Annotated in this window: 47 protein-coding genes and 1 pseudogene (1 of these 48 running past the window's edge); 27 read left to right on the plus strand and 21 right to left on the minus strand. The window is 68.8% G+C overall.

The features are described 5' to 3' along the window. Positions 1 to 271 precede the first annotated feature (271 nt). Positions 272 to 2,086, minus strand: a complete 1,815-nt coding sequence (locus HKD39_RS16005; RefSeq protein ID WP_212754653.1) for a DNA/RNA helicase domain-containing protein — start codon at positions 2,084 to 2,086, stop codon at positions 272 to 274. A gap of 182 nt (positions 2,087 to 2,268) precedes the next feature. Here HKD39_RS16005 and HKD39_RS20665 point away from each other — a divergent pair, with 182 nt between their 5' ends. The 3 genes from HKD39_RS20665 to HKD39_RS16020 all read left to right on the plus strand — a co-directional run bounded on the left by HKD39_RS20665 (position 2,269) and on the right by HKD39_RS16020 (position 5,597). Beyond that, positions 2,269 to 2,619: a MazG nucleotide pyrophosphohydrolase domain-containing protein gene (locus tag HKD39_RS20665; RefSeq protein WP_171200888.1), complete on the plus strand. Its 351-nt coding sequence runs from the start codon at positions 2,269 to 2,271 to the stop codon at positions 2,617 to 2,619. A gap of 129 nt (positions 2,620 to 2,748) precedes the next feature. Further along, complete coding sequence (locus HKD39_RS16015; protein ID WP_171200889.1) at positions 2,749 to 5,187, plus strand: AAA family ATPase; 2,439 nt, start codon at positions 2,749 to 2,751, stop codon at positions 5,185 to 5,187. Continuing rightward, on the plus strand, positions 5,184 to 5,597 hold the full coding sequence (locus tag HKD39_RS16020; RefSeq protein ID WP_212754654.1) for a hypothetical protein: 414 nt from the start codon (positions 5,184 to 5,186) through the stop codon (positions 5,595 to 5,597). The genes HKD39_RS16015 and HKD39_RS16020 overlap by 4 nt, the downstream gene beginning before the upstream one ends. 2 nt (positions 5,598 to 5,599) lie before the next feature. Here HKD39_RS16020 and HKD39_RS16025 read toward each other — a convergent pair whose 3' ends face one another. Both HKD39_RS16025 and HKD39_RS16030 read right to left on the minus strand, forming a co-directional pair. Beyond that, the gene (locus HKD39_RS16025) at positions 5,600 to 5,803 is read right to left on the minus strand and encodes a hypothetical protein (protein WP_171200890.1); all 204 of its coding nucleotides are present in this window, start codon (positions 5,801 to 5,803) and stop codon (positions 5,600 to 5,602) included. 135 nt (positions 5,804 to 5,938) lie between these two features. Beyond that, complete coding sequence (locus tag HKD39_RS16030) at positions 5,939 to 6,670, minus strand: nucleotidyltransferase domain-containing protein (RefSeq protein WP_171200891.1); 732 nt, start codon at positions 6,668 to 6,670, stop codon at positions 5,939 to 5,941. A gap of 273 nt (positions 6,671 to 6,943) precedes the next feature. Between HKD39_RS16030 and HKD39_RS16035 the strand changes: the two genes are divergently transcribed. Continuing rightward, positions 6,944 to 7,825, plus strand: coding sequence for a hypothetical protein (locus HKD39_RS16035; protein ID WP_171200892.1), 882 nt, complete (start codon positions 6,944 to 6,946; stop codon positions 7,823 to 7,825). Between the two features lie 347 nt (positions 7,826 to 8,172). Here HKD39_RS16035 and HKD39_RS16040 read toward each other — a convergent pair whose 3' ends face one another. The 4 genes from HKD39_RS16040 to HKD39_RS16055 all read right to left on the minus strand — a co-directional run bounded on the left by HKD39_RS16040 (position 8,173) and on the right by HKD39_RS16055 (position 12,965). Beyond that, positions 8,173 to 8,634 (minus strand): SCO6045 C-terminal-like domain-containing protein, encoded by a 462-nt coding sequence (locus HKD39_RS16040; RefSeq protein ID WP_171200893.1) that lies wholly within the window; start codon positions 8,632 to 8,634, stop codon positions 8,173 to 8,175. Then, positions 8,631 to 9,494: an MbnB/TglH/ChrH family RiPP precursor modification enzyme gene (locus tag HKD39_RS16045; RefSeq protein ID WP_171200894.1), complete on the minus strand. Its 864-nt coding sequence runs from the start codon at positions 9,492 to 9,494 to the stop codon at positions 8,631 to 8,633. Before HKD39_RS16045 ends, HKD39_RS16040 begins: the two co-directional genes overlap by 4 nt. A gap of 1,540 nt (positions 9,495 to 11,034) precedes the next feature. Then, entirely contained in the window at positions 11,035 to 12,177 is a 1,143-nt protein-coding gene (locus HKD39_RS16050) for a hypothetical protein (protein WP_171200895.1), read from the minus strand. Continuing rightward, positions 12,165 to 12,965 (minus strand): hypothetical protein, encoded by an 801-nt coding sequence (locus tag HKD39_RS16055; RefSeq protein WP_171200896.1) that lies wholly within the window; start codon positions 12,963 to 12,965, stop codon positions 12,165 to 12,167. The genes HKD39_RS16050 and HKD39_RS16055 overlap by 13 nt, the downstream gene beginning before the upstream one ends. A gap of 1,086 nt (positions 12,966 to 14,051) precedes the next feature. On the opposite strand from HKD39_RS16055, the gene ftsZ reads away from it, so the two are divergent. The 7 genes from ftsZ (at position 14,052) to HKD39_RS16090 (ending at position 23,887) form a co-directional block, all read left to right on the plus strand. After that, positions 14,052 to 15,317, plus strand: coding sequence for a cell division protein FtsZ (gene ftsZ, locus HKD39_RS16060; protein WP_171200897.1), 1,266 nt, complete (start codon positions 14,052 to 14,054; stop codon positions 15,315 to 15,317). An 84-nt stretch (positions 15,318 to 15,401) separates the two neighbouring features. Continuing rightward, positions 15,402 to 16,178, plus strand: coding sequence for a peptidoglycan editing factor PgeF (gene pgeF, locus HKD39_RS16065; protein WP_171200898.1), 777 nt, complete (start codon positions 15,402 to 15,404; stop codon positions 16,176 to 16,178). 266 nt (positions 16,179 to 16,444) lie between these two features. Continuing rightward, positions 16,445 to 17,302 (plus strand): cell division protein SepF, encoded by an 858-nt coding sequence (locus HKD39_RS18995; protein WP_212754655.1) that lies wholly within the window; start codon positions 16,445 to 16,447, stop codon positions 17,300 to 17,302. Between the two features lie 28 nt (positions 17,303 to 17,330). Then, the gene (locus tag HKD39_RS16075; protein WP_171200899.1) at positions 17,331 to 18,086 is read left to right on the plus strand and encodes a TSUP family transporter; all 756 of its coding nucleotides are present in this window, start codon (positions 17,331 to 17,333) and stop codon (positions 18,084 to 18,086) included. Positions 18,087 to 18,402: 316 nt separating this feature from the next. Further along, positions 18,403 to 18,702 carry a YggT family protein gene (locus HKD39_RS16080; protein ID WP_171200900.1) on the plus strand — a complete coding sequence of 100 codons (300 nt, stop codon included), beginning with the start codon at positions 18,403 to 18,405 and terminating at the stop codon, positions 18,700 to 18,702. Positions 18,703 to 18,909: 207 nt separating this feature from the next. After that, the gene (locus tag HKD39_RS16085; protein ID WP_171200901.1) at positions 18,910 to 19,935 is read left to right on the plus strand and encodes a DivIVA domain-containing protein; all 1,026 of its coding nucleotides are present in this window, start codon (positions 18,910 to 18,912) and stop codon (positions 19,933 to 19,935) included. A gap of 370 nt (positions 19,936 to 20,305) precedes the next feature. Then, positions 20,306 to 23,887, plus strand: coding sequence for an isoleucine--tRNA ligase (locus tag HKD39_RS16090; protein ID WP_171200902.1), 3,582 nt, complete (start codon positions 20,306 to 20,308; stop codon positions 23,885 to 23,887). Positions 23,888 to 23,950: 63 nt separating this feature from the next. Here the strand turns inward: HKD39_RS16090 and HKD39_RS16095 are convergent, their stop codons facing one another. The 4 genes and pseudogenes from HKD39_RS16095 to HKD39_RS16110 all read right to left on the minus strand — a co-directional run bounded on the left by HKD39_RS16095 (position 23,951) and on the right by HKD39_RS16110 (position 27,905). Beyond that, positions 23,951 to 24,997, minus strand: coding sequence for a TIGR03557 family F420-dependent LLM class oxidoreductase (locus HKD39_RS16095; protein ID WP_171200903.1), 1,047 nt, complete (start codon positions 24,995 to 24,997; stop codon positions 23,951 to 23,953). Between the two features lie 193 nt (positions 24,998 to 25,190). Continuing rightward, the gene (locus HKD39_RS16100; protein ID WP_171200904.1) at positions 25,191 to 26,084 is read right to left on the minus strand and encodes a Sir2 family NAD-dependent protein deacetylase; all 894 of its coding nucleotides are present in this window, start codon (positions 26,082 to 26,084) and stop codon (positions 25,191 to 25,193) included. 7 nt (positions 26,085 to 26,091) lie between these two features. Further along, positions 26,092 to 26,762: pseudogene (locus tag HKD39_RS20670) on the minus strand (metal-dependent transcriptional regulator). A gap of 210 nt (positions 26,763 to 26,972) precedes the next feature. After that, positions 26,973 to 27,905: a DMT family transporter gene (locus HKD39_RS16110; protein ID WP_171200905.1), complete on the minus strand. Its 933-nt coding sequence runs from the start codon at positions 27,903 to 27,905 to the stop codon at positions 26,973 to 26,975. Here HKD39_RS16110 and HKD39_RS16115 point away from each other — a divergent pair. The 4 genes from HKD39_RS16115 to HKD39_RS16130 all read left to right on the plus strand — a co-directional run bounded on the left by HKD39_RS16115 (position 27,904) and on the right by HKD39_RS16130 (position 34,586). After that, entirely contained in the window at positions 27,904 to 29,394 is a 1,491-nt protein-coding gene (locus HKD39_RS16115; protein WP_171200906.1) for an aminotransferase-like domain-containing protein, read from the plus strand. The genes HKD39_RS16110 and HKD39_RS16115 overlap by 2 nt on opposite strands. A gap of 40 nt (positions 29,395 to 29,434) precedes the next feature. Continuing rightward, positions 29,435 to 30,427: a sulfurtransferase gene (locus tag HKD39_RS16120; protein ID WP_171200907.1), complete on the plus strand. Its 993-nt coding sequence runs from the start codon at positions 29,435 to 29,437 to the stop codon at positions 30,425 to 30,427. Positions 30,428 to 30,620: 193 nt separating this feature from the next. Beyond that, positions 30,621 to 31,790 (plus strand): acetoin utilization protein AcuC, encoded by a 1,170-nt coding sequence (locus HKD39_RS16125; RefSeq protein WP_171200988.1) that lies wholly within the window; start codon positions 30,621 to 30,623, stop codon positions 31,788 to 31,790. A 3-nt stretch (positions 31,791 to 31,793) separates the two neighbouring features. After that, positions 31,794 to 34,586: a bifunctional acetate--CoA ligase family protein/GNAT family N-acetyltransferase gene (locus tag HKD39_RS16130; RefSeq protein ID WP_171200908.1), complete on the plus strand. Its 2,793-nt coding sequence runs from the start codon at positions 31,794 to 31,796 to the stop codon at positions 34,584 to 34,586. A gap of 424 nt (positions 34,587 to 35,010) precedes the next feature. Here HKD39_RS16130 and HKD39_RS16135 read toward each other — a convergent pair whose 3' ends face one another. The 3 genes from HKD39_RS16135 to HKD39_RS16145 all read right to left on the minus strand — a co-directional run bounded on the left by HKD39_RS16135 (position 35,011) and on the right by HKD39_RS16145 (position 38,952). After that, entirely contained in the window at positions 35,011 to 35,988 is a 978-nt protein-coding gene (locus HKD39_RS16135; RefSeq protein WP_171200989.1) for a sigma-70 family RNA polymerase sigma factor, read from the minus strand. A 763-nt stretch (positions 35,989 to 36,751) separates the two neighbouring features. Continuing rightward, the gene (dtd, locus tag HKD39_RS16140) at positions 36,752 to 37,207 is read right to left on the minus strand and encodes a D-aminoacyl-tRNA deacylase (RefSeq protein WP_171200909.1); all 456 of its coding nucleotides are present in this window, start codon (positions 37,205 to 37,207) and stop codon (positions 36,752 to 36,754) included. Beyond that, on the minus strand, positions 37,204 to 38,952 hold the full coding sequence (locus HKD39_RS16145; protein ID WP_343074748.1) for a DUF7059 domain-containing protein: 1,749 nt from the start codon (positions 38,950 to 38,952) through the stop codon (positions 37,204 to 37,206). The genes dtd and HKD39_RS16145 overlap by 4 nt, the downstream gene beginning before the upstream one ends. 135 nt (positions 38,953 to 39,087) lie before the next feature. Between HKD39_RS16145 and HKD39_RS16150 the strand changes: the two genes are divergently transcribed. Beyond that, positions 39,088 to 39,750: an HhH-GPD-type base excision DNA repair protein gene (locus tag HKD39_RS16150; RefSeq protein ID WP_246232952.1), complete on the plus strand. Its 663-nt coding sequence runs from the start codon at positions 39,088 to 39,090 to the stop codon at positions 39,748 to 39,750. Between the two features lie 10 nt (positions 39,751 to 39,760). Here the strand turns inward: HKD39_RS16150 and HKD39_RS16155 are convergent, their stop codons facing one another. The 3 genes from HKD39_RS16155 to HKD39_RS16165 all read right to left on the minus strand — a co-directional run bounded on the left by HKD39_RS16155 (position 39,761) and on the right by HKD39_RS16165 (position 41,305). Continuing rightward, a complete protein-coding gene (locus tag HKD39_RS16155) occupies positions 39,761 to 40,126 on the minus strand; it encodes a DUF3099 domain-containing protein (protein WP_171200911.1) in 366 nt (121 codons plus the stop codon). Between the two features lie 142 nt (positions 40,127 to 40,268). After that, positions 40,269 to 40,739, minus strand: coding sequence for a DnaJ family domain-containing protein (locus HKD39_RS16160; protein ID WP_171200912.1), 471 nt, complete (start codon positions 40,737 to 40,739; stop codon positions 40,269 to 40,271). Beyond that, entirely contained in the window at positions 40,739 to 41,305 is a 567-nt protein-coding gene (locus tag HKD39_RS16165; protein WP_171200913.1) for a TetR family transcriptional regulator, read from the minus strand. The genes HKD39_RS16160 and HKD39_RS16165 overlap by 1 nt, the downstream gene beginning before the upstream one ends. Before the next feature lie 172 nt (positions 41,306 to 41,477). On the opposite strand from HKD39_RS16165, the gene HKD39_RS16170 reads away from it, so the two are divergent. The 6 genes from HKD39_RS16170 (at position 41,478) to HKD39_RS16195 (ending at position 44,975) form a co-directional block, all read left to right on the plus strand. Beyond that, positions 41,478 to 42,005 (plus strand): ATP-binding cassette domain-containing protein, encoded by a 528-nt coding sequence (locus HKD39_RS16170; RefSeq protein WP_212754669.1) that lies wholly within the window; start codon positions 41,478 to 41,480, stop codon positions 42,003 to 42,005. Positions 42,006 to 42,010: 5 nt separating this feature from the next. Continuing rightward, a complete protein-coding gene (locus HKD39_RS16175; RefSeq protein WP_484549464.1) occupies positions 42,011 to 42,382 on the plus strand; it encodes an FtsX-like permease family protein in 372 nt (123 codons plus the stop codon). A 105-nt stretch (positions 42,383 to 42,487) separates the two neighbouring features. Continuing rightward, positions 42,488 to 43,360 carry an FtsX-like permease family protein gene (locus tag HKD39_RS16180; RefSeq protein WP_171200916.1) on the plus strand — a complete coding sequence of 291 codons (873 nt, stop codon included), beginning with the start codon at positions 42,488 to 42,490 and terminating at the stop codon, positions 43,358 to 43,360. A 102-nt stretch (positions 43,361 to 43,462) separates the two neighbouring features. After that, positions 43,463 to 44,128 carry an SDR family oxidoreductase gene (locus HKD39_RS16185; RefSeq protein ID WP_171200917.1) on the plus strand — a complete coding sequence of 222 codons (666 nt, stop codon included), beginning with the start codon at positions 43,463 to 43,465 and terminating at the stop codon, positions 44,126 to 44,128. Positions 44,129 to 44,164: 36 nt separating this feature from the next. After that, on the plus strand, positions 44,165 to 44,722 hold the full coding sequence (locus tag HKD39_RS16190; RefSeq protein WP_171200918.1) for a TIGR00730 family Rossman fold protein: 558 nt from the start codon (positions 44,165 to 44,167) through the stop codon (positions 44,720 to 44,722). 22 nt (positions 44,723 to 44,744) lie between these two features. Continuing rightward, positions 44,745 to 44,975 (plus strand): DUF3039 domain-containing protein, encoded by a 231-nt coding sequence (locus HKD39_RS16195; RefSeq protein ID WP_171200919.1) that lies wholly within the window; start codon positions 44,745 to 44,747, stop codon positions 44,973 to 44,975. A gap of 108 nt (positions 44,976 to 45,083) precedes the next feature. Here the strand turns inward: HKD39_RS16195 and HKD39_RS16200 are convergent, their stop codons facing one another. Further along, a complete protein-coding gene (locus HKD39_RS16200; protein ID WP_343074749.1) occupies positions 45,084 to 46,457 on the minus strand; it encodes a YihY/virulence factor BrkB family protein in 1,374 nt (457 codons plus the stop codon). Between the two features lie 328 nt (positions 46,458 to 46,785). Between HKD39_RS16200 and HKD39_RS16205 the strand changes: the two genes are divergently transcribed. Continuing rightward, complete coding sequence (locus HKD39_RS16205; protein WP_343074750.1) at positions 46,786 to 48,624, plus strand: DEAD/DEAH box helicase; 1,839 nt, start codon at positions 46,786 to 46,788, stop codon at positions 48,622 to 48,624. Here the strand turns inward: HKD39_RS16205 and HKD39_RS16210 are convergent, their stop codons facing one another. From HKD39_RS16210 to HKD39_RS16220, 3 genes are all read right to left on the minus strand, one after another. Next, a complete protein-coding gene (locus HKD39_RS16210) occupies positions 48,625 to 51,228 on the minus strand; it encodes an HAD-IC family P-type ATPase (protein ID WP_343074751.1) in 2,604 nt (867 codons plus the stop codon). Between the two features lie 179 nt (positions 51,229 to 51,407). Beyond that, on the minus strand, positions 51,408 to 51,929 hold the full coding sequence (locus HKD39_RS16215; protein ID WP_171200920.1) for a hypothetical protein: 522 nt from the start codon (positions 51,927 to 51,929) through the stop codon (positions 51,408 to 51,410). Positions 51,930 to 52,011: 82 nt separating this feature from the next. Continuing rightward, positions 52,012 to 52,215 (minus strand): DUF7455 domain-containing protein, encoded by a 204-nt coding sequence (locus tag HKD39_RS16220; RefSeq protein ID WP_171200921.1) that lies wholly within the window; start codon positions 52,213 to 52,215, stop codon positions 52,012 to 52,014. A gap of 514 nt (positions 52,216 to 52,729) precedes the next feature. On the opposite strand from HKD39_RS16220, the gene HKD39_RS16225 reads away from it, so the two are divergent. The 4 genes from HKD39_RS16225 to HKD39_RS20115 form a co-directional block, all read left to right on the plus strand. Continuing rightward, a complete protein-coding gene (locus HKD39_RS16225; RefSeq protein ID WP_171200922.1) occupies positions 52,730 to 54,226 on the plus strand; it encodes a cytochrome ubiquinol oxidase subunit I in 1,497 nt (498 codons plus the stop codon). 99 nt (positions 54,227 to 54,325) lie between these two features. Then, on the plus strand, positions 54,326 to 55,465 hold the full coding sequence (gene cydB, locus HKD39_RS16230; RefSeq protein ID WP_171200923.1) for a cytochrome d ubiquinol oxidase subunit II: 1,140 nt from the start codon (positions 54,326 to 54,328) through the stop codon (positions 55,463 to 55,465). Further along, complete coding sequence (cydD, locus tag HKD39_RS16235; RefSeq protein ID WP_171200924.1) at positions 55,462 to 57,351, plus strand: thiol reductant ABC exporter subunit CydD; 1,890 nt, start codon at positions 55,462 to 55,464, stop codon at positions 57,349 to 57,351. Before cydB ends, cydD begins: the two co-directional genes overlap by 4 nt. Before the next feature lie 62 nt (positions 57,352 to 57,413). Further along, positions 57,414 to 57,671, plus strand: the 5' portion of a protein-coding gene (locus HKD39_RS20115) for an amino acid ABC transporter ATP-binding/permease protein (protein ID WP_171200925.1). Its footprint extends 1,665 nt past the window's final position; the window shows 258 of its 1,923 coding nt (coding positions 1–258); it begins with the start codon at positions 57,414 to 57,416; the stop codon falls past the right edge of the window.

Raw genomic sequence — 57,671 nt, forward strand, 5'->3', positions numbered from 1 at the left:
GACGGCAGCCCCGCTACCCTGAACCATGCTCGTGGCCTCGCTGCTGGACGTTGTGAGAGACCAACAGCATGCGCGGCCACGAGCCCTACCTCAGGCTGCCGCCCCGCTCAACGTCCAAGGGCCCGTAAGCTCGACTTATAGGGCTCTTCACAGATGACGGTGTAGGGGCAGCTATCTGAACCGCTCGTGGTGGGCTCGTTGCTGGGTTGGTAGACGGTGATCAGGGTCGATAAGCACGTGCGGCGGCACTCCCGCAAGGGCGACAAGTTGGTCACGTGCGAATGAGACTGTTCAAAAAGTCCTGCGTTTCATGGTCTGTCGAGAACAAGAGTGTTCCTACCATTCCCCGGGTGAGAAGCACTTTGTAGACGTTGCGTACTAATCGATCGAACTCGCTATCGGAAACGCGTCCGCGGCTCCGGAAGTCAGGATCCTTGTTGTACTCCCGACGGCTGACCCAGCGGCCGGCCCGCCACACGAGGTCGGGGCCGAAGATCAAACCGTTCCAGTCATATTCGAATCCCTGAGCCGTGTACACGCATCCGATTTGGTTGAACCCGTCAGGTTCGGTGGCCCACAGTGAAGCTGGGGGAGCACCGGGTACGGCACGTTCACCTTTTAAATTCCACGGGCGCGCCCATTCACCGATCGTGACGTCGGGTACTAGGGTCTTGTCGGGACGGGGATCACTCCACGGCCAGCAATAGCCAGCCGTCATACGGGCACTGAATCCGCGCTGTCGGGCCACGCTGAGCCTAGCCTCCAATTCAATAGGAGAGTTGACTACGTCGACTTGAAACTGCCCGTCCGAAACCCATCGATATGGCTGCCCATTGTTCAACTGCAAAAGATTGTTTGCCCACTGAACATAAGCCTCGCTCCCTCCGCATCGAAACTGAGCATCCAAGGGTACTTCGTGCACTCCCAGGCCAAGCGATTTGGCGTGCGCTCGGATGTCCCGTGGTGTGCCAAGCTCTCCTGGGCGAACTACTTGATTCTCATCGAGTAGGAAAACCGGCGTCCGGGCGGCAGAGATGAGCTCGTCCAGCTGTGGCCGCCCAGTGCGGTGCTCGGCCTTCGTCCATCGATTGGCCGACGTCTCACGGATGCGGTGTGCTTCGTCGAGAATGAGAACGTCCAGCCCATTCCTTTCCGCCGCGATAAAGGAGTTGAAGTACTTAAACAGGCTAGCGGCCTTGGAACGCTTCTGTCCGGTAACGCGACGCAACGTCTCGGTGAATGATCTAGATCCGGTAGCATGGACAACAGTTCGTCCTTTCGCTGCGAGAGCACCCATGACCGACAGTGCGATGACGCTCTTTCCGCTTCCTGGTCCCCCGGTCACGATGATCACCGATTTGGTATCGCCAGCTCTTGCTCGCTCGACTGCATGTAGTACTAATTCGTAAGCCACCGCTTGTTCGTCCAGGAGGACAAACTGTTCGCGATGTGCTATCTCATCGGCAGCTACTGACAACAACTGGCGGGATGGCTCGACGGTGGATCCCAGGAGTCGATCCGCTGCCGATGCGCCGCCTTCTGTGGTTGAGAGCCGAGATAATAGGTACTCTGCAAACCGTCCACGGTCGGCGCCCGTGAACAATCGCCCATAGTTGGTCGGTAGTCGACCGGACAACGCCAGTGCCACATCTTGACCTGCATTGTGTAGGTAAGCCGCGCCACTGACTGCTTGCGGCGTGTCGTGCAGAGCAGCAGTGAAATCAAGCAGGTATTCGCAGTACGCCTCGACTTGTGACGCAGGGTGCTGACGTGGACCACCTCGCACTCCGGGAACTGTAACCAACTCAGTCGAGTCTTCATAAGGAAATGCGTCTGACCACTGTTTCAATTCGACAACGACGTACGAGTCTTCACCAGTTCGCGGATGTACTCCCGCCAGTACGACATCAGCACGCTTGCTTGTTAGCGGAAGCCGGTACTCGACGAGCACTTCGACCTTTCCGAGTCCCGCGGAAATCAGGTCGCCCAACAGGATTGGCACACTTTTGTTCCATGACCGAATCTCGCTTAGGGCAGGCGATCGCCCGGTGTGGCGCCGAAGCTGATCGGTCAAGAAGCGCTCCACCCAGGTGTCCGTGCGGACCAGGTCATGACAAGTCTGCGGCGGAGCGGCGAAGTAGCGTCAAGTCAGTCCCCAGGGCAGCACGAATATTCGTGCGGGTGGGGGACTGTCCGCGCTCGGATGCCCGTCGGGCCGCTTCCAGTCATGATAAGGGTGCACGAGCCTGGCCGTGCCATGCTGGGTGTGTGTCGGACCTCGAGAAGTTGAGCGCGAGCATCCACGAGTTCGTCGAGGATCGGGACTGGGGGCAGTTCCACGATCCGAAGAGCCTGCTGATCGCCTTGACCGGCGAAGTTGGCGAAGTAGCTGAGTTGCTTCAGTGGCTTCCTGCGGATCGCGCGGCGGAGCTTGTTCGTGACGCCCCGCTCAGCGGCCAGATCCGTGACGAGCTAGCGGACGTGTTGATCTACCTAATCCAGCTGGCAGAGGCATGTGGTGTCGAGCTGGTGGCGGCAGCAACTGCAAAACTCCGGGCGGCCATCGATCGTTACCCTGCTTCCGAGCACCGGGGGGTTGCGCCGAATCGGCCGTCGTGATGAGGGGCTTGTGGAGGAGTCGGAGCCGGTGGCGGCCGGCGCCGCAAGCTGCTTGGGCATGCAGGTCGGCGGAGAAGCCGCGATCATGGATTCTGCGATCACCAGTCGGGGCCCCGATGAGGAGGCAGCGTGGCCGAGGACCAGCTCAAGGACGTGGTGATCGGCCGCGCGCTGGCTGATGAGTCGCTGAGCGAGGACGTGCAGTACGTCATCCTGGCGGCGTTGGAGAGTGCGGACGAGCTGGCCGCGGTGCTGCACGAAGGTACGGCCAAACAGCAAGCGACCAAAGAGCGGCTCACCGCGCCGGCGCCGGCCGAAGTGGAGGCGACCGGGACGTTCATCAGGTCGATCACGGTGCAAGGATTCCGGGGGATCGGGGAGCAGATCAGGCTGAGTCTGCCGGGACAACCGGGGCTGGTCGTCGTCGCGGGCCGCAACGGATCCGGCAAGTCGTCGCTGGCCGAGGCGCTGGAGATGGCACTCACCGGCGTCAACAAGCGGTGGGAGACCAAGAACAAGAACGACGTGTGGAGCCGGGCCTGGCGCAACCTGCACGCCGGCGTCGCCCCAGAGGTGCGTGTCGTCGTCACCGAAGAGGGCACCGGCAGCGTCACCATTGGGATCGACTGGTCCTCCGATGCGGCCGCACCGGTGTCAGATCAGACCCGATGGGTCGACCGCACCGGGCACAAGCGCGCGCCGTTCGAGGCGCTCGGGTGGCAGCGTGCCCTCGAGTTGTACCGGCCGCTGCTCAGTTACGACGAGCTCGGCAGCATCCTCGAAGGGCAGCCGAAAGACTTCTACGACCAACTGTTTCGGCTACTCGGTCTGGAACAACTCACCGAGGCGATCGGCCGCCTCGACGATGAGGTCCGGCAACTCAAGGTCCCCGAATCGACGTTCCGGGCAGCCAAGAGTGAGGCGAAGAGTGTGCTGCAGGGCGTGGACGATCCGAAGGCGCAGACGCTGGCCAAGGAAGTGAACCGGAACGTTCCACACCCCGAGGAGATCCGTCCGACTGTTGTGGCCGGGGCGGGGGAGTCGGTGCCGGCAGCGTGGCGGGTCGCCGCGGCGCTCACGGTGCCGTCCGCGGACGACGTCGACGCCGCTACCGGCGAACTGGAACGGGCGCTGGCGGCTGTGGCCGATCAGACCGACGCGCAACAGACGCTCGCGGCCGATCAGCTGCGCCTGCTGGAGGCCGCAATGGGGTTCCACCGTGACCACGGCGACGGCAGCTGCCCGGTCTGCGATACCGGACAGTTGGACGCAGAGTGGTTGCAACAGGCCAAGAATCAGGTGAGTGCCGCCAGAACCGCCAGCAGTGCGCTGGCTGCGGTGCGTACCCGGCTCGATGAAGCCCGGTCGGTCGCACGACGACTGATCGAAGGCATCGCCGTCGTCCCACAGCACTCGGAGTTGACGACAGCGCCAGCCGCCGCTGCCGCGCACAAATCAGCGACGGCCTTGCTCGACGTGGACGATCGACAACTGCTGCGTGACCTACCGCAGGCGCTGACGGACGTCCGCGACAGCTACGCCGCGCTGGCTGCGGAGGCGGTCCAACTCAGTGAAGCCAGGCGTGACGACTGGACGCTGGCCGTTGAGGTGCTTGCCCGCTGGTTGACGGCCGCCGACGAGTTCCTGGTCACCGCCGGGGCCCGACAGCGAGCGACCGCAGCGCAGAAGTGGTTGAACGACAACGCTGAACAGATCCGCAACGAGCGACTCAAGCCGATGTCGGATCGCTCTGGCGAGATCTGGTCGGTGCTGCGGCAGGAGAGCAACGTCCAACTCGGCGACATCAAACTGAGCGGCGCCAAGAACCTTCGCCGGGTGACTCTCAGCGCGGCGGTGGACGGCAGCGACACCGAAGCGTTCAGCGTGATGAGCCAAGGCGAACTTCACGCGCTGGCACTGGCGGTCTTCCTGCCGCGAGCCACCGCTGCCGCAAGCCCGTTCCGGTTCGTCGTGCTGGATGACCCCATCCAGGCGATGGACCCATCAAAGATCGATGGTTTCCTGCAGGTGTTGATCGATTTGGCTGAGCATCGACAAGTGATTGTGCTGACGCACGACGATCGGCTGCCGGCGGCGATCCGCCGCCAGAACGTGCCGGCCCGCATGTACGAGGTCAGTCGGCAGTCCGGCTCGCGGATCAGCATCACCGAGGCCACCCGTCCAGCCACCCGGTTGTTGGACGATGCCAAGGCACTGCTACGGGACGGCAACGTGTCCAACGAGGTGAAGAGTCGTGTCATCCCAACGCTGTGTCGAGAGGCGGTGGAAGCCGCAGCTCGAGATGTGTTTGCCACCAAGGCATTAGCGATAGGGAAGTCGCTTGACTGGGTGGAGCAGACGTGGACCGAGGCGAAGACTACTCGTTCGCGCGTCACGCTCGCGCTGCATCTCGATGCCACGGCAGACATCTCCAGTTGGGTGAAGGGGTACCGGGAGGGCTCGCTCCGGGTAGCGGCCAAAGGAGTTCATGAGGGTGCGCAGCACGTCCAGAACGCTGTGGACGATACGAAACGAACGATCGAAGATCTGCGAAAGCTGTTGCTGTGAAAAGCCTTCGACTGCTGGACCTGGCGGAACAGGTACTCGACGGTGAGGTCAGTCTGGGTCCGCGCGGCCCCCGCGTTGCCGCGGTGATGACCCGTTCGGCTTTCGAAGACTGGGTGCAGTGGATGTGCGCCGGATGGATGGGCCAGGGTAGGTGGCCGACGATGCGTTCGCGCCTGATCGTGCTCCGTACCCTGCACGATCGGTCCATCGGTGCCGACGCCGAACGCCTCTGGCATGGCCTCAGCCGGGCGTGCCACGTCCACGCATACGAGCTTCAGCCGGCCGCCACCGAAGTAGTTGCCCTGCACAAGGCGACCCGCACGTTGCTGGGTCAGTCGATTGCGCGTGCCACAGCCGTGTCCGCGCCGCTTCCCGCCGCCGCGTTCATCCGGCACGACAACGCCTCATAGCCTCAGGGGCGTAGCAGAATCGGGGAATGCTCTCGACCGAGCAACAGCGTCGTGAACTCTTCCTGCCGGTTCTGGCCGAACGCGAGCCTGTACATCGCTAGGTCGCGCTTGACGCGCTCCAAGACTGCCTCGTCCCTGCTGAACGGGAACTGATAGATGGTCCGATCGATCTTGGCGTCGCCGTCGTAGAGCCATGCACCGTACATGCGATCGCGTTGCTCCGATCTGTTCTCTGCCAACCGAAATGCAAGACTCCACGGATGCTCCGAGCCGGCGGTCCGCAGCACCTCCCTGCCGAGCTCTGCGGCGACATTTCGGTCTACTGGCCCATCAGACCACGCTTACACCGTGGACTGGGCTTGTGCCTTCGCGACCAGTCGGAGCACCGTCGCGCGGCCGATCCTTGCATGTCGGGCGGCCGCCTCGTGCCGTCGATGCAGTTGGGTCCGCCGCCGCACGCAGAACTCGCGCAGCTGCGCCGGCACCACGTCGTCCGACGCTGCATTCAACGCAGCCGACTTGGTGAGCAGCTCGCCGCGGTCGAGTGCAGCGTGAAGCCGGGCGGCGCTGGTGGTGGCGAGGTCGATGTGGTCGGCACGAAGCCACCACCAGGGCCGGGAGACGGCCCATGCCCAGAACCCGGTGAGTTCAGCGAGAGCGGCGCGACGGACGTCGTCAACAGAGGGAGCGGCAAACACCGTGCTCGGCGCCGGCCCGACGACAGCGCGACCGTGGGCGGGCAGCTCCGCCAACATCATCAGCGAGAGTCGACGACAGATCAGTTTTCGATGGGTCCAGGTGAGATGGCGGACCGAGTTCGCCTCCGCCGATGCAAGCGGTACTGGGCCGGCGTCGAATCCGGGCAGCGCGTCAGCCGACACGTAGACGCAACCCAGCCATGTACCGCGCAGCGGCCCGGCTACCAGCCGTCGGTCCCACGAGCGATGCAGCCGGCGCAGCTTTCGGCGCGCCGTCGTGAGGTCACCATCGACGACGGCAAGGAGGTCGATATCGCTCACCCTTGGCACGAAGTCGCCGGTGGCTACTGACCCGCTGATCCAGACAGCCGACAACGATGCGCGGGACCGGCCAGTCCCATCGGGCTGATTCAGTGTCGTTGTCAGATCGCGGCGAAGGTTTCGATCAAGGAGTTCGGGTCCGCCGGGCGGGGCTGCTGATCGTCACGCGGACGTCGCATAGCTACATCTTCTCAGCTGACCGGTTGATCCGCGTCCGACGACTCGTCCTGCTGCAAGGTTCTGGCTCCAACGAGAGAATGCTGAGAGGGCGGATTGCTGGCGGACGAGTGGCTGCACGTTGCCACGCGGTCGACATGGCGGCTCCAGGTGACCGCGGGCTTCCCCGAGCGGTTGGCCGAATGGCTCGATACCTTCGATGACGCGGTGGAGTTCGCGCCGGCAACGCCGGTGCAGGTGGAACGATTCTCGTCGGGGTGGGAGCGGCCGGCGCCGGAGTCGCTCACTCAGCTGTGGTTGGAGTTCGGGTCGTGCCGCTTCGACGGCGAGGCAACACTGCTGGGCACCAGCTTCGTGCTGCACACCATCCATGGTCTGGACGACACCGAGCATGGGATCGCGGCGACCCGGCAACGTCAGCCGGTGCTGGAGCGGGCCGGCCTGATCCCGGTGGTCGACGACGCCGGCGGGACCGAATTCGGGTGGTCGCGCCGCGACGGGTCCGTCGTCGCGGTGCGTCCCGATGGGCGGATCGAGCCACTGTTCGAATCGATCGAGCAGCTATGGGACCAAGTGAGCGTTCGGGAGTGGGATACCTCGCAGGCCGCGGTCTCTGCGGCAGCCGAACCAGACGCCGTTGATGAGCCAGAACCCTTGGGGCAAGTGACGTTTGCGGCGGTTCGGCACGAGTTCGGCCACCACCTGTGCATCATCACCGATACCGATCCCGGCGAGGTTTACCAGGGCTCGTTGGACGAGCGCGGCCTCGGTAGGACGGACTCAGCCCTGTCGCTCGCCACCGCCGACCGAGAGGTGACGGTGACGCTGGCCACGCAGGCGCAAGCACCGGCCGAGACGCCGGGAGTGCAGCTGGTTTGGGAAGGGAAGCGCGATGCGCCGACGGGGGAGATCGGCGTCATGACCACAAACGGATTGATCTTGATGTACTGCCCGTCGCCACCGCGAGCCCGCATCCGGCTCTGGGTCAACGAGATCCCCGAGCCCGACCGGATTCTGGTTGTTGTCGGCTGATCCACACGACGGTGTCGGCCCACCGGTGAACGGTAGGTCCGCTCGGTGGTGGAGTTGTGCTCAGTCCCCGCCGCCTCCACCGCAGGACGATCCGCCGCCGCACGATGAACTGCTGCAGGAACTGCTGCTGCACGACGAGCCACTGCATGATGAGCTGCTGCAACCGGAGTGATGGCTGCCGTCGCTGCTGCAACTGGAGGAGCAGCTGCTCCCCACATACCCGGCACCGGCCGCGCTACCGCGGCGCATCCGCCGCCGCCTGCCGCCAGAACGGGAGCCGCGCGTCACCGAGATGATCGCGCCGATCACCCCGAGGACGGCGACGAAGATGAACAGTCCCGTTCCGCTCATTGCCGTGCTCCCTTCGTTGTCGTTGCCGGTGGGACGAGCGCCAGGTGCCAGACGGTTCCACCGATCCCGACCGCGAGGACGCGCCGGCCGTTGACCATGGCCAGCGCGTATCGGCGGCGGCCGTCGTGAACGGCGTGCAGCCGCAACCACTGCGTCGCCGAGCGGTCGGCGTCCGCTGCCAGCCAGTCGACGAAACTGGTGAGATCAGTGTGCGCGCAATCGGTTTGCCGATGCACGGCGTATCGCCCGAACCTCTGCCGAGCGTCAGCGAGATGGACCAGCTCGGGTGCCAGCGACCGCACCGCGGCCCAGCGTTTGGCGATCAGCACCGTGGTGGTCATGGCGCTGCCGGCGGGGTCGAAGCCGGCAGGGATCCGCCCGGCAAGCAGGTCGGTGAGGACGGCATGTTCCCGATCACGCAACTGGGCGCGTTGGTCTGGCAGCTCTTGTGTCGTCATCGGGGCGTTCCCGCCGGCTGCTGCAGCGCCGCGATCAGCCGGGCGAACTCGCCCGCCACGGCGTCGACGGTGACGTCGCTGTCGCGTTCCAGCAGGACGCCAGGAGGCCAGCCGCCGTACAACGCCAGTAGCTCGCCGAGCAGATCGACCGCCGGGGCAATCATGTTGTGCCCGTGGGTATCCAGATACAACCCGCTGTCGAACTCGCCCCCCGCGATGTGCACGTACGCCACCGCTGCAAGGGGAAACCGGCGCAGCTCGGCACCGGCGTCGCCACCGGACGCGGTGGCGCTGGCGAACAGGTTGGCAACGTCCAGCACCAGACGCACGCCGGTGCGCTCCACCAGCTCTGCCAAGTAGTCACCCTCGGCGAACTCGTTCTCTGGCCATTGCACCAGTGCCGCGATATTCTCGATGGCCAGCGGCACCGGCAGCTGCTCCTGCGCGCGAGTGACGTTGGCGCACAACACATCCAAGGAGTCTCGGGTGCGTGGGGGAGGAAGCAGGTGGCCGGCCTCCAACACGTCGCCGTGTATCGGATCCGGCCCGTCGGCGGCTCGCACGAACGCCAGGTGCTCGCTGACCAGCGGGCTCGCCAGCTCGGTGGCGAGGTCGGCCAGTCGGCGCAACCGAGTTGAATCGGGAGCATCCGCGCCACCCAACCCCAGCGTGACGCCGTGCGGCACCACCGGTACCCGGGTGGCGAGATCGAGTAGCTGCGGCGCCAGTGCGCCAGGTCGGTGGTTCTCCGCCACGATCTCGCTGAATCCGAGCCGGCCCGCCTCGGCCTGCGCAAGCAGATACTCGGCCAGCGGCGGCCGCCAGGCGACCGCCGCCCCGCGCAGCGAGCTGTGGCTCATAGCCAGGAGAGTAGGGCAGCGCCGGGCATCATGGGGCGGTTCGGCCCAGGCAACCTCGGTCGCGAGACCGGCGCTGCATCAGCGCGGAAGATCGTGTCCCGTAGTCGGTGGTCAATCTTCCGCGCAGACGCCTGTTTCGCGGAAGCGCCACAGCCGCCACGACCTGGCAGCCGTTGCCGCCCACTCCGCGAGTGAAGTGCACGCTGAACTTCAGGTGCCTCACCCCGAGCACTCCGCTCGGGCTTCCGCGGAAGCACCGCGGCTGCCAGCTGGCTGCCGTTGTCGCCCACTCCGTGGGTGAAGTGCACGCGGAACTTCATGGGCCGGGGCCGGCCGAGAGCTCCGCTGGCGCTTCCATGGAAGCGCCTTCGCGCCCACGGGGACGGCAACCGATGCGTGCGCCGTCACCTGGGCTGCGCTATGCGGCGACAGCGCCGTGTCTCAGTGCGGAAGATCGTCTCCTGTAGTCGGTGGTCAATCTTCCGCCCAGACGCCGTACAGAACGGCTCGAATCTGATCCTTCTCGGCCACCCAGGTTCCGCGGAAGCGTGGCGGACGCCAGCCGTTGCCGCCCACTCCGCGGATGGAGTGCACGCGGAACTTCATTGGGCGGGGACGGACGAGCACCCCGCCCGCGCTTCCGCGGAAGCGCCTTCCCGCTCACGGCCACCGCAGCCGATGCGTGCGCCCCGACCTCGCTGCGCTACTCGGCGACCTGGGCTGCGCTCGGCGACCTAGCTGCGCTACGCGGCGACCGCGCCGTGTCTGAGCGCGGAAGATCGTGCCCGGTAGTCGGTGGCCAATCTTCCGCGCAGACGCCTAGGCTTCCGCGGAAGCGCCGCCGTACAGACCGACTCGAATCTGATCCTTCTCGACCACCCCGTGCTTCCGCGGAAGCGCCGCAGCCGCACCACCTGTCAGCCATTGGCGCCCACTCCGCAGGCGAAGCGCCAGCGGAACTTCATGTGCCTCGCCCGAGCACCCCGCCCCCGCTTCCGCGGAAGCGCTTCGCGCTCGCCTTCACGGACGAAGCGCGGTGAGGCTTTCGGCGGCCTGCGCCGGCCGGGCGCTCCGCCCGTGCTTCCGCGGAAGCGCGCCTGCACACTCGACGCCATCGCGTGGTACCTGTCCAACCGGCTGCGCTGCGAAGCGGCCGCGCCGTGTCTGAGCGCGGAAGATCGTGCCCCGTAGACGGTGCACGATCTTCCGCGGGGAAGCAGGTCGGCGAGGCAGTGTGACGGTAGGTGGCCGTCTATCACCAATCTTCCGGCCGGGCGCGGATCAGCGATCCGGATCGCCAGGGACGAGGATCCGACCCGGAATCACGCGCACGCGAACCTAGCCACGTTGGGGCCGGGTGGGGGTCCTGGCACCGCGTGGTGCCGAGCGCGGACTCGCGACCACGGCATCCAGGCCGGTACCTGCTTCCGCGGAAGCGCGGCTGGTGGCAAGACACCGGGGCCACGGGCGTGCCCGGGCCGGTCCGTGCTTCCCGGGGGAGCACGATGCTCGGTGCCGCCGGGTCAGCGGGTGGGTGGTGTCAGCGGGTGGGTGGTGGCTGCTTGTAGTTCGGGTCGTTGACCAGTTGTACCCGCAGCTCCCATGTCTTGACCGCGGTCTGGGCGGTGCGCTGCAACGGGATATCCCCTTGATCACCGGTGTTCGCCTCCCAGTGCGCGTTCCAGTGCACCACTGCTCGCACCGGCCAGGTTCCCGACCCGCCGGTGCGTTCCGGGATGGACCGCCACCGGAAGGTGTACCCACACGGCGGAGCCCACGTTTTCGCATCCTCGGGCAGTGTCGCGATCGGCGGGGCCGGCTCGCCCGGCCCGGCACAGGAAACGGTCGCCGGGTCGGTGGCGCCCTGGTCCGGGTCGCCCTTGGGTTCGCCCATGGTCCAGTCCACCGATTCCAGCCGGGTGGTCATCGTGACGGTCACTCCGCGGAAGGTCAACGAGGCGGTCTGGGCACCGGGATCGTTCACCGACAACCACTGCGGGACCTTCACGATGATCTCGTCCCACTTCATCGGCCCGATACTGATCTGCTGCTGCGGCACCTGCTGCTGCAGATCCTTGAACAACTGATACGCCAACACCCGCGGATCCGGCGGCGGCGGTGGTGGTGGGGCTGGTGCACGCCGCGCCGGCTGACCCGGCACCACCGGCTCGGCATACGGCAGAAACGTGTAACCCGCCGTCTGCCAGTCGACTAGTTTGTTGGTGTCGAACGTCAACGCAACCTTGCAGTCCATCCGATACAGATCGCCCTTACCGGCTGTGCCTTGCACCTTGTACCGGGCGAGATCTGCGGGTGTCCGAGTGGGGACATAGCTGAGATCGCAACCATCGTCGCGGCTCGGTTCGCTATCGGACTCGGCTGTCGAGTCGTTTGTAGTTGCTCCGACATCTGTTGTGCTGCTGGAATCACTCTCGGTCTCGTCGCCGAACAATGGTACGCCGGCAGAAAGGTCGTATTCGCGCGGCGTGGGTGGCGGCTCGACGACGGTTTGACCGTTGATCGTGATGTCAACTTCGGCCTTGCCGAATGCTCCATTATCCTCGATGTCCACCGTCTCCTCGGGTTTCGGCTCGGTGCCAGGTTTGGCATTCGCAGCAGGCAGCGGAGAGGCGATCGCAGTCGCGAGTGCCAGGGCGATGGCCGCTGTAGTCAGCGCTCGCACGATAGGCCCCTGTTCGTTATGGCGCTTATCTTCCAGGTATCGCCTTCTCGATGAGCGTACGCCCGGACGACAAATTCGTCCGACTTGCTGTTGATGTGAGTCTGCCGTGCTTTCGTGTCGACGTATCCGAACTTTGATTGATCTATGCAGTCCGTGAACGAAACATCGGGGCGGTCGCCAATCTCTGCACGCCAGTAGATCCGGTGGGAGACTGATCCGACGTTCCGCAGTCCTTGTTTTTGAGACTCTTGGGTGCCCAGAGAGTAATAGTCGAGCGCCTTGTTTATGGTGAACTGAGAAAAAGTTGAACGGATTTTGTCCGGCGGAATTTTGTCGAACGTCTCGTACAGGTGCCAGGTGTTCAGCCAGGCGGTTTCGATTTCGCGGCGGTTTTTCGCTTCGGTGTCGGAGATCGGCTCGTCGGGTGCTACCAGGGTGACCTTCTCACCGCCCGGCCCGGTGGTCTGGACGTCCGACAGCTTGGCCGTGCTTGAGGTGCTCGCTGGCCCGGTGGTCGTTCCTGCGGTCGGGCCGGTGCCTGTTCCGGTCGATGGGGCGCTGCTGGAACCAGAACCAGAACCAGAACCAGAACCGGACCCAGAGCCGATGCCGGGCCGGCTGGGTGAGCGTGGGGTTCCGGTCGAACGCGTGCTGCTGGATTCGGCTATCGAGCCGGGCGCCGAATCGGATGCGGCTGGAGGATTGCCTGCGGGGGGATTGTTGCTGTGATCGGTGGGGTCGGCGGACAGGCCGGGGCCGGGGATGCCTCCGCCGAGTCCGGAGCTCATGGTGGCGAACGTCGGGGTGGTGTTGGCGCTTGGCGAGTTGCTGGTGCAGCCGGCGGCGAGGGACAACACGACGACCGCGCCGACCACGGCCGCCCGGCGGCGGGGCCGCCCACCGCGACCGTCACCGACACCCCTGCCGCGCGAACCTCTGAGACCGACCACCCCGACGCCTGCGCCCTTGGTGCCTGCGCCCTTGATGCGTGCGCCTGTGATGCGTGTGCCCCTGATGGTGTGTGGTGGTAGCACTGCGAACCCCGTTCCGACCGACCGACCTGCCCGGACACTCCCCGAAGCAGGGGAGCGCCTGGAAGCAGCAGATCCTGACAACAACAGACAGTGTGGGGGCCGTCAACCCCTCGACGCCGGACTTGTACACAACCGGCAGGTCACTGACCTGCGCAGAAACCAACGCCTCGGCTCTGCCTCCGCCACCCGCACCGGGGTGTCCACTCAGCCGCCGGACAAGCGCCGCCGGACCAGCACGGGTAGCAGCAGGGCCTCCGATCGGACAGCGGTGCCCGGTGCCACCTCGCCGGCGGTCCACCCCTGCGCTTGCGTGGAAGATCGTGCCCCAAAGTCGGTGCACGATCTTCCGCGCTGTGACACTGCCGTCCCAGCAGTGGCGCGAAACCTGCCCCAACAAGCCCGCCCCAAAACGCCGCCTCAACAACGCCACCGGCGACCGCGGCGGCCGGCAACCGCGGCCGCCGACAACCGCGGCCGCCGGCAACCGCGGCTGCTACCGGCAGCCGGACGGTTGCCCGCAGCCGGACGGTTGCCGGCCACCCCAAGGGCCCGGCGCCCCGAGTCGAAGGTCGGGTCAACGGAAAGGGAAAGAACACCAGAATGCTGGCGGTCAAGTATTTCGCGGCCACCCGGCGCGTCATCCACGCTCCGACGACGCCCACCCCTACCTTCATATCCAGCACTAGTTGACATAACTATAAGGGTCTGGTTGAGGTTGAGGGTTCGCCACGCGGGGAAGCGCAGCGGGTTTCTCAGCAGCAAAGACCGGGCCACCAGCACGCAGGCAGCAGGCAAGCAGGCCAACACCAAACAGGCCACACAAGGAAGGTCCCGGTCATCATGACGCCTCCGCACAACTACCTCGCCGTCATCAAGGTCGTCGGCATCGGCGGCGGCGGCGTCAATGCCGTCAACCGCATGATCGAGGTGGGGCTCCGCGGCGTGGAGTTCATTGCGATCAACACCGACGCCCAGGCGCTGCTGATGAGCGACGCCGACGTCAAGCTCGACGTCGGCCGCGACCTCACCCGCGGCCTCGGCGCCGGCGCCAACCCCGAGGTCGGCCGCAAGGCCGCCGAAGACCACCGCGCCGACATCGAGGACGCGCTCAAGGGTGCCGACATGGTGTTCGTCACCGCCGGCGAGGGCGGCGGCACCGGCACCGGCGGGGCGCCCGTGGTGGCCAGCATCGCGAAAAGCCTTGGCGCGCTGACCATCGGCGTCGTCACCCGACCGTTCACCTTCGAGGGCCGGCGCCGCGGCGGCCAGGCCGAGGACGGCATCAAAGAACTCCGCAACGAGTGCGACACCCTGATCGTCATCCCCAACGACAGGCTGCTGCAGCTCGGCGACCAGGGCGTCAGCCTGATGGACGCCTTCCGCTCCGCCGACGAGGTGCTGCTCAACGGTGTTCAGGGCATCACCGACCTGATCACCACACCCGGCCTGATCAACGTCGACTTCGCCGACGTCAAGAGCGTGATGGAGGGCGCCGGCACCGCGCTGATGGGTATCGGTTCCGCGCGTGGCGAGGGCCGCGCCGTCGACGCCGCACAGAAGGCCGTCAACTCGCCGCTGCTCGAGGCCAGCATGGACGGCGCGCACGGCGTGCTGCTGTCCATCGCCGGCGGCTCCGACCTCGGCCTTTTCGAGATCAACGAGGCCGCATCGCTGGTGCAGCAGGCCGCGCACGAAGAGGCGAACATCATCTTCGGCACCGTCATCGACGACTCGCTGGGCGACGAGGTGCGGGTCACCGTGATCGCCGCCGGTTTCGACTCGACACCGTCGACGCTGCCGCCGCAAAGATCGGAACACCGGGGCGGTGCGGAAGCAGGGCAGGGACGTGGCCCGATCGCCGACGCCAGCGCCGGCCAGGTCCGCCAGCAACAGCAGCGGGACCCGCTGAACGCCTACACCAACGGCGGAAACCGCAACGGCGGCAACCCGAATGGCGCTCACCCGCAGGGCCAGCAGCCCGCCCAACAGGGTCAGGCCGGGGCCGCGCCGTACACCCCGCCGACGCCGCCGGCCACCCCGCCGCAACGCCAGGGCGCCGACATGCCGGACGACGATGTCGACGTCCCGCCGTTCATGAAGCGCTGACCTCACACGCCGACCACGCCGAGGATGCCGAGCACGCAACAGTTCACCCCGGCGGGTAACAATGGCCAGCATGGGCGGAAACGGATGACCGACACGGCCGGGGACGCAGGCACCGGCACCACCGGCACCGAAGTCGATCCGCGCCCGCGCCGGGTCCGGCGGATCGTCACCACCCGAGCCGGCGGGGTGTCGCAGCAGCCGTACGACAGTTTCAACCTCGGCGGCGGCGTCGGCGACGACCCGGAGGCGGTGCAGACCAACCGCACCCGGCTGGCCATCGCCGCCGGGCTCACCCCGGACCGGCTGGTCTTCATGCAGCAGGTGCATGGCACCAGGGTGGTGCCGGTCGACCGACCCGGCCCGCTACCTGGCACCGACGGCATCGTCACCGACCGGGCCGACCTCGGGCTTGTCGTCCTGGTGGCCGATTGTGTCCCGATTCTGGCCGTGGACCCGGCCGCCGGCATCATCGGTGCCGCGCACGCCGGCCGCCGCGGCGCCGCGGATGGCATTGCGCTGGAACTGATCTCGGCGATGCGTGACCTAGGCGCCGACCCGCGCGCCATCGATGTGCTGCTGGGACCGGCAATTTGCGGCCGCTGTTACGAGGTGCCGGCCGACATGCAGGCCGACGTGGAACGGGTGCTGCCCGGCAGCGCCGTCGACACCGACTCGGGCACACCGGGTTTGGATCTGCGCCGGGGCCTTGCCAGGCAACTGCAGGACGCCGGGGTCGGCGCGGTCGCGGTCGATCCACGTTGCACCCGTGAGGATTCCGCGCTCTACAGCCACCGCCGCGCCACCGCCGCCGGTGCCACCACCGGTCGGCTCGCCGGCCTGGTCTGGATGCCCAGTCGGTAAGTCGCCCAGCGCGACTGGACCGCAGCGCGCCGCCGGCTGGGCAGCAGCGCGCCAACGGCTGGACCGCCGGGCGACCGTTGCGCGCCCAATGGTTGGGCAGCCGCGCGCCAACGGCTGGATCGTTGGCTGGCCACCTGCTGCACAGCCGCATCCCAACCAGCACAGCGCAAATGCACACGGTGACGCTGCGTGTCGCAGCCCGATCACCCGGCGGTCGCGGATTAGCGTGAGTCACACCAGCCACAGCCGGACCCGAAGGGAACACGATGAGCACGTTGCGCAAGATGGGGGCTTTCCTCGGGCTGGTCCCGGACGACGCCCGCTACGGCGGCGACCGCGCTCGGGACAACGGCGGCGACGCCGACGGCTACGACCAGCATTCCGATTACGCGGCAGCGGATTACAGCGCATCGGACTACCGGGCACAGGGCTACGACGCGCACGACTACACCGCCGAGTACGACGATGCCGGCGACTACCGCGGCACCGGCTACGGCACTTCCCGTGACGCTGACAACTACGGCGACTACCGCGACGGTGTCGACGGTCACGGTTCCGGTCGGGCCGACTCGACCTACTCGCGCAGCCGCTACGGCAGCGACGGCGACACCGCCGACGACTACCAGTACGGATCTTCCGACTCCTACCGCTACACCGACGCCGGCTACCGAGATGCCAACGGGGACACCGCGATCGACGACGCCGCCGCACCGGTGTCACGCCGCGCCGACCCCCAGCCGGCGGGCAGCACCGCAACATTGTCGGCCAGGTCCGACCGCCGCGACGCCGGCCGCGATGCCGGCCGCAGTACCGACCGCGGCGCCGGCGATCAGGACTTCCGCACCCAGGGTGCGCTGGCGGTGCAGCCGGAGCCGTACCAGCACCCGGTCGCCGAGACCGCGAGCAAACCGGTCACCGTCACGCTGACCGGGTTCGCCGACGCCCGCCAGGTCGGCGAGACCTACCGCGACGGCACCGCGGTGATTCTGGACATGACCGATCTGACCGACGCCGAAGCCCGCCGGATGGTCGATTTCGCCGCCGGTCTCGCGTTCGCCGTGCACGGCAGCATCGACAAGGTCACCACCAAGGTGTTCATGCTGCACCCACCCGCCGCGTCGTGAACCGGCCGGGCCGCGCTAGCGTCCCGGAGTGACGTTCTGGCAGTGCCTCGCCGTGTTCGCCGCCGGCATCGCCGGCGGCGGCATCAACACCGTCGTCGGATCCGGCACGCTGATCACCTTCCCGGTACTGCTCACCGTCGGGCTGCCACCGGTGACGGCCAACGTCTCCAACACCGTCGGGCTGTTCCCCGGTTCGCTGACCGGCGCCTGGGGCTACCGCGCCGAACTCGCCGGCCTGCGCACCCTGGTGCTCCGGCTGGCCAGCGCCTCCATGCTCGGCGCCATCGGCGGCGCGATCCTGCTGCTCACCCTCCCAGCCGAGGCGTTCAACGCGATCGTCCCAGCGCTGATCATCCTGGCGCTGCTACTGGTGGTGTTCGGCCGCAAACTCAACGCCCTGCTGGTCGCCAAGACCCGGCACCGGCCCGGCGCCGAGGTCACCGTCGCGCTCTGGGTGCTCACCCTGTTCACCGGCGTCTACGGCGGCTACTTCGGCGCCGCCCAGGGCATCCTGCTGATGGGCTTCTTCGGGGTGCTCCTCGACCTGTCGCTGCAGCGCCAGAACGCCGTGAAGAACGTGCTGTCCGGGCTGGTCAACCTGGTCGCCGCCGTGGTGTTCATGTTCACCGCGCACGTCGACTGGGCGGCCGCGGGGCTGATCGCCGCCGGATCGGTGATCGGCGGCCTGCTCGGCGCCAGAATCGGCCGCCGCCTGCCGCCCGCGGTGCTGCGCGGTGTCATCGTGGTGGTTGGCATCGTCGCCGTCATCAAACTGCTGAGCTGACCGGCCAGCCACCCGACCTCCGCAGCGGACGGGAACCTGCGGCGTCCGTCAGACGTGCAGTACTCGACCGACCCGAAGACCCGATCCGAACCGACCCGAAACCAACCCGAACCCACCGGACTCGACCACAACCCACGGCCCAGGCACCGCACCATCACAGCCACCCGAAATACCGTGGTGCCGGCCACCGTTCCAACAACAGCACCCTTCCAGCAACAGCGCCGTTTCACCAACAACACCGTTTCACCGACAACACCACCAGCAGAACCCCAGCCGGCCGCATCGGCACCGGCAGCGCCTGAACTCGGAGGACTGAGTGAACATCTTCTGGCAGTTGCTCTACCTGGCGCTGTGGCTGCTGCGCTGGGTACTGCTCGCCCGGATCGTGTTCGACGTGGTGCGGATCTTCGCCAAGACCTGGCGGCCCTCCGGCGCCGCCGCCGTGCTGCTGGAGATGCTGTACGCGATCACCGATCCGCCGATCCGGCTGCTCCGCCGCATCATTCCGCCGATCCGCATCGGCGGGGTAGGGTTCGACCTCAGCGTGATGGTTTTGCTGATCGTGTTGCTGATCGCGATGCCGATCGTCGCCGGCGCTGCGGTGCGCAGCCTGTGACGCCAGCGGGATCGACAGCGGGATCGAGGTGCCATGGTCAGGGTGGGTGACGACAATGGCGTACGTTGTGTCTCGCACTTCGGAGCGCGGCGGTCCGGCGTAGCGCACGTTCCCGCCCGTTGTGGACTGCACCCGATCGGTGAGACCGTCATCAAGACCGCGGCACCGAACCGACGGTAACCCGACACAGTTGACAGGAGCGCCATCATGCGGCTGACGCCCGCTGACGTGCACAACGTTGCCTTCAAGAAGCCCTCCATCGGTAAGCGTGGGTACGACGAGGACGAGGTTGATGCCTTTCTCGATCTGGTCGAGGCCGAACTCAGCCGGCTGATCGAGGAGAACAACGAGCTGACCAACCGGCTCAAGGCCTACGAGAGCGGCGAGCTCACCCCGGCGGGCAAGGCCGGTGGCAACGAGTCCGCCGCCGGCGGTTCCGGCGTCAGCTTCGGCAAGGACGGCGACTCTGCCGACGCCGCGGACGGCAAGGCTGCCGACAGTGCCGACGCCGCCAAGGCGCACGAGGCCGCCGAGCAGACCATCCGCAGGGACGAGGCCGCCGCTGTGGCTGCCGCCGACTCCGGCCAGTCCGCCGCGCAGCCGGTTGCCCAGCAGGCGCCCGCCAACCAGCAGGCCCAGGCCCAGCCCCAGCAGAGCCAGCCGGCCGCCGGCCAGGCTGCTGCTGGCCAGGCGGGGCAGCCCGCTGCCGGTGCCAGCCTGGCCGAGCACCACGTGCACGCGGCCCGGCTGCTCGGTCTGGCCGAAGAGACCGCGCAGCGCCTCACCAGCGAGGCGCAGGCCTCCGCCGACCAGACCCGCAACTCCGCGCAGGCCGAATCCGAGAAGCTGCTCACCGACTCGCGCAACCAGTCGGAGAAGATGCTGTCGGACGCCAAGAACCAGGCGGAGCAGACCGTCACCGCCGCCCGGCAGCAGGCCGAGGCCATCACCCGCGACAGCCAGCTCAAGGCCGAGGCGATGGACCGGGAGGCGCAGCGCAAGTACGACGAGGTGATGACCCGCCTCACCGAGCAGCGCACCAGCCTTGAGAAGAAGATCGACGATCTCCGCACCTACGAGCGGGAGTACCGCAGTCGGCTCAAGGGCTGGATCACCGAGCAGCTGCAGCAGCTCGACGACGGCGGCTCCAACGCCGCTGCTGGTGCCAACGCGGCAGCCGGCTCCAACACCAACAGCACCGCCGGCGCGGCGCAGGGCAACCAGCAGCGCTGAGCACGGCAGTCACCGAGTGCGGCGGGCGAATTCACTTCGCCCGCCGCACTACTATGTGTGAAGACAACTACACCTGACCAACGGCGTTGACCCGGCCATCACCGGCGAGCCCTCGGAAGAACACCCCATGGGGCGCGCGCCACCAGGGGTCAGTAGAACCGAGCGGGTCCGGCCCGTCACAGCCGGCAATCAAGCGGCCCGAGTATCAGCAGTACTCCGACTCGGGCAAGCGGGGTGGTACCGCGGGAGCGTCAGCGTTCTCGTCCCTGCACGGCGGCACCGAGGGCAACCTCGGCCGCCGCAACGGTGAGGCACCAGCCTCCCGGCAGCGACGAGACAGGCGACAACAGCGGTACGACAAGGAGTTCCGATGGTCAGCCCCGACCACCCCGAGTCATCGGCAGCTACTCAGCGCACGGTTCCGGCTGCCCAGAACCCGTCAGGCCAGAGCGAGCCTGCAGCGGTCAGCGCCCATCCCGACTTCCCTGCGCTGGAACGGCAGGTGCTCGACTTCTGGGACGCCGATGGCACTTTCCAGGCCTCCATCGACCAGCGTCCGGCGGGGAAGAACGGGGACAACGAGTTCGTCTTCTACGACGGGCCGCCGTTCGCCAACGGGCTGCCACACTACGGCCACCTGCTCACCGGCTACGTCAAAGACGTTGTACCGCGCTACCAGACCATGCGCGGCAAGCGCGTCGAGCGCCGATTCGGTTGGGACACCCACGGTTTGCCCGCCGAGCTGGAGGCGATGGATCAGCTCGGCATCAAGACCAAGGACGAGATCCTGCAGCTGGGCATCGGCGCCTTCAACGACGCCTGCCGTGCCTCGGTGCTCAAGTACACCAAGGAGTGGCGCGACTACGTGACCCGGCAGGCCCGCTGGGTCGACTTCGACCACGACTACAAGACGCTGAATCCGGAATACATGGAATCGGTGATCTGGGCGTTCAAGAAGCTCTACGACTCCGGGCTGATCTACGAGGGCTTCCGGGTGCTGCCGTACTGCTGGAACGACCAGACGCCGCTGTCCAACCACGAGCTGCGGATGGACGACGACGTCTACCAGATGCGTCAGGACCCGGCCGTCACCGTCGGATTCCGGCTGCACGGCAAGGCTTCCGACACCGCTAGCGGCGCCGGCACCGACGACCCGCTGGACGGTGCGCATGCGCTGATCTGGACCACAACGCCGTGGACGCTGACCGCGAACCTTGCGGTGATGGTGCATCCTGACGTCGACTATCTGGTGGTGGAGTCGTCGAAGCCGACCGGAACACCGGAACGCTATGTGATCGCCGAGGCCAGGGTCGGTGCCTACGCCCGCGAGCTGGGTGAGCTGGTCGAGACCGGGCCCGCCGAGAACAGTGCCGCCGCCGACAGCGCTGACCCGAGTGCCGACGGTGCCGACACCACGGCAGGTACCGACAGCGCCGCGGGTGCCGAGGGAGCGCGGGTGTTGTTGCGGCTCAAGGGTTCTGAGCTGCTCGACCGGCAGTACACCCCGCCGATGTCGTACTACGCCGGCCACCCGCAGGCACACAGGGTGGTTGCGGCCGATTTCGTCACCACCACCGACGGCACCGGGCTAGTGCACTCGGCCGGCGCGTTCGGCGAAGAAGACAAGGTGGTGACCGACCGCGAGGGCATCGAACCGGTGATCCCGGTCGGCCCGGACGGCGCGTTCCGTTTCCCGGTGGTCGATTACGAAGGTTTGCTGGTCTTCGACGCCAACCTCGAGATCATCGACCACCTGAAGAACGCCACCCGCGGGAGCGGCGACAGCGGCGCGGTGAACCCGGGAACGGTGTTGCTGCGCAGGGAAACCTACGATCACAGCTACCCGCACTGCTGGCGCTGCCGGCAGCCACTGATCTACATGGCGGTGTCCAGCTGGTTCGTCGAAGTCACCAAGTTCAAGCAGCGGATGGAGGAGCTGAACCAGCAGATCACCTGGGTGCCGGAGAACGTCAAGGACGGCCAGTTCGGCAGATGGCTGGAGAACGCGCGCGACTGGTCGATCACCCGGAACAGATTCTGGGGCAGCCCGGTGCCGGTGTGGAAGTCGGACGACCCGCAGTATCCGCGGATCGACGTGTACGGCTCGTTCGCCGAGCTGGAACGTGACTTCGGCACCCTGCCCAGGCGCGTCGACCCGGAGACCGGTGAGGAAAAGCCTGACCTGCACCGGCCTTTCATCGATCGGCTGACCCGGCCGAACCCGGACGACCCGACCGGCAACTCCACCATGCGCAGGGTCGAGGACGTGCTGGACGTGTGGTTCGACTCCGGTTCGATGAGCTATGCGCAGGTGCACTACCCGTTCGAGCATGCCCAGTGGTTCGAGCATCACTTCCCGGCCGACTTCATCGTCGAGTACATCGGGCAGACCCGCGGCTGGTTCTACACCCTGCACGTGCTGGCCACCGCACTGTTCGACCGGCCGGCGTTCAAATCCGTGCTGTGCCACGGGATCGTGCTGGGCAGCGACGGGCAGAAGATGTCGAAGTCGCTGCGCAACTACCCGGACGTCTACGAGGTGTTCGACCGCGACGGCGCCGACGCCATGCGCTGGTTCCTGATGAGCAGCCCGATCCTGCGGGGCGGCAACCTGGTGGTGACCGAGGAGGGCATCAGGGAGGCGGTGCGGCAGGCCCAGCTGCCGCTGTGGAACGCCTGGTACTTCTTGAACCTGTATTCGGGCACCTCGGGGCACCGCGGCGAGCGGCGCACCGACTCGGCACATGTGTTGGACCGCTACGTCCTTGCCAAGACGGCGGAGCTGCGCGACCAGCTGACCGAGCTGATGGACGGCTACGACATCGCTGGTGCCTGCGCCGCGGTGCGCTCGTACCTCGAGGTGCTGACCAACTGGTACATCCGGCGGTCGCGGGAGCGATTCTGGAACGACGACACCGACGCCATCGACACCCTGTACACGGTGCTCGAAGTGGTCAGCCGGTTGACCGCACCGCTGCTCCCGATGGTCACCGAGAGCATCTGGCGGCCGCTCACCGGCGGCCGGAGCGTGCATCTCACCGACTGGCCGGCAGCCGACGAGTTGCCGCATGATGCGGAGCTGGTGGCGGCGATGGACCAGGTGCGGGCCGCGGCGTCGACGGCATTGGCGCTGCGCAAGGCGAACAAGCTGCGGGTCAGGCAACCACTGGCCGCGCTTCGCGTCGCGCTGACCGATCCGGATGCGCTGCAACCGTTCTCGGCGTTGCTGGCCGACGAAGTCAACGTGCGTGAGGTGCGGCTGGACGAGCTCCGCGACGACGACGCGCAGGTCACCCGCCGGTTGACCGTGAACGCGCGGGCCGCCGGTCCGCGCCTGGGCAAGCAGGTGCAGCAGGTGATCAAGGCCGCCAAGGCAGGTGACTGGACGGTGACAGCGCCGACAGACTCCGCGACCACAGTAAGCGCGACCACAGTAAGCGCGACCGGCGATGCGGTGGGCACCGAACAGGTGACGGTCGGCGGCATCGATCTGCAGCCGGGGGAGTACACCCTCGAGCTGGTGGGCGCCCAGTCCGGTACTGATGGGTCAACCGGAGCCGCCGCCGCGGCGGTTGGGATGCTGCCCGGCGGCGGGTTCCTGGTGCTGGACACCGCACTCACCGACCAGCTGCGCGCCGACGGCGACGTCGCCGACCTGGTGCGGCTGGTGCAGCAGGCCCGCAAGGACGCCGGGCTCGAGGTGTCCGATCGCATCACGCTCACCCTTGATGTGCCGGATGCGTTGTGGCAGCAGGTGTCCGAGCGCAGCGAGCAGGTGGCGGCCGACACCTTGGCCACCGCCGTCGAGCGTGGTTCGCTCGCAGCCGGACAGGGTGTGCTGACCGGTACCGTCGCCGATGCCGGCGCAGTCAAGGTCGGTGTCGCCACAGCGATCCAGCCGGGGGCAGGTGCCACCGCGGCAGTGCAAGACCAGCCCAGCCACCAGGCTTGACCGGGTCCTGTCCTCGCGGGGCGGCGCTGTGGGGACCAGGGCGCCGGGTCCGCCGCTGGCGGCTCAGCCGCGCCGTAGCTCGGGCAGCACCTCGGACCCGAACTCCTTGATCATGTCGGCGTAGTGCGGGCCCATGTTGGCAACGTAGATCTCGTCGAAGCCGGCGTCGACAAACGGTTGGTAGGCGCGCAGGTGAGTGGCGGGGTCGTTGCCGAAGCTGGTGGACTCGGCGATCATCTCCTTGGTCACCAGCTCTGACGCCTGCTCGAAGTGCTGGGGCGAGGGCAGCACCTGGCTCAACTCTCCGGGCACCCCGCTGTTCGGCCAGATCCGGTACGCGGCGGCGACGGCCTCGTCAACGCTGTCCGCCCAGCCAACCTTGAATCCGACCTGGGTGAGCGCATCGGTTCCCCTTGCCTGCTTGAACTCTCGCACAGATTCACCGTCAGGGGTCGTGGTGATGAAACCGTCGGCGGCACGGACGGCGACCTCGCGCGCCTTGGGTCCGAACGCACTCATCAGAATCGGCGGCGGAGTATCCGGAAGGGTGTAGATGCGAGCGGTGTCCACCGTGTAGTGCTTGCCCTGGTGGCTGATCACCTCGCCGCTCCACAGCTTGCGGATCACCTCGATCGCTTCCTCCAGCATCTCAAGGCGAACCGCGGTGTGCGGCCATACGGTGCCAAGGATGTGTTCGTTCAGAGCTTCGCCGGAGCCGACGCCGAAGCGGAAACGGTTCTCTCCCAACAACACTGCTGATGTGGCCGCCGCCTGCGCGATCACCGCGGGGTGGGTGCGGACGGTCGGGCAGGTGACAGCCGTCGTCACCGGAAGGTGGCACACCTGGCTGATCGCGCCGATTATCGACCACACGAGCGGGCTCTCGCCCTGCGCGTCGGTCCATGGGTGGAAGTGATCGGATATCCACAGCGCGTCGAAGCCGGCCTCCTCGGCCAGCCGCGCCTGTTCGATCAGCTGGGCCGGTGAGTACTCCTCGCAAGAGAGGAAGTATCCGAACCGGGTCTCCCCGGCTGCCCGTGCGGTTCTTTCCGGGTATCGCGGCTCGCCGCTGTCGCCTGCGGTTTCCGGTGCGGACTTCGACGTTGTCATCGCTGGCCTCCGATCAAGGTGGGCTACAGATTGCGACCGGCGTGACAACCAGAGACGTGCCGATCACCGAACCGGTGCCCAGCTGGCGGGTGCGGTAAACCTCTACACGCACTGCGCCGGGTAACGATCATGCCTGGCCCGCTCTCGCGCAAAGCCGAAGGGATGGCTTACACACCGGGCAGCAGACAGGACCTCAGTGCGCAGGGGTACCGGTGAGCCGCGCAACGCTGCCGGTGAGAGTGGGCGTCAACGAGGCATTCAGCCGCAGCCCGGCGAACTCGTCACCGCGGGTGCCGCCGCGGTTCACGATCGCGACTTCAGTGCCGGCCCGGCCGGCCCGCCGGACGAACCGAAGACCCGACTGCACCGTCAGCGAAGACCCCAGCACCAGCACCCCGGCGGCGGCGTCGACCAGCCGATAACACCGGTCCACCACGGGTTTCGCCACGTTCTCGCCGAAGAACACCACGTCGGGTTTCAGCGGCCCGCTGCACACAAGGCAGTCGGCGAGCCGGAAGTCGGCGGTGTCGTCCAGCTCCACGTCGCCGTCAGGGCGCTGCGTCAGCCCAGCATGCCGCTCGGCGAAGCCGGGGTTCAACGCGGCCAGCCGGCGATGCAGATCGAGCCGGCGGGACAGTGCTCCGCAGGCCAGGCAGACCACTCTGTCGATCCGGCCGTGCAGGTCGATCACGGCGGCGGCGCCGGCTCGTTGGTGCAGCCCGTCGACATTCTGGGTGATCACCGCACCGGCGGCACCCAGCCGCTGCAGCGCGGCGACCGCGCCGTGGCCCGGGTTCGGGTCAGCCCGAGCCATCCGGCCCCAGCCGAGGTGACTACGTGCCCAATAACGTTGCCGCGCAACGGTTCCGGAACGGAACTCGGTAATCGTCATCGGCATCCGTGCCGGTGCGTGCGGCCCGCGATAGTCGGGAATGCCGGAGTCGGTGCTCATCCCGGCCCCGGTCAGCACCAGCGCAGGACCGTCCAGTCGCCGCAACCAACCGGCCAGCTGGTCCGCGGCGGCCTCGGCGTCGGTGGTGCGGTGAGACCCCGCAGCGGCGTCGAAGCCTGTGACGGGCGCTGCCATCGGCCGCTCAGACCGGCCGGACGCTGATGCCGTGGGCGATGTCGTCGCTGAGCTCGGTGCTGTGCGCGCCGGAAATCGCCACCACCGCACCGTCCACCATGCCGAGTTCCACCGTGACCCCGGGCCGGACGTCGCCGTCCTGGAGAATGGCCATCACGTCGGGTTGGTCCTGCACTGCCTCGATGATCCGGCGCACCTCGTACCGGCCGGGGGTGGTGGCGGCCTTGTCGGCGGTGATCAGATCGCGGTGCGTCTCGGTGACCGGTTCCGCGGTCGACGCCAACTCGGCCATCCCGGGAATCGGGTTGCCGTAGGGATCCAGCTGCGGACCAGCCGGCGCTCAACGTCGTCGCTCATCACGTGCTCCCAGCGGCAGGCCTCGACGTGCACGTCGGCCCATTCGAGACCGATCACGTCCTGCAGCAGCCGCTCGGCGAGGCGATGCTTGCGCATCACGGTGGTGGCCCGCTCCCGCCCCAACTCGGTGAGCTCGAGGTGCCTGTCGTTCTCCAACACCAGCAGCCCGTCCCGCTGCATCCGCGCGACCGTCTGCGACACTGTCGGCCCGCTCTGGCTGAGCCGCTCGGCGATTCGCGCCCGCAGCGCCGGAATGCCCTGCTCCTCGAGCTCGAAGACCGTCTTCAGGTACATCTCCGTGGTGTCGACCAGATCGTTCACCCGAGGTACCCCATTTCCGTTGACGTGCCTGTCGGTAGCCAGCAGCCCGCCGGTGCGGATCTTGCGGGTTGCTCCAGGACGCCGGAGGTTCGACTCCGGCATTGGTGCCGACGCGCCGGGTATCCGGCTGTCACTGCCGGCGCCCCCGCGCGTCTTTCGATAATGAGTCTACCGATCTGCGTCACCCGCGATCCAGCCGCCGAGGTCGATTTACAGGTGTCCGGTGGAGCGGACGCGAACGCTCAGCGCCGCGCAGCCGACGACGGCCGCGCCGCCGATCACCGTCGCTACCGTCAGCGGTTCGCCCAGCAGCAGAGCGGCCCAGCAGATGCTGAGCACCGGCTGGATCAGCTGCACCTGGCTGACCTGGGCCATCGGCCCGATCGCCAGGCCGCGGTACCAGGCGAAGAAGCCCAGGTACATGCTGACAACGGCGAGGTAGCCGAACGCGGCCCATTGGGTGGCCGAGCCGGTGGGTGGCTGCCGGTTGATGCTGACGACGGTCAGCGCCAGCATCACCGGAGCGCACAGCACCAGCGCCCACGAGACGGTCTGCCACGCGCCGAGTTCCCTTGCCAGCAACCCGCCTTCGGCGTACCCCACCGCGGCGGCCAGGACCGCGCCGAACAGCAACAGGTCGCCGCCGCCGAGCGACCCGAGCCCGCCGCCCTGCACAGCGGCAAAGACCACGGCGGCCACCGCACCGAGCCCGGCCAGCATCCAGAACGATCGCGGTGGATGTTCCCCGGTGCGCAGCACGGCCAGCGCGGCGGTGGCCGCCGGCAGCAGCGCAATCACCACGGCACCGTGACTGGCCGGGACGGTGGTGAGGGCATAGGAGGTGAGCAGCGGGAACCCGACGACGATGCCGGCAGCGATCACCGCCAGCCGCGACCACTGGGCACCGCGGGGCAGTCGCTGCCGGGTGACCGCGAGCGCGAGCGCGGCCAGCATGGCGGCAATCACGGCGCGGCCGCCGGCGATGAACAGCGGCGAAAGGCCCGTGCCGTCGGCGCCGACCGCGACCCTGGTGAACGGCACCGTGAACGAGAAGGCCGCGACGCCGAGCAGGCCGCACCACAGTCCGGTCCGATTCGATAGCGGTGTCGCTCTCGTGCCGATAGCGCTACTGTCCAGGTTCATGTCTGACGATAGCAGTGGTCGGATCGCGGACGATCTCCGTGGTTGGCTGCGGACCGCAACTCCCGGCGAGGCGTTGCCGTCCACCCGGACGCTGGCGGCCCGGCACAAGGCCGGTCCGGTCACCGTGCAGCGCGCCATCCGGCGGCTGGTCGCCGAAGGACTGGTCGAAACCCGCCCGGGCGCAGGGGTTTTCGTGGTCGAGCAGGCTCTTCCCGGTCGGTACCGGGTGGCCGATCTCGGCTGGCAGACCGCGGCGCTCGGCGCCCCACCGGCGCAGTTGCCTGATCTGCCGACCGCGCTGCGCACCCAGCCGGACCAGAGCGGCTCGGGTATCGCGCTGCACTCCGGATATCCCGCACCTTCACTGCTACCGGAGAAACTCGTCCGCGCCGCGCTCACCAGGGCAGCGCGCGGGGCTTTCGCACTCGGCCGCGCCCCGGCCGCCGGACTGCCGGAGCTGCGCGCCGCCTTCGCCGCCGAATTGACCAGCCACCGCTCGGCCGGATCCGCAGGCGGCCAGGAAGCGCCGCCGACGGCGGCGGACGTGCTGGTGGTGCCGGGCAGCCAGAACGCGCTCGGCAGCATCTTCCGGTCGCTGGTCGGTGCCGGCCGGCCGCTGCTGGTCGAATCGCCCACCTACTGGGGCGCGCTGCAGGCCGCCGCTCGCAGCCTGGTGACGCCGGTGCCGGTACCGAGCGACCACCGCGGACCCGATCTGGCGCAGCTGGAGCGGGCCTTGCGGCAGACCGGTGCCCGCGCCTTCTACGCCCAGCCGACCTTCGCCAACCCGACCGGCGCGTGCTGGTCGCCAGCGGTACGTGCGCGCGTGCGTGAACTGTTGCGCGCCAACGGCGCGTTCCTCGTCGAGGACGACTGGGCGCGCGACTTCGGCTTCGGCGCCGCTGCGGCCGCGGGGGAGACTGCCGCGGGGTTGCCGGCACCCCCGCCGATGGCCAGCAACGACGGTGACGGCCGGGTGGTGTACCTGCGCTCGTTGACCAAGAGCGTTTCGCCCGCGGTTCGAGTGGCCGCGGTGATCGCCCGCGGGCCGGCCAGGGAACGCATCAAGGCCGACACCCAGGCGGAGAACATGTACGTCAGCCCGCTGCTGCAGGCGGCGGCACTGGACGTGCTGGTGCACCCCGGCTGGCGCACCCACCTGCGGTCGGTGCGCAGGCAATTGCTGCAGCGGCGGGAGCTGCTGGTCGACGCCGTCCGCAGCCAGCTGCCGGCGGCCAGGTTGACGGCCATACCCCAAGGGGGACTGAACCTTTGGCTGCAGCTACCCGAGCCGGTCGAGTCGGATCGACTGGTGTCGGACTGTGAAAGGGCCGGGGTGTTGATCGCGCCGGGTGGTGAGTGGTTCCCGGCCGAGCCGCCAGGAGCCTTCCTCCGGCTGAACTTCTCCGGCCCCAACCCCGAGCGCTTTCCCGAGGCCGTCAGCGTGATCGCGGCGGCGCTCGCCGAGCAGGGGCTACCGGTGCGGTGAGGCTGGCCTCCGACGCTGCCGCACCGGCACAATGCACGTCATGAGCAGCGCTACCCGGCCCACTCCCGACCGCGAACCGACCGCGGGTCCGGGACCCGACGCCGACCGCTCGCCGCTGATCACCGCGCAGCAGCTCAGGACGCGGCTCGATGACGGGCTGCCGCCGGTGCTGCTGGACGTGCGCTGGACCCTGGCCGGCGCGCAGCGATCCGACTACCTCGACGCCCACCTGCCGGGCGCCAGGTTCATCGATCTGGACACCGAACTCGCTGAGCCGCACCACCAACCGGTCGACGAGCGCGGCCGTCATCCGCTGCCGCAACCGGACCGGTTGCAGCGGGCGCTGCGCGCCGCGGGGGTGCGCACCGACAGCCCGGTGGTGGTCTACGACGCCCGCAACGGGCTGGCCGCCGCCAGGGCCTGGTGGTTGCTGCGCTGGGCCGGCCACCCCGATGTTCAGGTGCTGGACGGTGGGCTGGCCGCGTGGACGGCCGCCGGTGGCCCCACCGAGACCGGCGAACCAGGACCGATCGAGCCCGGCGACGTCACCGTGCGGGGCGGGCAGCTGCCGGTGGCTGAGCTGGACGAGGTGATCGCGGTCGCCGAGGGCGCCGGCACCCGACCCGGTGCCGCGGCACCGGCGGTGCTGCTCGACGCCCGCGCGCCCGAGCGATACCGCGGTGAGCGGGAACCGATGGATCCGCGGCCGGGACACATTCCCGGCGCGATCAACCTGCCGATGGCTGACCTGATCGACAGTGACGGCCGGATGCTGCCGATACCCCAGCTGCGGCAAAGGTTTTCGGCGGCGCTCACTCGTGCTGCCGGGACCGATCGGGGCGGGGCGGACAGTTCCGAGACCGCACCGAAGCTACCGCTGCCGATCGCCTCCTGCGGCTCAGGGATCACCGCCTGCCACACCGTGTTGGCCGCCGAGGCGGCCGGTATCGCGATGGCCATGTTTCCCGGCTCGTACTCGGGCTGGTGCGCCACCGGCCGCGTTGTCGGCACCGGCGAACCGCAGGCGGGCTGAGATGGCGTCCGATGGTGCTGTGCCAGATGGTGCTGTGCCCGGCCCGGCTGTGCCCGATCGCGCGGCGTCCGATCGTGTCGTGCCCGACCCCGCCGTGCCCGACCCCGCTGCGCCTGATCCCGACGTGCCCGCCGGGCCCGATCGCCCCACGCCGCGCGGCACTCGCGCCCCGCTGGTGATCTGGGACGACAAGATGCTGGGCTACGACTGGGCCGGCGCCCATCCGATGAACCCGCTGCGCTGGGAGCTGACCTGGTCGCTGGCGCGGGGTCTCGGGGTGCTGGACCAGGTGGAGCTGACGGCGCCACGGCCGGCCACCGACGACGTCCTGGCCGGAATTCACACCCGCGGCTACATCGAGGCGGTGAAGGCGGCATCGGCCGATCCGGCGAGCGCGGCCTTCCGGTTCGTCGGCGGCGGCTCGCACGGCATCGGCACCGACGACAACCCAGCGTTCGCCGGCATGCACGAGTCGTCGGCGTTGATCGCCGGCGGGTCGGTGCTGGCGGCCACCGCCATCGCCCGCGGCGAGGTGGACAGGGCGGTGAACATCGCCGGCGGACTGCACCATGCGATGGCCGATGCCGCCGCCGGTTTCTGCGTGTACAACGACGCCGCCCTTGCCGTCAAAGCGTTGCTGGACAACGGCATCGAGCGGGTGGCCTACGTCGACGTCGACGTCCACCACGGCGACGGCGTGCAGGCCGCCTTCTACGACGACCCGAGGGTGCTCACCGTCTCCATCCACGAGACGCCGCTGGCGCTCTGGCCGGGAACCGGCTGGCCGACCGAGGTCGGTCGCGGCGCCGCCGCCGGCACCGCAGTGAACATCCCGGTGCCGGCCGGTACCTCCGATCCGTTGTGGCACCGGGCCTTTCACGCCGTGGTCCCCTCGGTGCTGCGGGCCTTCCGACCACAGGTTCTGGTGACGCAGCACGGTGCTGACTCGCATGCCGAAGACCCGCTGGCCGATGTCAACCTCTCCGTCGACGGGCAGCTGGCCAGCTACCGGGCGCTGCGCACGTGGGCGGAGGAGTTCGCCGACGGCCGCTGGCTGGCGCTGGGCGGCGGGGGCTACCAGCTGGTGCGGGTGGTGCCGCGGTCGTGGACGCATCTGCTGGCGACGGTGGCCGACCGCGACATCGACCCGCGCGTTGCCACCCCGCTGCAATGGCGGCAGCAGGCGAAAGCGGCCCGCCCCAACGTGTTGCCGCCCACCGCCATGACGGACGGCCATCCCGGTGGCGTCGATGTCCCGTTCTGGGACGGGGAACGGCACACCGCGGTCGACACCGCCATCGACCAGGTGCGCCGCGCGGTGTTCCCGCTGCACGGTCTCGACCCGTTCGATCCGAGGGACTGACCGATGTCGACCGATCACCCGCAACCCGACTCCGCCGGCGCCGGGCACCGCGCAGAACCGCCGGTACCCGCTGGGCCGCCGGCGTCGGGGGAAGCGCGGCCGCCCGAAGACCAGCCGGTGCCGGGCGGATCGAGCAGTGAGCCCGGTTACCCTGCGCACTGGGAGGCGGACGTGGTGCTCGCCGACGGCGGCGTCGTGCACCTGCGCCCGGCCCGTCCGGCCGACACCGAAGCGTTGCGCGACATGCATTCCCGGATGAGCGACCGCAGCCTCTACCTGCGGTACTTCAGCGCGGTGGCCAAGGTGAGCGATGCCCTGCTCGCAGTGGTCACCAACGTCGACCATCGGGATTCGGTCGGCCTGGTGGCCCAGCTCGGTGACCAGGTGATTGCGGCAGGCACGTACCATCTCGACCCGGCGCGGCGCACCGCTGAGGTTGCCTTCGCGGTGCAGGACGACCAGCAGGGCCGCGGGCTCGGCTCCATCCTGCTCGAGCACCTGGCAGCGGCGGCGGGGGAGCGCGGCATCCGCCGGTTCACCGCCGAGGTACTCGCCGAGAACCGTTCCATGCTCAGGGTTTTCACCGACGCGGGTTACCAGGTGAGCCGGGAGTTCGACTCCGGGGTGGTCGAGGTCGCGTTCGACATCACGCCGACGGCCGAGTCCAGGGCGGTGCAGGTGTCCCGCGAGCAGCGCGCCGAGTCCCGGTCCATCGCCCGGTTGCTGAGCCCGCGATCGATCGCCGTCATCGGAGCATCGAACGACCCGACCAAGCTCGGGCACGCGGTGCTGAAGAACCTGCTGGCCGGGCCGTTCACCGGGCCGGTCTATCCGGTGCACCCAGGAGAGCTTGAGGTGCAAGGGATCCGCGCCTACCCGTCGGTGTTGGACATTCCCGGCGATGTCGACGTCGCTGTGGTCACGGTGCCGGCCGGTTCGGTGCAGGAGGTGGTGCGTGGCTGCCGCGACAAGGGGGTGCACGGCCTGGTGGTGGTGACCGGAGGCTTCGCCGATACCGCGACAGCGTCCGGCCCGGCGGGCGGCGCCGCCGCGCAGCGCCGGCTGGTGTCGCTGGCCAGGCAAAACGGCATGCGCGTGCTCGGGCCGAACTGTCTCGGCATGCTCAACACCGACCCTGCGGTCGAGATGAACGCCACCCTGGCGCCGGTGCTGCCGCCGGCCGGTCGGATCGGATTCTTCTGCCAGTCAGGCGCTTTGGGCATCGCGGTGCTGGCCGACGCTGCCGCCCGCGGGCTGGGGCTGTCCAGCTTCGTCTCGGCCGGCAACCGTGCGGACGTCTCCGGCAACGACCTGATGCAGTACTGGTTGTCCGACGACCGCACCGAGGTGGTGTTGTTGTGGCTGGAGTCGTTCGGCAATCCGCGCAAGTTCGCCCGGTTGGCCAGGACGCTGGCGCGCAGCAAACCGCTGGTGGCGGTGAAGTCAGGTCGACACGCGATGCTCACCCCTGGGCTGGCCGCCAGCTCGGTGAGCCTTTCCGACGCCACCGTCGAGACAGTGTTCGCACAGAACGGGGTGATCCGCACCGACACCCTGACCCAGGCGTTCGATGTGGCGCAACTGCTTGCCACCCAACCGGTTCCGCGGACCGACGCGGTTGCGGTGATCGGCAACTCCACCGCACTGGGGCTGCTCGCGGCCGATGCCTGCCTTGACGCCGGCCTCACCGTTGCCGGCGGTGCGCCGACCGACCTTGGCGTCAACATGACGCCGGACGAGCTGGCCACCGCGGTGCGCGCGGCCATTGCCGACCCGACGGTCGGCGCGATCGTCGTGGTGTACGTCCCGCCCGTCGCGGTACCCGGCACCGCGCAGGCCAAGGCGCTGCGCGAGGTCGCGATGGGATCACCGGTACCGGTGGTCTCCACCTTCCTGGCCGCTGAAGGCTTGGTACACCAGCTTTCCGAGATTGCCGACGACGGCAGAGCCGCCCGCGGATCGGTGCCGTCGTTCCGCACCCCGGAGCGCGCGGTCGCCGCGTTGGCCCTGGCAGCGCGATATGGCCGCTGGCTGGAGCGACCACACCTTGAGCCGACCCGGCCGCCGGGCATCGACACCGCGGCGGCGCGGGTGCTGGTCGACTCCTGGCTGCCGGCGTCCGCACCGGCCGACCTGACCGACCAGCAGCTGGCCGAGCTGCTGGCCGTATACGGCATCGAGCTCGCCGAGTTCGCGGTCGCGGACAGCGCCGCCGACGCCGTCACCGCCGCGACCAGAATCGGATATCCGGTGGCACTCAAGGCTTTCGACCCGATCAGCCGCGACGTGTTGGCCGGCGGGGGAGTGCGGCCGGCGCTACGCACCGATGCACAGGTGGCCGCCGCCTACGACGTGCTGGCCGAACTGGCCGGATCGCACGTCTACGTGCAGCAGATGGCCGCGCCGGGGACGGCGTCGGTGTCGACGGTGTTCGGGCTGACCGCCGACCCGTCGTTCGGTGCGTTGGAGTGGTTCGGCATCGGCGGGGTGACGACAGACCTGTTGGACGACAGGGCTTATCGCGCTGTCCCGCTGTCTGAGGTGGACGCGGCGGACCTGATCGCCGCGCCCAGGGCCGCACCGTTGTTGGACGGTTACGGTGGCCGCCGCCCGGTGGATCGCTCGGCGCTGCAGGATGTCGCGTTGCGCTTGTCCGCACTGGCCGACGATGTGCCCGAGCTGCTCGACCTGCGGCTGCGGGTGCTGGCCGGGCCCGCCGGCGTGACGGCGATTGGCGCCACCGGCTCGCTCGGCCCCGCGCCGGCCCCACCCGATCAGCGTCGCCGGCTGCGCTGACCGGCCGGCATCCCGGTTGAACGCCACCACCTGCGCTGACCGCAGGGTTCAGATCCCGCTCGGACGCCCTCTACCGGCCACCGATCTCCCGGCGAGCACGAATTCCCAGGCGAGCACAAAGGTTTCGGTACGTCACAACCGTTTCAGAGCGCTGGAACGGTTGTGACGTGCGAATCGGCGTGTGCTCGCGGGGCGATGTGCTCGCCGGCATTGGGCAACACAAAAGGCCGGGTCCGTCGCGATGACGAACCCGGCCCCTCTCGGATCGGACGGTGCTCCGTCCGGTGCAGTTGTGAAATGCGGTGCTCGGGCCAACAGGTCGATCAGCTCAAATCTGTCAGCTCGAACCGATCGCGTTGTGGCGCTCGGTGCGCTACGAGTCCAGCCCTACCGAGCCCAGCCAACTCGGCAAGACTCAGCCGGCTCAGCTCGCATAGGCGCGCAGGGCGTCGGAACGCTCGCCGGTGCGCAGCTTGCTCATCGACTCGCGTTCGATCTGGCGCACCCGCTCGCGGGAGATGCCGAACACCCGGCCGATCTCGTCAAGGGTGTGCGGACGCCCGTCGGTGAGGCCGTAGCGCAGCCGCACCACGGTGCGCTCCCGCTCGTCGAGCGTGTCGAGCACCTTGTCGATGTCGTCGTGCATGAACCCGGCGACCACTGCCGCCTCGGCGGAAGCCGACTCTGTGTCTTCGATGAAGTCGCCGAGCGGCGCCTCCTCGTCGGCACCGACGGGCATGTCCAGCGACACCGGATCGCGGGCGTGGTCCATCAGCTCGTTGATCCGGTCGACGTCGATGCCGGACTCCTCGGACAGCTCCTCGAGGGTGGCGTCGCGGCCGTACTGCTGGTGCAGCTCGCGCTTGAGCCGGGACAGCTTGTTGACCTGCTCCACCAGGTGCACAGGCAGCCGGATGGTGCGGCCCTGGTCGGCCATGCCGCGCGAGATCGCCTGCCGGATCCACCAGGTTGCATAGGTGGAAAACTTAAATCCCTTGGCGTAGTCGAACTTCTCGACAGCGCGGATCAGACCGAGGTTGCCTTCCTGGATCAGGTCGAGCAGCGGCATGCCGCGGCCGGTGTAGCGCTTGGCCAAAGACACCACGAGGCGCAGGTTCGCCACCAACAGGTGCTGGCGGGCCCGGTTACCCTGCCGGACGATGATTCGCAGGTCGGCCTTCTTCTGCGCGGACAGTCGCTTGGCGGTGTTCAGCTTGTGGGCGGCGTAGAGGCCGGCCTCGATCGACTTGGCCAGCACCACCTCTTGCTCGGCGGACAGCAGTGCCGTCTTGCCGATGCCGTTCAGATAGACGCGCACCAAATCGGCGGCCGGGCTCTGTGCATCAAGGTCGGCCGCGATCTGCGCCTCGGTACGGGCGTCCAGCTCGACGGCTGCTGTCATCTCTTCCCCCTCTGCCTTCTTGGTGGCCTTGCTACTGGTCGCCTTGGCGGCGGTCTTGCCGGCGGCGGTCTTGCTGCTGGTGCGCTTGGCGCTCTTGCCCTTGCTGGACGAGCTGCCGGTGGACGCGGTGCCGGAATCGGCCTTCTTCGCCGGCTTGCTCGCCGTGTCGCCGGCGGCACTGCCAGACAGGTCTTTGGTGATCACCTTCGCGGACGTTGCTTCGGACGACGCCGACGCCGACCGCGCGGTTCGCTTCTTCTCGCTCAATACCGGAGCGGACATGTGGGGCTCCCTTCATCACGCCTACCTGACAACGCTGCGACGCTCGATTTCGTTCCCAAGTGCCGCTGCTCCAGCAACCCCGACGGCGCTGAATCGAAGTGGTGAAACGGTTGTGCAACCTCGTTGGTGCTGCGTTGCTGCTGCCGCGCTGACACTGGACGAAACCGGCCTCTTCGCTGACTTGACGCTTCCCGCCGGTGCCTGCGTTGCGCATTACTCAAGAGCATCAGGCGTGGGGGGCGGTGTGCCTCCGATGGGAACGCCATGAGAATGCCAACCGCCGCCGGCGCTGCGGCATTCCCGGTGGTGGTAGGGCTACCGGTCGGTGCCGGGCTGGTGTCGCTGTGCGGCACCGGAATGGAGTGCCGCACTTCGCCGGCGCCGACGCCGCCGCGATGTTGTCCGGACGACTGCCCCCAATGTGATCGGATGGGAGGTAAAAGGCTTTGGGGTACAACAGGTTTGCGCCTCCGTGCTGCGGTCACCGCCCGCTGGTGACCTCGACAAGGACGGTGAATGGTCCGTCGTTGACACTGCTGACGGCCATCTCCGCGCCGAAACGTCCCTCGGCGACCGGAACGCCCCGTTGTCGCAGCAGCGAGATCACCGTGCCGACCAGTGGCTCGGCCTGCGCCGCTGGCGCGGCGGCCGACCAACTGGGACGCCGGCCCTTGGCGGTGTCGCCGTACAGCGTGAACTGGCTCACGATCAGCATGCCGGTTCCGGCGGTTTCGGTGGATCGTTCCGGGCCGCCCGGCTCGGCCGGCGGCAGGATGCGCAATCCATGCAGTTTGTCCGCCATCCTGGCTGCTTCGGCCACAGTGTCGTCGACGTGCACCCCCAGTAACACCAGCAGGCCTGGGCCGTCGAGCGCACCGACCAACTCGTCGCCGACCCGCACGGACGCCGATGTGACTCGGCTCACTACGGCTTTCATTCGGCTACCGGTCCCGGTGACGTTCCGGTACCGGATCGGCCCGCCGCGCCGTCGCCGTCAGCATCGTTAGTACCGGCGGCGGCACCGGCACCGGCACCGTCACCGTCACCATCAGCACCGGCACCGGCGGCATCGTCAGCACCGTCGCCGTCGGCACCGTCGGCGGCGGCACCGGCAGCACCTTCAGAGGTGTCCTCGACCAGCAGCAGACCGCGGCCGACCGCGGTGCGCACCGTCGGCAGCATCGCCTGAGTCAGGGCCGCTTCGTCGACACCGTTGGCGCCGGCCAACAGCTCGAGCAGCAGCCGCAGCGGCAGCTGCCCGGTGCAGCCGGCCAGCAGTGAGCGGCCCCAATCGTCCAGCTGGAGGTGAGCGCCGGGGCTTTGCCGCTCCAGCATCCGCAGCACTGTCGTCCAGCCGTCGTGCCCGGCGAGCGAGCGTTCGGTGAGCAGCGCGTCGGGTGCCAGCCGCAGCCGCAGGTCCAGCAGCTCGTCGTCGCTGCGCGTCACCAGCAGCCGGCGGGCGGCCAGGAACGCTTCGGCCGCCGCGCCGGTGACCTCTTCACCGGCCGCGGTGATCTCGTCAAGCACCTGGTCGGGTTGCCGTGCGGCCGCCTCGGCGTCGGTCAACTTGCGCAGCGTCACCACGCCCATACCGATGCCGCGCACCCCGGACCGTTCGAAGTAGTCGAGCCACTCGGCGCCGGTCCGGGCCGCGGTGGTGCGGTCCTCGCCGGCGTCGGCCAACCACATCGAGATGTAATGGGCCGGGTCGGCGAACTCGCGCTGTACCACCCAGGCGTCGCAACCGGTGCCGCCCACCCACGATCCGATCCGGCCGCGCCAGTCGTCGTCGCCGAAGACCAGCCAGTTGGCCAGCACGGTGGCGACCCCGCCGGGGTTGAGGTGCTCGGGTATCCCGCGGATCAGCTGTTCGCAGACGGCGTCGCCTGCCATTCCGGAGTCACGGTAGATGTAGCTCTGCTCGCCCGTTCCGATGACGAACGGCGGATTCGACACGATCAGGTCAAAGCGTTGTCCCGCAACGGGTTCGAACAGGCTCCCCGAGCGCAGGTCCCAGTGCTGGCCGTTCAGTCGGGCGGTCGCGGCGGCCAGCGCCAGCGCCCGCGGGTTGGTGTCGGTGGCGACGACGCTGTCGGCATGCTCGCCGATGTGCAGCGCCTGGATACCGCAGCCGGTGCCGAGATCAAGCGCCGTCCGCACCGGGGTGCGGATCACCGCGCCGGCCAGCGACATCGACGCCGCCCCAATCCCGAGCACATGGTCGTGCCGCACCGGCCCTGGGCGGGTGTCGGAGTCGAGATCGGACACCACCAGGTACTCGTGGTCGGCGCGGCCGTCGGCGTCGGTGGCGGCGTGCGGCCGGATGTCGACGGCGGCCCTGAGCAGTTCACCGTCCGGCTCAAGGACCCCGGTCACGACGGCCCGCTCGACACCGAGGCTGGGCAGCGCCGCCGCCACCTCGGCGACCGGCTCGCTGGTGCCCAACAGAAACAGTCGAACCACCGTGGCCAGCGGACCCGGCGCGGCGGCGGTGGCGCGCAGCGCCGGCCAGAACTCGCCGCGGGCCATCGCACCGTTGGCAGACGCGCCGAGCAGGGACGGCACCCCGACGGCGTCGTAACCGGCCGCGCGCAGGTCGGCACCGAGCGCGTCGACGGCGTCCAGATCGGTCAGTGGCTGTGCGGTGCTGGCAGTGGAAGGTCGCGGCGCCTGGGAGTTCACCTGCCTGACCCTAGTGACCGGCCCGATCGCGGAAGATCGTGCACCAAACTCGGTGCACGATCTTCCGCGATCTGGCCGGCGACGGCCCACCCGCTGACCGACCGGGCCCACCCGCGGCGTGCCATGCTGAATCGCATGACTGCCACCTCGATGTTCCTGACCGGCAACGACGCCGCGGACCAGCTGCTGGCCGGCGACGGCAATGCGCTGCTGCTCGGCATGGTGCTGGATCAGCAGGTGCCGATGGAGAAGGCGTTCAGCGGGCCGGCGGTGATCGCCGAACGGATGGGCGGGACCCTCGACGTTGCCGCGATCGCGGCGGCCGATCCGGAGGAGTTCGCGGCGCTGTGCGCGCGGCCGCCGGCGGTGCATCGGTTCCCCGGATCGATGGCGGGGCGGCTGCAGGCGGTGTCGCGGGTGCTGATGGACGACTACGACGGCAACGCCGAAAACCTTTGGAGCACCGCAGATTCCGGTGCCGAGCTGAAGCGCCGGCTGCAGGCGCTGCCGGGCTTCGGCCCGCAGAAAGCGGCCATCTTCGTCGCGCTGCTGGGTAAGCAGTACGGCGTCACCCCGGACGGCTGGCGGCAGGCGGCGGGGGACTACGGCGCCGATGGCAGCCGGATTTCGGTGGCCGACGTCACCGATCCGGAGTCGCTGCAGCAGGTGCGCGCCGCCAAGAAGGCGGCGAAGGCCGCCGCGAAAGCCGCCAAGCCTGCGAAGGCGGCCGAGCCCACCACGAAGGCCGCCAAACCCGCAGCCAAAACCACAGCAACTGCCAAGAAGGCCAAAGCCTGAGGTTGCCTACCTACCCGGCCGTCGATGAACGGTGCTCGGCCGGGTCCGGTGCGTCAATCACCTCGGCCGACGGCGGCAGTTCGACGGTGCGGCCCGGCAGCGCGTTCTCGTGATTGATCACGCCCACCGGTGCCTTGCGGGTGCGGCGGGAGGGCCGGTCGTTGGCGATCAGCACCGCCATCCACGGCAGCGGGATGGAGATCAGGATGATCAGCAGCGCCAGCCACCAGATGTGCATGAACGCCACCGCGAGCAACAGGCAGGGAATCCGCAGCCCCATCATCAGCAGATAGCGTCGCCGACGGATGCGGAGCTGGTCGTCGTACGAGAGCTCCGCCCCGGTGATCACCTGCGGCTGTTCACTGTGCGCTGGCACGGTTTCGACGGTACTCGCCGCAGGCGGTCGCCGTCAGCCCGGCGGGACATGGCGAGCCCGGGACATGGCGAGCCCGGCGGGAGATGACGAGCCCTGCTGCACCCGGAAGACCCGGCGGGTGTGGCTGGCCGGGCCGGGCGGTTCAGCGTGAGCGGCGCTGCCACCAGCGCCGCCGCGGGGCGGGTTCCGGGCGCCCGGCGGCCAGCGCGGCCTGCTGCTCGGCGGCCCTGCGATCGCGTTCGGCCTGCCAATCCGCCACCAGTTCGTCGGCGTCCAACTGCCGCATCACCAGCGGCGGGGCAGAGGTCGGCACCCTGATCTCGGCGGCGATGCGCTGGTTGAGGTCGTCGATCAGCGCCCGCACCTTCTGTTCGTTGCGCTCGCGGGCCAGCCGGGCCGGCAGGTCGTGCGCTTCCTTGCGCAGCTGCAGCGACAACGGCAGAAAGGATGATCCGGACTCCTCGGCGGCGGCGTACCTGCGCAAGAAGTCGTCGCCGCCGGTGTGCTCGGGCAGCGGTTTGCCGGCACCGGGCAGATTGTCGAAAGCGCCGCGCTCGGCCGCTTCCCTGATCGCCTGATCGACCGGTGACTCGCGGTGCGGGTGTGCTGCCATCACCCCAGATTAGGGCCGCCGGCGACCTCTTCAGCGGACGGCGCGGTCTCCGGGTCGGTGAGCCACTGGAATGCGACCCCGATCAGCTGCGAGTAGTAGAACGATCCGACCCTGTGCACGTCGGCGGCGCTGCTGTTCTCCGCCGTCACTCCGGCGAAGGAGCGGGCCAGCGCCACCCTGGCGCCGTCGCCGCGCTCGGCCAGGCCGCTGCGGATCTCCTCGTCGTGCTGAGCCAAGACCAGTGCCTCGAAGTTGACGAACCACAGGTCGCGCCGCTCGGTGATGGAGTCGATCACCTGCTGCCAGCGCTGGGCGGTAGACCCACCGGCACCGTCCAGCGCCGCGAAGATCACCTCACCCCACTGGCTGTTCAGCTCGAACAGCGCTTGGTTGAGCAGCCGCTCCTTCGACCCGAAGTGGTAGTTGATCGAGGCCAGGTTCGCGCCGCTCTCGGCCACCAGATCCCGCACCGTGGTGGCGGCATATCCGCGCTGCAGCAGGCAGCGATGGGCCGCGGTGAGCAGTCGATCCTTGGTGGGCGCCTTGGCTTTTGCGGATGTGGCCACCGTCGCAGTCTAGCAACTTGTGTTTTAAACACTCGTTTCATACAGTCGTTTACGCACGGCGGCAGAAGCCTGGCCAACCAACCTCCCACAGCAGGAGCGTGTTTGCACGACTCACTCACTTCCAGCCGCACCCGGAGCGCAGCAGGGTTCCGCATCCGGGGCTCCGCCGGCGCTGGCGCTACGGGGCCTGACCTGCACCTATCCGGGCAATCCTGAACCCGTGCAGGCGCTGCGCGGCATCGACCTGGAGATCCCAGCCGGCAGCTTCACCGCGGTGATGGGGCCGTCCGGCTCCGGCAAGACCACGCTGCTGCACTGTGCAGCCGGCCTGCAGCAGCCCACCGGTGGGTCGGTGGTGTTGGCCGGCAAGGAACTGGTGTTCGCCGACGAACCCACCGGCGCGCTCGACCTACGCAGCGCTCGCGAGGTGCTGGCTCTGCTGCGGGGCCTGGCCGATGCCGGGCAGACCATCGGCATGGTCACCCACGACCCGTCGGCCGCCGCCTACTCGGACCAGGTGCTGTTCCTGGCCGACGGCAGCATCGTCGACCGCCTGCCGAAGCCGAACGCCGGTGCGGTCGCCGCCCGGATGGCCTCCCTGGTGGAGCGCGTCGAGTCCGCGGCTGGCGCCGGAGCCGATGCCGCCGGTGAACCCGCCGCAGCGTTCACTTGGCGCGCTCGGCTCGCCCAAGGGGAGTGAGCGTGATGTTGCGAATCACCTTGCGGTCAGCGGTCTTTCACCGAAGCGCCTTGCTGGCAACGGCCATTGTCAGCATGTTCGGCACCGTCCTGGTGTCCGGCATGGCTGGCCTGCTCGCCACCGGGCTCAGGCCGGACGTCGCCGCCGCCGACCGGCCGTTTCTCACCCAGTTCCCGGTGATCCTCGGCAGCTGGATCGTCGGCATCGTGGTGTTCGCCGTGTTGTCCACCGTCGGTGTCACGCTGGACGGCCGGGTCGACGAGATCACCGGCCTGCGGCTCACCGGGGCGACCCCGAAACAGGTCCGCCGGATGGTCGGCGTCGACTCGGCAGGGGTCGGCCTGCTCGCCGCCATTCCTGGCGTGGCGGCCAGCTAACTGGTCGGCTGGCTGATCGTCGGGCAGACCCGCAGCGCCGGCGTCATCGGCGACGCCACCAGCTACGCTCCCGGCCTCGCGCTGCCAGCACTCGCGGGCGCGATCATGGTGCTGGCCACCGGATTCGGCGGTTACTTCGGTTCCCGCGCGGCCGCCGAGCGCAGCCCCGTCGGCGCCCCGGAATCGGGCAAACGCCGGGCCGGCGGTGGCCGCACCAGGCGAATCACCGCCGCCGTGTTCATCGCCGCCGGGCTCGGCTCGTCGGCCACCGCCCTCGCGACCGACCCGATGACGGTCTACGGCACCGCCGCCACCGGCCCCGGTTGTGTGCTGGTCGCTGTCGGGCTGGCACTGCTGGCCCGCGAGCTGTTGGCCGGAGCCAACCTGGTACTGCGCGCGATCCCGGTCGGAAAGCGCTCCGCCGCAGGACATTTGGCCCGGATCAACCTTCGGGTCGCGCCCGAGCGGATACGCCCGGTTGTCACGTTCCTGACGTTGTTCGTCGGGGTGGCGGCTAGCACGCTCAGCATGCAGGCGATCGAGAACTCCGCGAACGGCGCCGACGACAGCGGCGGTATCGGCCAACTGATGGCGTCGATCAACTACCTGGTGGTCGGGCTGATCGCCGCGTTCATGGCGATCGCCCTCACCAACAACGTGATCTCGTCGATCCGCAGACGGGGCAAGGAGTTTGCTGCCATGTCGTCCGTCGGTGCGACCGCACCACAGCTCCGGAGAATGCTCACCTGGGAGATGGCGGTCGCGGTGCTGGTGTCGGTGACCGTCGGCTGCGTCGGCGCCATGCTGTCGGTGATCCCGTTCGCAATACTGAAGAAAGGCGGTGCCGCCGCGGCTTTCGCGCCGGTACCGTACGTCGCCGTCGTGCTGGTCGGCGCGGTGGGCAGCCTGCTCATCGCCAGGTGGGCAGCCCGCGGGCCCACGGCGGGCGCGGCGACAGCGGCCGCCGCCATCGCCTGACGCCCCTGCCAGCCCTGCCTGCCAGCCCTGCCTGACGCCGCCGGGCACGGGTGTTCCGGCGCGGTTAGCCTGGCGGAGGCGCAATCACAGTCAGGAGGCGGCATGGCAAAGATCGTGATCATCGGCGGGCACGGCAAGGTGGCGTTGCTGGCGGAACCGCTGCTGGTGGACGCCGGGCATCAGGTGACGGCGCTGATCCGCAACGTCGACCAGGCCGATGTGGTGGCCGGCACCGGTGCCATGCCGGTGGTGGCCGACGTCGAGAACCTGGACACCGACGCCATCGCCGAGCTGCTGCAGGACACCGACGTGGTGATCTGGTCGGCCGGGGCCGGTGGCGGCGACCCTGAGCGCACCTATGCCGTCGACCGGGATGCGGCGATCCGCGCGATGGACGCAGCCAAGCAGGCCGGCGCCGACCGTTTCGTGATGGTCTCGTACTTCGGTGCCGGCCCCGAACACGGTGTGCCGGAAGGTGATTCGTTCTATCCCTACGCGCAGGCCAAGACCGAGGCCGACGAGTATCTGCGGCAGACCGACCTGCGTTGGACGATCCTTCGTCCCAGCCGGCTCACCCTCGACCCGCCGACCGGCAAGATCGACGTCACGGCGAGCGACCCGCAGTCGGTCAGCCGCGGTGACGTTGCCGCCGTGGTCGCCACCACCGTCGATCTGGACGCCACTGTCGGCAGGACGATCGAGTTCAACTCCGGAGACGTGTCCGTCTACCAGGCGCTCGCCGGGCTGGCCGAGCGGACGGACTCCTGACCGGATCGTCCGCGGCGCCCGGCTAACCTGCTGTGCGTGCACATCTGCGTGTTCCTGTCCGCCGCCGACCTCGACCGCCGCTACACCGACGCCGCCACGTCCCTTGGCCGGGAGATCGCGGCCGGCGGGCACACGCTGGTGTGGGGCGGCAGCGACGTCGGCCTGATGCGGGCGCTCGCCGATGCCGTGCACGACGCCGGTGGCCGGCTGCTCGGCATCTCGGTGGAGTTCCTGGAGAGCAAGGCGCGCGTGGTCCAGCCGCCGGACCAGATCGTCGTCAGCAAAGATCTGGCCGAGCGAAAAGCGTTGCTGCTGGCCCGTAGCGACGCCATCGTGGTGATGGTCGGCGGCACGGGCACCCTCGACGAGGCCACCGAAATCATTGAGCTGCGCAAGCATGCGCTGCACGACAAGCCGGTCGTGTTCCTGAACACCGACGGCTTCTACGACGGGCTGCGCCAGCAGTTCGCCAGGATGGACGCCGAAGGATTCCTGCCGGTCAGGCTGGAGCGACTGGTCGCCTTCGTCGACCGGCCCGAGCAGGTGCTGCCCGCCATCACCGAGGCCATGGAACGCGCGGAAACGCCGACCTGACGCTCGCTCCTACACTTGCTGCATGACCAGCACCGAGATTCTGGAAAAGCCGGTAGACCAGGGCACCGACGACACCCCGGAGATGTTCCACTACGTCCGGAAGAACAAGATCGCCGAGTCAGCGGTGATGGGCAACTTCGTGGTGGCGCTGTGCGGTGAGACTTTCCCGGTCACCAAATCGCCCAAGCCGGGCTCCCCGGTCTGCCCTGAGTGCGAGCGCATCTACAAGCAGCTGCCCGCCGGTCGCGACTGAGCCGGCCGCGCCCGACCCCGGCGCCCCGACCCCAGCGTTTCGGACGCCCAGCGCTCCGATCCCCGCGCCCCGGCGCCGGTCAGTGAAACGCTTGCCGCTGGCGCCGGCTCAGGCCCGGTCCGGCTGACCGGCACCGCCGGCCCCGGCCGGTTCCGCGGCGTCGGCAGCGGCCGCCGCGTCCGCAGCGCCCGGGGCGGCAACCGTGTCCGGATCGGAGCGCAACTGCCGCCAGCGCCGCATCGCCCGGCGCGACCGCTTCGGCGGGAAGTACTCAAGCAGCGCGTTGTTGAACTGCGCGCCGGAGATGATCGACATGCTCACGAAGTAGTAGAACAGCAGGTACACAACGGGGACGGTGAGCGCCCCGTACGAAAGACCGTGGGTCGACACATACGACACGTAGATGCGCAGGCCGGTCGAGGTCACCAGGAACACCGCGGCCGCCAGCACCGCGCCCGGAAGCCCGCGCCGCCACGGATGCTTGTGCTTCGGCGCGACCTTGTACAGCGTCGTCACCAACACCACAAGCACCACCGCGAGGGTCGGGTAGTAGGCGATGTTGATGATGGTGGAGACGGTGTCGTGCACGTCCGAGGGGAACAGATTGGTCAGCGTTGTCGGGCCGATCGCCGCCAGCGGCAGCAGCACGATGCCGCAGACCAGGCCAACCAGGTACAGACCCAGCGCGAAGAACCGCTCCACCGCCGGGTGCCGCACCTCGTGCTGGCAGTACGCGATGGTGATCGCCTCGACAAAGGCGCTCATCGCCGACGACCCGGCCCACAGGCTGATCAGGAAGCCGACCGACACCACATCGGCTCGTCCTTGGTGCAACAGGTTGCTGACGTTGTCGCGCAACAGGTTGTCGAACACCTCGGGCGAGAACACCGTCTGCAGCGCACGGTTGACCTGGTCCTCGATCTGGTTGATGGTGTCCGGCCCGAACCAGCCGGCGATGTAGCCGGACATGCCGAGCAGCGCCAGCAGCAGCGGTGCCGTCGACATCGCGCACCAGAAGCCGCATTGCGCGCTCCAGCCGAAGATCGAGTCGTCCCAGATCTTGCTGAGCGTCCGCTTCAAGACTTTGCGTCCGCGGTGCGAGGTCAGCTCGCCCGGCTTGACCGGGATGGGACCGGTGGACGGCAGGTGCCACGACACCTGCCGGTTGGAACCCTTCGGCCCGACGACGAATCCGCCGGTGCCGAGCTGATCTGCAGCGCCGTCGCCGGGCTCGGCGCCGGTGTCCAGCGCGATGGTCGGGGCGTCCTCCAAACCCACCCGTCCCGCCGGCCCGGCGGGATCGGCCTGATCGGTCCCGGGGCGCTGGCCGGCTTCGGCGCGCGCCGGCACCCGCTGCAGCGCCACCGTCGGGTTCTCGTCGGCGGGGGACAGCGCGGACGTGGGCGGGTCGGTCAGCTGACCGCCGTCACCGCTGCGTCGCCCAGCGGGCGAGCGTCGGGGCGGTTCTCCCACGGAAGTCACACATCCCAGGATGCCAACTGCGCGCCGCGATGACGATCAGACACCCCAGGAGCCGGCCAAAGTTGTGCTGAAAGTTGTGATCTCGCAGTCACCTTGCCGCCGGCCGACACCCCGCGACCAGCACCTCGGCAGCCGCCGGTATCGGACCCGGCGCGGCGGTGGCCGGCACCGTCGTCGGGCGCCGGTAGGGTCGCTGACGGCGCTGTGACGGGCCGGCCGAACTACCGCCGGCCGGACCCCGTCGCGGCGCCGCGTCATCGGGCCGAAGCATCGGCGGAGCAAGCGACACCGGCATTCGGACGGCAGCGGGAAAGAGGTGAGCGGGTCAGTGACAGCGGCTCGCGCCGGCCTGCTGCCGGACATCGATCTGGCGCGGCTGCGACCGTGGCAGCGCGCTGCCATCGAGGCCTACCACGCCGCCTGCGGCCAGGGCGGTCGCCGCGACTTTCTGGTGACGGCGACACCCGGCGCCGGCAAGACCACCTTCGCCCTGGCGCTGGCCTCTCGGCTGGTCGCCGCCCGCGCGGTGGACCGGGTGATCGTGGTCTGCCCGACCGATCATCTGCGCACCCAATGGGCCGACGCGGCCGCCGCCTTCGGGATGCGGCTGGACCCGACGCTGACCAACGCGCAGGGCCCGGTGCCCGGCGGCGCGCTCGGGTACGTCACCACCTACGCCCAGGTGGCCGGCCGGCCGGCGATCCACCGCGCCAGGGCGCTCAAGCTGCGCACGCTGGTGGTGCTCGACGAGATTCACCACGCCGGCGACGGGTTGAGCTGGGGCGAAGCGATCGCCGATGCGTTCGCCGACGCCGAACGCCGGCTCAGCCTGACCGGGACGCCGTTCCGTACCAGGGCCGACGAGCGGATCCCCTTTGTCGACTACGCCGTCGAGTCCTCGGCCGACGGACAGTTGTTGCGTTCCAAGGCGGATTTCGGGTACGGCTACCGAGAAGCGTTGGCGGACAAGGTGGTTCGTCCTGTGGTGTTCGCCGCGTACAGCGGGGTCACCCGGTGGCGCAACAGCGCCGGCGAAGTGATCGCGGCGCAGCTGGGCCAGGCCGGGACCAACTCGGTGGAGCAGGCCGCATGGCGCACCGCTCTGGACCCGTCGGGTGGCTGGGTGCCGCACGTGATCGCCGCGATGGACGACCGGATCTCGCACCTGCGCGCCGCCGGTATCCACGACGCCGCCGGTCTGGTGCTCGCCTCCGACCAGGACGACGCCAGGGCATACGCCAAGGTGGTCAAGAAGATCACCGGCACCGCGCCGGTGCTGATCCTGTCCGACGATCCCAAGGCGTCGGCGAAGATCGAGAAGTTCCGCACCTCGACCGACCGGATCGCGGTGTGCGTCCGGATGATCTCCGAGGGTGTCGACGTGCCGCGGGCGGCCTGCCTCGCCTGGATGACGAGCTACCGGACGCCGCTGTTCTTCGCCCAGGCCGTCGGCCGCGTGGTCCGGGCCCGCGCGGCGCAGGAGACCGCGACGGTGTTCCTGCCGGCGGTGCGGCCGCTGCTGGCGTTGGCCGCAGAGCTGGAGAACGACCGCAACTACGTGATGTCCCCGCCGCCGAAGGCGCCGGCCGACGACCTGGCCGACCCGCTCGATCTGGTGGTGGACGAGTCCGAACCCGATACGGCACAACGGGAATCGCTGGAGTCGCAGGCCGAGTTCGCGCACGTGCTGCACTCCGGCAAGGCCGTCACCGCCGAGCCGCTGGCGCCGGGGGAGGCCGTCGAGCTGTCCGAGGACGAGCAGGACTTCCTCGGGCTGCCGGGGCTGCTCACCCCGGAACAGATGGCGCAGCTGCTGGCCCGCAGGGACGCGCAGCTGCGGCAGCGGGTGGACGCCGCCGCCCGTCGGCGGGACGACGACGACACACCGGCCGGCGGTGCCGGCGGGGCCGAAGCGAGCCAGGGGCATCAGGACGGCGGGGCCGGGGCGCCCGACAGCGGCATGGTGGCCTCGGCGACCGGTTGGCGTGCGGCCGCCGAACTGCGCCGCGAGGTGAACCAGCTGGTCGGCCGGATCGCCGCCCGCACCGGTGATCCGCACGCCAAGGTGCACGCGCTGCTGCGCCGAGCGGTGCCGGGGCCGGCGTCCGCCGCGGCCAGCGCCGAGGTACTGCGGGAACGCCGCGACCACCTGCTCGGGCTGCTGTAGCTAGCCGCGGCTGACCTGGTCGTCCGCAGGCGGTGGCGCGCTGCCGGACGGTGGGGCGCTGCCGGACGGTGGTGCGCTGCCGGCTGGAGGCGCGCTGCCGGACGGATGCTTGTGCTGCGGCGGCGGATCGGGGATGTGCGCGGTCTTCCGCAGCGTCGGCGCCGTGAGGTAGGCGATCTCCACCAGAACCGCTCCGCCGAGGCCGACCAGCAGCGACTGCACGGCCAGCCCTGACGGCAGGTCGAAGTCGAAGAAGGTGCGGGCGAACGGCAAGGTCAGCGCGAGCACCCCGATGGCGATCATCGACCCGATCAGCGCCGCCTTCCACAACCGGAACGGCCGGGCCAGCACGATCAGGATCCAGAAGAACACCACGAGCAGCGCGACGGTGGCGCCGGTACCCGGCTGCCAGCAGGCCCGGTCAAGGATCTCCTGGTGCTTGTCCGCCGGCACGCACAGGTCGGAGAACTGCGCCCGCGGCACCCCGTAATGGGCGTTCGCCAGCAGGTACGACACCACAACGGCAAGGCCGGCGATCAACCCGGCCGGGATGCTGAACCGCAGCACTCGCTTCAAGAAGCCGGGAACGTAGCGGCGCTTGTTCGGGCCGAGCGCGAGGAAGAACGCTGGGATGCCGATGGTGATGGCGCTGACCAGCGTCAAATGCCGCGGCAGGAACGGGAACGGCAGTACGAACAGCGCTGCGGTGACGATGGCCACCAGGCTCATCACGTTCTTGGCCAGGAACAGGTTCGCCACCCGCTCCACGTTGCCGATCACCCGCCGGCCTTCGGCCAGCACCGATGGCAGGTGCGAGAACTTGCCGTCCAGCAGCACCAGCTGTGCGACGGTCTTGGTGGCCTGTGCGCCGTTGCCCATCGCGACGCCGATGTCGGCGTCCTTGAGCGCCAGCGCGTCGTTCACGCCGTCGCCGGTCATCGCAACGACCCGGCCCTGGGACTGCAGCGCCAGCACCAGCGCCCGCTTCTGCTCCGGCGAGACCCGCCCGAAAACCGTTGTGGTTCGGGCGATCTCAACCAGTTCGGCCGGATCGTCCGAGATGGTGCGGGCGTCCACCGGTTTGTCGACGGTGAGCCCGACCGAGCGGGCGATGGCCGCGACGGTCTGCGGGTTGTCGCCGGAGATCACCTTGATCTGCACGCCCTGCTCGTGGAAGTAGGCCAGGGTCTCGGCGGCGTCCGGCCGGATCTGCTCGGTCAGGGTGACCAGCGCGGCGGGCTCGAGCGACGACGGCAGCTGCGGCCCGTTCACCTGTTCGGTGGTGGTGGCCAGCAGCAGCACCCGCCGGCCGGTGCGGGCCAACTCGCTGACCCGCTGCCGCAACGGGCTGTCGGACGGCAGCAGCACGTCGGGGGCGCCGAGCAGCCAGGTGCCGTTACCGCCGAAATCGGCGCACGACCACTTGCGGGCAGAGTTGAACGGCACCGAGCTGACCCGGTGCCAGCCCTGCGGCGCGGCGATCGCGTGCTGCACCGCCTTCAGCGTGCCGTTGGCGTTCTCGTCGTCGGCCAGCGCACCGAGCGCCTGCCGGTAGTCCGAATCGGCGAACCCGTCGACCGGGTTCACGTCCTCGAAGACGATGTCGCCCACGGTCAGCGTTCCGGTCTTGTCCAGACACACCACGTCGACCCTGGCGAGGCCCTCGACCGCCGGCAGCTCCTGCACCAGCACCTGCTGGCGGGTCAGCTTCACGGCGGCCAGCAGGAACGCCACCGAGGTGAGCAGCACCAGGCCCTCGGGCACCAGGCCGACAAGGCCGCCGGTTGACCGGATCACTACCTGCCGCCAGCCCTGATCACCGACCACCCTGATCTGCGAGATGATCTGCAACGGCAGCGCCAGCACGATCACCCAGGTGATCCACTTGAGCAGCTTGTTGACCGACTCCTGAATCTCCGAGCGCACCCTGGTGAACTTGCGCGCCTGCTCGGCGATCTTGTTGGCATAGGCGTCCTGCCCGACGGCGGCCGCGACGAAACGCCCGGAACCGGCCACCACCGCGGTGCCGGACATCAGCTTGTCGCCGGGGCTCTTGGGCACCGCATCGGATTCGCCGGTCAGGTTCGATTCGTCGAGCTCAAGGCCGTCGCCGGAGCGCAGCACGCCGTCTGCGGGTACCTGGTCGCCGGTGCGCAGCTCGATCAGGTCGCCGAGGACGACGTCCGCCACCGGGATCTCGCTGAGGTTGCCGTCCCGGATCACCCGCGCGGTCGGCGCGTTCAGCAGGGCCAGTTTGTCGAGTTTCCGCTTGGCCAGGTACTCCTGCACGATGCCGATCAGCGAGTTGACCACCAGGATCACGCCGAACAGCCCGTCGGCGATCGAACCGGTGGCAAGGATCAGCACGAACAGCGCGCCGAGGATGGCGTTGAACCTGGTGAAGACGTTCGCCTTGACGATCTCCCACACCGTGCGCGACGAGCCGGACTCCACCGCGTTGGTGTGCCCGGCGGCGACCTGCTGCTGCACCTGGTCCGCGGTGAGGCCGGTGGCCGGGGTGTCTGGCGCGTCGGGTGCGTCGGCGACGGGGGCAGCGGGAGAGTGGCCGGCCAGGTCAGAGGGCGGCGGGAGCGGAGCGGTCACATCAGACATTGTTCCGTACCGGCGGAGGAGCGAGTACCGACTCAAGTAGACAACTGCACCTGACTTTGGGTGCGCGATGATTCCGCTGGGTGGGTTGCCCGGGTCAGGACGTATCCGTCGGGTCAGGACCAGTCCGCTGGGTCAGGATCTATCCGTCGGGCCAGGACGTGTCCGCCGGGTCAGGAACGCGCCAGCGCGACGATCGCGCCGATCAGTGCGACCAGCGTGCCGGCCATCCCGAGAAACCAGCCGACCTGGGTCTGCGCCAGCATGGCTTGGATGCCGGTGCCGCTGAGCCCGCCCTGCACCAGCCAGAATCCGCCGCCGGCCAGCGCTGCGGCCGTCATCAGCATGGCGAAGGTGCCCGGCGGCAGGTGATCGATCCTGGCGAACATCATCAGCGCGAACAGCACGCTGGCGACGCCCACCACCGACAGCGTCGGAATCGAGTAGACCGCAACGATTTTCGACCAGCTCGGGTCGGCGGTGATGTTCCGGCCGATGGTGAACAGATCCCACCCGGTGATGGACCCGAAGCCGCGCAGGGTTCCGTCGGCGGGCTTCCACGGCAGCAGCAGCGACACCGCGGCGGCGGTCCCGCCGATCAATAGCAGGAAGCCGGCGACGAGGTCGGGCCGGACGGCCGAGAACGATCGGCCTGCCTGATGGCTCGGCGCGCGCGCCGCTGTGCTGATGCTCACCTGGTGATTGTCGCTCGTTGCCGTCGACTGCCGCGGGTATTCGGTGCGAGCGTCGCGGGTATTCGGTGCGGGCGGCCGGCGGTCAGACTTCCCTGGCCTCCTGCCGGGAGTCCTGCAGTTCGGCGTCCATTTCGGTCAGCCGAGCGCTGTGCTCGGCGGCGTGGTGGCCACAGAAGAGCAGCTCACCGCCGCCGGAGAGGACGGCACGGACAACGGCGGCGGCCCCGCAGCGATCGCAGCGGTCGGCTGCGGTCAGCGGCTTGCGTGGGGCGAGTGTTGCGGTCATCGTGTCCTCCCGTCGTCGGTGCCGGCGAACCGGCGGGTACTGAACCTGCCGGCGAACCGACTGGTGTGAACCGGGTACTGCTGCGACGTCGCTGCTGGCTGCCCGGTTCCGGCTGGTTCTGCTCCGGTGTTGCGTCCCGGGTCGGTGGCGCCGCTGATCCCATGCTGCCATCTGGTTCCGACCACCCGATGCTGATCCGGCCGCGATTCGCTGGCGGCGAAACGTGATCCCACGGTGTGGACGCGGTTGGCGGACCGGCCAACCGGAGTTGACGTGTTGCCCATGAGCGCAACCCGGCGCCGGGGCTTAACATCGGGCCACTCGACCGGCCGCGCCGGTCGCGGCGGCAAAGGGGTGGGATTCGGCGGGACCTCCGGCCCTGGCGCAGCAGGAAGCACAGCGACACCGTGAACACAGGTGCACTGGGCAGACCAGCCGGCACCGACGCAGGTGGGACTGGCCGATCGCGGATCGGCCATCAGCGATGCGAGCGACGCGAGAAGGAGCGGCCGGCATGGACACCCTGGGGATTGCCCGCTGGCAGTTCGGGATCACCACCGTCTACCACTACCTTTTCGTGCCGATCACCATCGGGCTTGCGCTGTTCGTCGCCATCATGGAGACCACCTGGCTGCGCACCCGCAATCCCGATCATCTGCGGGTCACCAAGTTCTTCAGCAAGTTGTTCCTGGTCAACTTCGCGATCGGTGTGGTCACCGGCATCGTGCAGGAGTTCCAGTTCGGGATGAACTGGTCCAGCTACTCGCGTTTCGTCGGCGATGTCTTCGGGGCGCCGCTGGCCATGGAGGCGCTGCTGGCGTTCTTCATCGAGTCGACCTTCCTCGGTCTGTGGATCTTCGGCTGGGACAAGTTGCCGCCCAAGATTCACGCCGCCTGTATGTGGATGGTGGCGTTCGGCACCATGGCAAGCGCGTACTTCATCCTTGCTGCCAACTCGTTCATGCAGCACCCGGTCGGCATCGAGCTGAACCCGGATACCGGGCGGCCGATGCTCAACGACATCGGCGCCGTGCTGTTCCAGAAGCTGCAGCTGATCACCTTCTCGCACGTGATGACCACCGCGTGGATGACGACAGCGGTGCTGATCGTGTCGGTGAGCGCCTGGTTCATGCTGAAGAAGCGCGAGACCAAGGTGTTCCGGCCGCTGGTCAAGGGTGGGCTGTGGGCGCTGCTGGTGGCCAGCCTGCTGACCTTCGTCACCGGCGACCTGCAGGGCAAGGTGATGACCGAGGTGCAGCCGATGAAAATGGCTGCGGCGGAGGCGCTTTACCACGACGCCGACGGTGCCTCCTTCTCGCTGATCTCCATCGGCACCCTCGACAGCAGCGAAGAAGTCTGGGCCATCCGGGTGCCGAAGGTGTTGTCGTTCATGGCAACCGGCAACCCGAACGGGCACGTCGAGGGCATCAACAACGTGCAGCAACGCTACGAGCAGCTGTACGGCCCCGGCGACTACAAGCCCAACATCCCCGTCACCTACTGGATGTTCCGGTTCATGATGGGTGCCGGCTTTGCGCTGCTGGCCTTCTCGATCGTCGGGCTGTGGTTGATGAGACGCGGCCGAACACCCAAGAAGAAGGTGGTGTGGCACCTGGCCATCATCGCCTTCACCGCGGCGCTCATCGGCAACTCGACCGGCTGGATCTTCACCGAGATGGGCCGCCAGCCCTGGACGGTGGTCGGCATGTTCGAGACCAAAGACTCGGTCTCGCCCAGTGTCTCGCCAGGGACGGCGCTGATATCGCTGATCTCGCTGACGCTGGTGTACGCGGTGCTCGCGGTGATCGAGGTCGGCCTGATGCTGAAGACCATCCGCAAGGGCCTGCCGGACGAGGAAGAGGCTCTGCGCAGCCTCGGCAAACGAAACCCGTTGTCCGACAGTGCCTCCGGTGGATCGCGCGACGGGGACGGCCCGGACGACCCCGACTCCGCCGGCGGTGCGGGCGGAACGAAGAAGGATGCCGACGATGTGCTGGCCTTTGCCTACTGACCGCTTGGTTGCCGGCCGGCCGCTTACCGACCAGCCGCACACCGAGCAGTTGTTGCCCGCCCTGTTGATGACCGTCGTGCCGATGGTGAAGGAAACGCCATGACCTTGAACGAGCTCTGGTTCGCTCTGATCGCGGTGCTGTGGATCGGCTATTTCGCGCTGGAGGGCTTCGACTTCGGCGTCGGCATGCTGCTGCCTCCGGTAGGACGGACACCGCGCGGCCGCCGGGTGCTGATCAACACCATCGGCCCGGTGTGGGACGGCAACGAGGTGTGGCTGATCACCGCCGCCGGCGCCATGTTCGCGGCCTTTCCGCTCTGGTACGCCACCCTGTTCTCCGGGGCGTACCTGCCGTTGTTGGTGATCCTGCTGTGCCTGATCGTCCGCGGCGTCGCATTCGAATACCGCGGCAAGGGCTCAACCTCGCAATGGCGGCGGAACTGGGACATCGCCATCACGGTGTGCTCGCTGCTGCCATCGATCTTGTGGGGCATCATCTTCGGCTCGATCATCCGCGGCGTTCCGCTGGATGCCGAGCACGAGTTCACCGGCAGTCTTGGCGACTACTTCGCCCCGTTCTCGCTGCTGACCGGGCTGCTGACGTTCCTGTTGTTCGCATTCCACGGAGCGGTGTTCCTGCGCTTGAAGACCACCGGCGAGGTCCGCGCCAGGGCGCTGCGGGTCGCGCTGCCCACCGGCATGCTCGGTGCCGTCGCCTATCTCGCGATGGTGATCTGGATGCAGACGTTCCGGGACGGGATCGGCGGAATGCAGCTGGGGGCAACCTCTTTGGTGGTCGGGCTGGTTGGCGTCGTCGCGATGGCCGCCGGCGTCGTCCTGGCCAAGGCCGGTCGCGACGGCTGGGCCTTCACCGCCACCGCCGCCAGCGTGGTTGCTTGGGCCACATCGATTTTCACCGCGCTGTACCCGATGGTGATGCCGTCGAGCAGCGATCCGGCGGGCACCCTCACCCTGGTCAACGCGGCGTCCGGGCACTACACCCTGAAGGTGATGAGCTGGGTCGCGCTGTTCCTGGTGCCCTTCGTGCTGGCGTACCAGGCCTGGACCTACTGGGTGTTCCGCAAACGCATCTCCACCAAGCAGATTCCGCCGACTCCTGGTGAGGCCCAGGATCATCACCCCGACGACGATCCGATCGACCCGACCGATCCGTCCGGCCCGAATCGCAGCGAGCGCAGTACCTCCGGAGCCGGTGCGGCTTCCTCCGGCGGGTCATGAGATCTGTCGAGCCGGCGCTGCTGCGCCGTGCCCCGGCCGTCCGGTCGCTGCTGGTCGGATCCGGCCTGGTGGCGGCAATCGGGACGGTCGCCGTCATCGGGCAGTCATGGGCGCTGGCCCGGTTGCTGGCCACCGCGCTCGCCGGCACCCTCGATTCCGCGTCGGTGCTGAGTGCAGCGCTGCCGGGTGCCGGCCTCTCGACCGGCACCACGATGATGATCCTCGCGGGTTGCGTGCTGGTGCGAGTGGTGACGGCCTGGGCCGGCGAGCGGATGGCCGGCCGGGCCGCGGCCGACGCCGCCGGCCAACTGCGCGCCGAAGTGTTGAATGCGTTGGCGCGCGGGCAGAGTCGCTATCGCTCGGCCGCCGCCAGTACCAGGCATCAGGTGTTGCTGACCAGCGGCCTCGACGGCATGCAGGCTTATCTCAGCCGGTACCTGCCGGCGCTGGTGCAGGCCGCGCTGATCCCGCTGGCCGTGCTACTGGTGCTGGTGCTGGTTGACCCGTTGTCGGCGCTGATCGTGCTGGTGACGCTGCCGCTGATCCCGCTGTTCATGGCGCTGATCGGCTGGTTCACCCAACGCGAGACGGCGGCATCGCTGCGGCGAGCGGAGACGCTGTCCGGCCGGTTCGCCGACGTCGTCGCCGGGCTGCCGGATCTGGTGGTGCTCGGCCGGGTCAAGGCTCTGGCGACCGCGGTCGGCGATGCCGCCGAACGGTATCGGACAGCGACGCTGGCAACGCTGCGGATCGCGTTCTTGTCGGCAATGGCGCTCGAGCTGCTGGCGACCCTGTCGACGGCGCTGGTCGCCGTCACCGTCGGCCTGCGGTTGGTGCACGGCGGTATCGCCGTCGACGTGGCGCTGCTGGTGCTGCTGCTGGCGCCGGAGGCGTACCTGGCGCTGCGGTCGGTCGGGACGCGCTTTCACGCCGCTGCGGACGGCGTTGCCGCCGTCACCGCGGCGACCGAGTTGCTGGACAGGGCGCCGATGCCGGCGGGGGAACGCACCGATGTGGCCGCGCCGCCGGCGCTGCGTACCAGCAAGGTCGGGTTGACCTTCCCGGACGGCCGCCGGCTGGCGCTGCCGGACGTGTCGGTCCCGGCCGGGGCGATCACCGTGGTGCGCGGCGCCTCCGGATCGGGGAAGTCGACGCTGCTGAACCTGTTGGCGCGCCTGGATCTTGCCGATACCGGACGCACCGAGACCACCCTGCCCGCCAAGCGGGGGTCCGGCGCTGGTGGACCGGCCGGCGAGTGGCCCGGGGAGCGGGTTGATGAGCAGGCAGGGCAGTGGATCGACCTGGCCGACGTGTCCGGTGAGCAGTGGTGGGCGCAAGTCGGCTGGTGCGGGCAGCGGCTGCCCGGCGACGACAGCGGCACCCTGCGTGAGTTGCTGCTGGCCGGTCGCGGCGGGAGCACCGAGCCGACACCGGAACGGTGGCAGCGGGTGCTGGACGGTTGCGCACTGACCGACGTCGTTGCCGAGCTGCCCGACGGCCTTGACACCCGCCTGGGACGCGGGGTGCGGGAACTGTCAACCGGCCAGCGCCGCCGGGTGGCGCTGGCCGCCGCGGTGCTCTCCGATCGCCCGCTCGTGCTGCTGGACGAGCCGACCGAGGCGCTGGACGCCGACACCGAAAACCATGTGGTGCAGGCGCTTCCGGCCATGGTGGCCGGGCGCACCGTGGTGATCACCAGCCATCGTCCGGCCCTTGAGTCCGCTGCCGACCAGCTGATCGACCTCAGCTCCGCCGACCCGACAGCCGCCGGGCCGCAGGCGTCCGGCGAAGCTGCCGAAACGGCGCGTGATGCTGTGCCGCCAGCGGCGTCGACAACGCAACCTGCTGTGGCGCAGCAGATCTCCCAACCCGCGGGTGTGCGATGAGCGTCAGTTCGGAGCGGGAACCTTCGTCATCGGCGGCGGCAACTGGGGCTGCTGGGTTGGGGTTGGCAACCGCAGCGGGGTCGGGGGCGGCCGCCGCGGCAGCGGGGGAGACCGGTGCGGTCGGGCTGGGCCGGCTGATGCGCCTGCTGCGGCCGTGGCGGCGGCAGCTGCTGATCGCGCTGGTGGCGGCGGTGGGTGCGGCGTTCTGCGCGGTGGCGCTGACCGGAACCGCTGCCTGGCTGATCGCGACCGCCGCCGGGCAGGTGCCGGTGCTGACGCTGATGGTGGCGATCGTGCTGGTGCGGGCCTGCGGTGTCGGG

It is taken from the genome of Nakamurella aerolata, from assembly GCF_013002705.1.
GTDB classification, from domain to species: Bacteria; Actinomycetota; Actinomycetes; order Mycobacteriales; family Nakamurellaceae; genus Nakamurella; species Nakamurella aerolata.

Coding starts and splice junctions, on each gene's coding strand:
- cydD (WP_171200924.1), top strand. CDS start 55,462: ATGAGATCTGTCGAGCCGGCGCTGCTGCGCCGTGCCCCGGCCGTCCGG.
- HKD39_RS16100 (WP_171200904.1), bottom strand. CDS start 26,084: ATGGCAGCGCCCGTCACAGGCTTCGACGCCGCTGCGGGGTCTCACCGC.
- HKD39_RS16125 (WP_171200988.1), top strand. CDS start 30,621: ATGCTGGGCTACGACTGGGCCGGCGCCCATCCGATGAACCCGCTGCGC.
- HKD39_RS16225 (WP_171200922.1), top strand. CDS start 52,730: ATGGACACCCTGGGGATTGCCCGCTGGCAGTTCGGGATCACCACCGTC.
- HKD39_RS16180 (WP_171200916.1), top strand. CDS start 42,488: ATGGTGCTGGCCACCGGATTCGGCGGTTACTTCGGTTCCCGCGCGGCC.
- HKD39_RS16110 (WP_171200905.1), bottom strand. CDS start 27,905: ATGAACCTGGACAGTAGCGCTATCGGCACGAGAGCGACACCGCTATCG.
- HKD39_RS16135 (WP_171200989.1), bottom strand. CDS start 35,988: ATGACAGCAGCCGTCGAGCTGGACGCCCGTACCGAGGCGCAGATCGCG.
- HKD39_RS16045 (WP_171200894.1), bottom strand. CDS start 9,494: ATGAGCCACAGCTCGCTGCGCGGGGCGGCGGTCGCCTGGCGGCCGCCG.
- dtd (WP_171200909.1), bottom strand. CDS start 37,207: ATGAAAGCCGTAGTGAGCCGAGTCACATCGGCGTCCGTGCGGGTCGGC.
- HKD39_RS16025 (WP_171200890.1), bottom strand. CDS start 5,803: ATGTACGGTGCATGGCTCTACGACGGCGACGCCAAGATCGATCGGACC.
- HKD39_RS16185 (WP_171200917.1), top strand. CDS start 43,463: ATGGCAAAGATCGTGATCATCGGCGGGCACGGCAAGGTGGCGTTGCTG.
- HKD39_RS16115 (WP_171200906.1), top strand. CDS start 27,904: ATGTCTGACGATAGCAGTGGTCGGATCGCGGACGATCTCCGTGGTTGG.
- HKD39_RS16120 (WP_171200907.1), top strand. CDS start 29,435: ATGAGCAGCGCTACCCGGCCCACTCCCGACCGCGAACCGACCGCGGGT.
- pgeF (WP_171200898.1), top strand. CDS start 15,402: ATGACCGACACGGCCGGGGACGCAGGCACCGGCACCACCGGCACCGAA.
- ftsZ (WP_171200897.1), top strand. CDS start 14,052: ATGACGCCTCCGCACAACTACCTCGCCGTCATCAAGGTCGTCGGCATC.
- HKD39_RS16130 (WP_171200908.1), top strand. CDS start 31,794: ATGTCGACCGATCACCCGCAACCCGACTCCGCCGGCGCCGGGCACCGC.
- HKD39_RS16220 (WP_171200921.1), bottom strand. CDS start 52,215: ATGACCGCAACACTCGCCCCACGCAAGCCGCTGACCGCAGCCGACCGC.
- HKD39_RS16055 (WP_171200896.1), bottom strand. CDS start 12,965: ATGAGCTCCGGACTCGGCGGAGGCATCCCCGGCCCCGGCCTGTCCGCC.
- HKD39_RS16095 (WP_171200903.1), bottom strand. CDS start 24,997: ATGACAACGTCGAAGTCCGCACCGGAAACCGCAGGCGACAGCGGCGAG.
- cydB (WP_171200923.1), top strand. CDS start 54,326: ATGACCTTGAACGAGCTCTGGTTCGCTCTGATCGCGGTGCTGTGGATC.
- HKD39_RS16090 (WP_171200902.1), top strand. CDS start 20,306: ATGGTCAGCCCCGACCACCCCGAGTCATCGGCAGCTACTCAGCGCACG.
- HKD39_RS16040 (WP_171200893.1), bottom strand. CDS start 8,634: ATGACGACACAAGAGCTGCCAGACCAACGCGCCCAGTTGCGTGATCGG.
- HKD39_RS18995 (WP_212754655.1), top strand. CDS start 16,445: ATGAGCACGTTGCGCAAGATGGGGGCTTTCCTCGGGCTGGTCCCGGAC.
- HKD39_RS16150 (WP_246232952.1), top strand. CDS start 39,088: ATGACTGCCACCTCGATGTTCCTGACCGGCAACGACGCCGCGGACCAG.
- HKD39_RS16160 (WP_171200912.1), bottom strand. CDS start 40,739: ATGGCAGCACACCCGCACCGCGAGTCACCGGTCGATCAGGCGATCAGG.
- HKD39_RS16195 (WP_171200919.1), top strand. CDS start 44,745: ATGACCAGCACCGAGATTCTGGAAAAGCCGGTAGACCAGGGCACCGAC.
- HKD39_RS16085 (WP_171200901.1), top strand. CDS start 18,910: ATGCGGCTGACGCCCGCTGACGTGCACAACGTTGCCTTCAAGAAGCCC.
- HKD39_RS16175 (WP_484549464.1), top strand. CDS start 42,011: ATGTTGCGAATCACCTTGCGGTCAGCGGTCTTTCACCGAAGCGCCTTG.